The organism is Chryseobacterium sp. 2VB (genome assembly GCF_005503635.1).
In the GTDB taxonomy this organism is placed as follows: domain Bacteria; phylum Bacteroidota; class Bacteroidia; order Flavobacteriales; family Weeksellaceae; genus Chryseobacterium; species Chryseobacterium cupriresistens.
Genome location: NZ_SCNC01000007.1, coordinates 57,672 through 115,342 on the forward strand (window position 1 = coordinate 57,672; position 57,671 = coordinate 115,342).

Consider the following 57,671-nt stretch of genomic DNA (forward strand, 5'->3'; position numbering starts at 1 on the left):
TAAAAAAGTAATGGCAGGGAACAAAAAAGAAATAGAAAAATATTTACAGTATATTGAAAAGTATCCCGAACGCGCAGTAGAACTAGGCGTTTCTCTTGATGTTATGGGAACTTCCCGGGGAGATGGTTTTGCTAAATTTACATGGCTGGAAGTATTATTTGGCCGGGGCACCAATGGAAAGAATGAAAGTGCAGGAACAAAAAATTTCCGCAGAGTATTCTGGGCGCTCATTATTGCAGCGATTGTGTTAAGGGTTGCCTTGCCCTCTGATAAAAGTAATTCTGTACAGGAAGAAAACATGCCTTCTTCAGGAAAAATAGCTGGTAATGCGGTAAAAGCTCCCTCAGATATGATTGCTTTCCAGTCCGGAACCTCGGAAATTGATCTGAAGATAGATTCAATGTATCATCGGGAGAGAAAAGGATTATCCCAGGAACTTATTCACGCCGGAATCATAGAATCCAAAACAAAAAAAGACAAGGAGAATTATAAAAAAGCTGGCGGCAGAGAGGTCGGCGAAATTGGAAAGGATATTGAAAAGCTTGTCAATAAAGAAAAACAGAGCAGAGATTCTCTTAAAATCATTTACACCAAAAAAATTACAAAACACCTAGAACAGAAAACAGAAAACCTGAAACGTAAAATTTCAGATTCTTTAAAGCAATACACCAAAGGAAAGCCTGTGAATGGTGATGTTGTAAAATATCTTCTGAAAAAGAGAAAGGCGTTAATGGCTGATTCATTAGGGAAACTTTACGGGACGTTAGATATGATGGATCCGTCTTCGGCGTCCATTGACAAAGCTAAAGTAAAGGCAATAGGTACGGAAGGTACACCATTGGAAAAAAAGGCTCCTGTCTCGGACATCCTGTATATGGTGATTCTGATGATTGCGGGAGTAGGATTGTATTCTTTCCTGTTTAAAAATAAATCTTTGAATGTGGGTGGTGATAATGTCCCTGTCTGGGTGAAGGTTATTTTAATTGCTATCCTTGTAGCCATGCTTGTGTACTTATTTTATCCGCTGGTCAAAATGTTTGGATACAACTGGTTTGTGTGGGTTCTGGTAATTTGTGTGTTGTTGCTCCTTTATCGTCTTTTCAGGGAAGATAAAACCATTTTAAAATCCGATGATGATGAATAGACAGAAATTTATAGACAAATTCATGGCAGCATTCGTGCTGCTGGCGATGTTTAAGGTTGTCGGAATTGTTGCCCAGTTATTCCATGAAAGCTTCTGGAGTGTGATGGGTACATTAGCCATTTTTCTGGTGGTTGCTTTCATCATTCTTCTGGTGATCACTTCTTTAAAAGATAAAGAGCAGAACAACAGAAATTCCGCAGGAAGAAAAGGAAGCAGAAGCGGCAGTTTCTATCTGGAAAATTCACTTTTCGACAGAATTCGCAGTAAATATGAAGAGCTTGCCGAAAAATACATTGCCGAAAAAGATTACAAAAAGGCAGCAAGAGTCTATATGAACCTGCTGCAGGATAATTACAGAGGTGCAAAAACACTGGAAAATGGAGGGCTTTATAATGAAGCAGCGGTAGTATATCTTAAAAAACTGAATAATAAATCCGATGCCGCGGTTTGCTATGAAAAGGCAAAACAACATAAAAAAGCAATTGAGCTTTATAAAGAAATGGAGCAGAAAGAAAAAGTAGGAGATCTTTACAAAGAAATAAACGATCTTAAAAATGCCCATTATTATTATCAGATCGTTGCAGATGATTATACAGGAAATAATCAGATGGTGAAAGCTTCTTTGGTATACCGTAAGAAAATGGAAAAGCCGGAGGAGGCACAGAAAATATTATTGAAGGGATGGGATGAGGATAAAGATGCCTTCAACTGTCTGAATAACTATTTTGCCAATATTTTTGATGTTAAAAAGCTGGAATCAGAAATAAAGAACTTGTATGAGAAAACTCCGGATCATAAAAAGATCACTTACCTGGAAGCCATGAAGTATGAATTCAAGAAAGATCCGGAATTACAGGCCGCAATCAGAAATATAGCCTATGAAATCATCGCGGAAAAAGTAGATACACGCTCAGAAATTGTCAATGAACTGAAATATTTTAATCCCGGTGATGACGTGATTCTAAAGGACATTTCGAGATTCAAAACAGCAAGAAATAAAATGTTCAGGAATTAAATTTTAAAGATTCAAGAATTTAAAAATTAAAGAAAATTCAGCTTTATCAAATCAATTTTTAATTGATTCCTTTACATCCCTTTGCTTATCTAAAACTTTCCCGAAATTGTGAATATTATAAAATAATATCAAAAAAGATTTATCTTTGCACCAGAAAATTATGACAATACAAAGAGCACATATCAATGCAGAACTATGCGAAAGTCCTTCTAACAAAGGATTATTCGGATATGATGAGGTGATATGGAATGAGGCGAGATGTGCTGACTTTGGAAATTATTTACTGTAAACCCGTAAAAAATTAATCAAAATACAACAGAAACGCCTCGGAAAACCGAGGCGTTTTTTGTTTTTTAGGTCAGAAATTATTTAGAATGAAAAAAAATAACCATAAACATGAAAAATTTTTAATTAACAATGAAACTTTAATACGATAAAATAGAGTGATAAGCAACCCGGTGAGAGACAGTCATTTAGGTAATTAAGATATCTGCAAAATATTGCGGACAGAAATTCTCTATGCTAAAAATAACACCTAACAAATTGATTATCAGTATTTTAATTTGAAAATTTATTTGCGGATTCCAAAAATTCATATTTACTTTGCAACCGAAAATTGAAAGCAACAGGTTTTCAGGATTCAGTTAAAAATAATTTAGAAACAAACAAAAATAAAATGAAACAGTTACACAACATATTCAATCAATATTCAAGACTATTCGGACAGGAACCGACAGGTGTTGCATGTATTCTTGATAGTGAAATTGTGGATAAAAGGTGCTTATATACGTGGGTCAGCTAATGATCTTTTACGTTTAAATATATGAAGCGCCTCCCGAAAAGAGGCGCTTTTTTTATGGTTTCTTTAGCTTATTTGGTAAAGCGCCGGTCTGTGGAACCGGAGAACAGGGTTCGATCCCCGGAGATACCCAAAGGAGAAAATCTCATGGCTCAATTGGATAGAGCGTCGGTTTACGACACCGAAGGTTGAAGGTTCGAGTCCTTCTGAGATTACAAAGAATGTGAATTTTAAAATTGACAAGCGAAGCGAATTGCTTATTGACTATTCACGACTTTAAAATAATCTCATAGCTCAAATGGTTAGAGCACCGGTCTTTTAAACCGGGGGTTGAAAGTTCAAATCTTTCTGGGGTTACAAAAAGCGGTTCCGTAGCTCAACTGGATAGAGCATGGGTTTTCTAAACCCAGGGTTAGAGGTTCGAGTCCTCTCGGAATCACAAAAAGGTTCATGGAAACTTTCCCATCCGGCTGTCTCCCGGAAAAGAAACAGAAGTGAACCCCAAAGCTGGAAAGATAACGGTGGTTGTTTACCCGTCTTGGACGCGGGAGGTCGCAAGTTCGAATCTTGCTTTCCAGACAATTGGTTCCATTAGCATAGTGGCAAGTGCATCCGGCTTTCTACCGGACGACAAGGGTTCGATCCCCTTATGGAATACAAATGATTTCGTAGCTCAAGTGGTTAGAGTGTCGGTCTGATACACCGGAGGTTGAAGGTTCGAGTCCTTCCGGAATTACAATGATTTTGTAGCTCAATGGCAGAGCACCGGTCTGTTAAACCGGAAGTTGAAAGTTCGAGTCTTTCCAGAATCGCAGGTAACTAATTGTTAATTGTTTCAGGAGAAAAAGTAAAGTTTGTCGAGAGCAGAAGATCTTACGCCAAACACGAAAAATACAGACAGGCTTTTCTTCTCTCCGGATGAATTAAAAGTTAAAAAATATCATTTATAAATTTTTAGGTAAAAATAAAGTTTGTTGAGCGCAGAAGTTCTTATATCAAACAATTTTAGACAGACTTTATTTTTTAATCTGATGGTTCGCCGAAGTAGAAGAGTCGGGACGGTCTGCAAAACCGTTGTGTCAACTGAGTGGGTTTGAATCCCATAGCCATCTCAAAGTAAAAACTATAGGAAATATAAGAATCTTTTATCAATGATTTTTTATCATCTATAGTAAAGAATATCCTTTATTAATAAAAGAAAAAGGCTGTCGAGCGCAGAAGATCTTTAACCAAACATTCAATATAAAGACAGACCTTTTCTTTTTAACAGGAAAATGAGGAATTACTTATGAATCATGACTAATTGCTCAAAAAAATCCGGAAGTACGCCGAAGTTGGAGAGTCGGGGCAGACTGTAAATCTGTTGCTTCATTGCTGAGTAGGTTCGAATCCTACTACTTCCACCAACCACAGATAATGTAATGGAAGCATGCAGGAAATGTACTCTTGTTGTCCAGGTTCGATTCCTGGTTTGTGGATAACGCTCTATTCGTCTAACGGTGAGGACGCCTGCCTTTCGAGCAGAAAACAAGGGTTCGATTCCCTTATAGAGTACTGGATGTGAATAACTGGTCAATATTGAATTGATTTAATACCATGAAAGTTCAGATTATTTTTAAAAATTGGCCAGTTATCATTCACACAAAAAAAGAAAAGAGAAAAAAGGACTGTCGAGCGCAGAAGATCTTTAGTCAATAAAAACAGACGGCCTTTTACTTTTTTAAACAAAATACATTAGGAAATGAGAAAGGTTTGTCAAGAGCAGAAGATCTTTACAAATACTAGCAGGCATAATTTATAAACAGACAGAGCTTTCTCAAACCTACCATGACATAAGTAATGAGCAATGATCAATAAGTAATAACCATAGATTTTCATATTACTCATTACTGATAAAATAACGCCTCTCTATTCCAATTGGCAGAGAAAACGGCTTTAAACCCCGTAAAGTCCCAGTTCGAATCTGGGGAGAGGTACAGAATATGAGTAATAAGTAATGAACAATGAGTAATGATGAAAATAGAAAATATTACTCATTACTTAAAAAAACTGCGGGAATGGTGGAATGGCAGACACTCTTGATTTAGGATCAAGCTTTTGGGGGTTCGAATCCCTCTTCCCGTACCAAAAATATAAATAATAAATAATGAGCAATGAGTAATAATGCTAGTCACAGATTTTCATATTACCAATTACTCATTACTTATAAAATCCGGAAGAGTGGTGTAGAAGGTCTGCACGTTAGTCTGAAAAACTAAAGGTACAGGTTCAATTCCTGTCTGTTCCGCAAAAACATGAATGATAAGTAATAAGCAATGAACAATCATTGATACCTGACTGATTTCTAATATTACTCATTACCAATTACTTATTACTCATGAAATTGATTCATAGTGTAATGGCAGCACACAAGATTTTGATTCTTGGAGTTTAGGTTCGAGTCCTAATGAATCAACAATTTTACTCTGATGGTGTAATGATAGCATCTCAGTCTCCAAAACTGATGGTATCGGTTCAAGTCCGGTTCGGAGTGCAAAGTGAATAGTCAATATGAATTTTGCTTTGCAAATGAATTTAAAAATATTGACAGTGAAAACTAATTGACGATTCACAATTCAGAAATTAATTTAAAACAAAATTTAAAACATGTAGAAAAAATGGAAACGCAACAACAAACATGGCAGAATATGAGTGGAAAAATTTTCCAGCACTCTATCACACAGTTGGTAGAAGAAGCCATCATTCGCGAACAGGCCAACGGACACCGTCTGAAAGTATGTGTGGGATCAGACTCCCACGTATACGGAGATGCCATCAGTTATGCTACGGCAGTAGTGTTTATTCGTGAGGGAAAAGGAGCGTTTACCTTTATCAGAAAAGAAAGAGAAATACAGAGTATCAGTATCAAGGAGCGAATGCTGAATGAAGTCAACAAATCCGTTGAAATTGCATACGCGATCTGTTCTGTGCTGGATGCTTATGGTGTGGAAATGGAGGTACACGCAGATATTAATACCGACCCGGATTTTAAATCCAATGTAGCACTGAAAGATGCTATGGGATATATTTTGGGAATGGGATATGTGTTTAAAGCAAAGCCTTTTGCCTTCGCTAGTTCCAATTGTGCTGATATGATGGTGTAAGAAAGATGGAAGGAATAGAAGTTTTAAACAGTATGAATATAACCTCTCTTATCAGGCTTTTAGTTTTCATCCAAAAAAATAAATAAAAGAACCTTAAAACCAATAACCATGCATTTCTTAATTCAGGCTAATGTCTATTTAGATCCGGATCACTATAAAATTTTTGATGCATTGGAAGAACTGAATATTGATTATGATGTAATTAATATTCCTCCAGCGGCAGAAAAAATAGAGTTCAAAACAGATAGAAAAGATGTTTTTGTATACGGTTCGGTGACAATTGCAAGATTGGCAAAACAGAATACAGACTGGTTTCCGGGTTCTTTTTACGGAGGAAATCATCTGTATGAAGTATATTCAAAATATTATGGTAAAAATCTCCTTAATCATCATGTTTCTGTTCATAGAATCTCTGAGCAGCTGAACTGGAAGAAAGGTGAGGTTAAATTCATTAAACCTTATAGTGAAGCAAAGATCTTTACAGGAAAAGTATTTTCAGAAAACGAATGGAAGGATTTTGTGTTTGAAGCTCTGGAATCTCAAAATAATAGAATTAATGAACATTCATTGATACAGGTTTCCGAAGCAAAACGAACAATAAAAGAAGCAAGACTTTGGATCGTTGGCGGACAAATTATTGATGCCGGGTATTATAAATTTAATGATAGTGTTCCTTTCGAAGAAAAAGTTTCAGAAGATGGATTAAGCTTCGCTAATGAAATGATCAGGCTTTTTAATCTTGAAGAAGCTTTTGTAATGGATATCTGTTTAACGGAAGAAGGTTGGAGAATAGTGGAAATAAATTGTATCAATAGTTCCGGATTTTATCCGAACACGAATGTGAAAAGTGTAATTAAAGCATTAAACATTTATTTTTCAAATTAAAAAATTAAACAATGGAAAAAACAAAAAGATTATTATTTCTGGATGATATAAGATACCCGATCGAGGCTTATCATTATACCCAACAGGATATTTTCCTCAGAAGTGACTGGCACATTGTTCGGAATTACGAACAGTTTGTCAACAGGATCTTGGAAAAAGGACTCCCGGAAATGATATCTTTTGACCATGATCTTGCAGACGAACACTATTTGAAACAGAATTCTCAGGAATTTGTTGAGAAAACAGGATACGACTGCGCCAAATGGCTGGTAGAATATTGTATGGATCATTATCTGGACCTTCCGAAATTCTATTGCCACTCCATGAATCCGGTAGGAAAGGAAAATATCCTAAACCTGCTGCAAAACTTTAAAGAATTGTAATGGACATTTTTAGATTTATTGAAGATATAAAAGCACATCTGAAGTTCACATTTGATAATGTAGACGGATGGTTTCAAAAAGATAAAAAAACGTTGAATCATCAGCCTTCAAACGGAGGCTGGACGATTCAGCAGATTTTAGAGCACATTTATCTTACGAATTTTTATCTGCTCATCCTTATTGAAAAAGGGTCCAAAAAAGCAATGAAGAATTCTTTAGATCTTGATCTGGAATCTGAAATAAAAAACTACAGTTTCAATAAAGAAAATTTTGACAAAGTAGGAGAATATGGTGCTTTTGAATGGATAAGACCCAATCACATGGAACCGAGAGGAGAATTGCGCTTAGATGAAATCCGAAGCTTAATAAGCCAACAATATCTTCAATGCGTACACTATCTTGAGGTAATGAAAAATGGCGAAGGACTCTTGTATAAAACGACAATGACAGTAAATGACCTAGGGAAAATTAATGTATATGAATATATTTATTTTCTGTCACTCCATGCTCAAAGGCATATTACCCAGATGCAGAAAAACGAATCAGAAATGATTAAAAACTAAACAGAATGATTTTTAAAACATATAACGCTATAGAAAATGCTTACCAGACCCGCGTGATCGACCAGATCAGAATGCAGGGTTTTGGGGATGAGGTTTTCATCGTACAGGAAAAAGTTCACGGCGCTAATTTCTCTTTCTTTACCGACGGAAAGGAAATTAAAATCGCGAAGAGAACTGCTTTCATCGAAAAAGATGAAAAATTTTTCAATGCCCATCAGATGTTGGAACGCTACAGAAATAATGTGATAGAAGTGTTTCAGAAAGTAAAGACCATCCACCCGGATGTTGAAACTGTAGTGATCTACGGTGAATTGTTCGGTGGCGGTTACCAACATAAAGAAGTAGAATCCGTAAAAGATGCTGTGAAAGTACAGAAAGGTATTGAATATGCCCCTCACAACGAATTTTACGCTTTCGATATTAAACTGAATGGAGTTACCTATTTGGATACAGAAGTGGTCAATCAGATTTTTGAAGAGACAGGATTTTTCTATGCAAAAATTTTGTTTCAGGGAAGTCTTGAGGAAGCTTTGAAATTCCCTAATGTTTTCAATTCAAAAATTCCGGCATGGCTTGGACTACCTGAATTAGAGAACAATAGGTGTGAAGGTACCATCATAAAGACCTTGAAAACCAGATATTTTGGAAACGGAGCCAGAATCATTCTGAAAAACAAGAATGAAAAATGGGTCGAAAAAGCGAAAATGGTTAAAAAACAAGCGAAAACTGTTCAGAAACAGGTTCATTTCAGTGAAAAAGCTCAGGAGATCTGGGAGGAAATCCAAAAATATGCTACAGCCAACAGACTGAATAATGTGGTGAGCAAAATCGGTGAATTCGAGCCTAAAATGATAGGTAAAGTGATTGGCCTTTTTGCGCAGGATATTTTAGAAGACTTCGATAAAGACTTCCCGGTAGCTTTTACAGCTATTGAAAAAAAAGAGCAGAAAAGAATCAACAAAAAGTTGAATTCTTTAGTCATTGATTTTATAAAAGAAGAGTTGATGACTCTTAAAGTATAGTTTCGGTAATTTTTTGCCGAAACTTTTTTATATATAATAAGATCATAGAACAATGTGACTGGCTCGGGATAACCAATCCTTTTTCAGAAAATTATATGAATGTGATGCATGAATTTAAAAGACATTTCAAATTACATAAACAAATAGGGCTTAAAAGAGCTTTAAGTTATTTGAATATGAGTTTTGAAGGCACCCATCACAGCGGAGCAGACGATGCATATAATACAGCCAGAATTTTAAGTAAGATTCTGTAAATGATAATAGGCTGGAAGACTGATGCCGGAGGCTGGAAGTAAATAAGACACTGTTCAAATTTCCCTCTTCCCGAATCCCTCTTCCAATCTTTAACAATTAAATTTTAAACAAGTGAAAACAACAGACAATATATTAATAGTAGACCTTGAAGCAACATGTTGGGAAAACCGGCCGCCAAGAGGTCAGGAAAGTGAGATCATCGAAATAGGGGTATGCATCATGAATGCAAAAACGGGTAAGATCTCTAAAAATGAAGGAATTTTAGTAAAACCCCAGCATTCAAAAGTAAGTCCGTTCTGTACGGAATTGACTACAATTACCCAAAATATGCTGGATCATGAAGGCATTATGCTGGATGATGCTTTCGATATCCTGAGGGCAGAGTATGATTCCGAAGAACTGACATGGGCAAGTTACGGAAACTATGACCTGAACATGCTTCAAAACCAGGCAAGAAGATTCTACACAGATTATCCCATGAGTGATGACCACATCAATGTGAAGACATTATTTGGTGAAATTCATCCTACGATCAGGAAAAGTGTCGGAATGAACAGAGCTTTGGGCGAATTGGGTATGACTTTAGAAGGTACCCACCACAGAGGTGTAGACGACGCCAAAAACATTGCAAAGATTCTGCATTGGTGCCTTAAGAATTATTAAATACTGAAATAAACAGATAAAAGGGGTAGGTTGTCTCAAAAGTCGAATCATTTGGCTTGAGGCACCTTTTTTTTGTTTTAAAATGTGATTTTGTTGGAAATCAACTATAAACTTATATCGCTCATTTCTTTCTTATAATGGCAAAAACCTTGAATCTTCTGTTGTACAATGTAACGGAGTGGAATGCTGCTGTAATTATTATTTTAAATAAAATTAACGTATCGGTTCGGTAAGATAATTTTGTTGTAAGCCATCATCAATGCTAAAAATAAGACACCAAATGTTGTGTAAATATCACAATATAGAGCTTTTAGCTAATTTTTTTAAGTTTATATCTTTAAACAGGGAATTATTTTTATTCTGCTGAGAGCTTTACCAACTATTGTTTTATTAACTTAATATTTGTTAAAAAAATCACTTTTATGGGATAATTTACTGTCTGTCAGTCATTTTTTTTTATTTTAGCCAATGAGAATAAATGGATGTTTGGTAATGAAAGTTTTGAGGTAAAATATTTAAACTGTTGTTGGCTGCAAAGCAGGTCATCAGTACAAAAAAAATCCGGATAGACAAGATATCATTTGATTTTGCCATCGGATTCTTTAAAAGTTACGTCCCTGAAAACATTTTTTATAAATAATTTATTCAATTTTTGTCCGGATCTTTAAGATGATGGACTGATGACAATTTTATATAGGACTTCCTGTTTTAAAGACTTTGTTTTCACAGGAAAAAACTGCTGTTATAAAATGCTGTGTATTAATGTTGTAGTGAAGGATTTGAAATGATTTTAAATGTTGAAATGAAGATGAATTTACTTTTCATGGAGAGGCCTTATTTATTTCTGTCTCCGGGACTGTTTAATAAATATGAAACTCCATGTATTACGGCTTTTGAGGCCGTTTTTAACAAAGGGTTTTTAAACAATTTTAAAGAATACAAAGGAAAACTGCTGACCTCGATTCTTTCAGCAGCTGGGAAAACGGTTTTTAATAGTAAAAAACGCCGCGGGCTCTATCATGAACTGTTAAAATATAATGGGTTTGAATCAGAGAAATCTCTAATCAGACTGCCTGAAGAATGGAAAAAAATGAATAACCTGAAACAAATTTATACATCAAATTAAAGCCCATGAAAGAAAGACTTTATGAGATCCTTAATGAGGAAAAAGTACATGAGATTATTCCCTTTCTAAAAGAGCTTAGCATTGAAGAAAGGAAAACACTGATACCCTCTATCAAGAAAATGGACCGTGAGATCAGTAAAATTGTAATGACTAAAAACTCCTACCACACGGCAGGATCTGTGAACCAGCATTCCATTATAGATATAGCTTCTTTTGTATGTATGGACAAAAAGAATTTTGGTAAAAATTACTGGAGCCTTTTCCGCAATGCAGAACAGACCGAGCAGATATTGGAATGGGGATGCCCGGACTGGTTTTCAGACTTTATCAATGAATCCGTTGAAGCAGAATTTACAGCCTTCAATTATAAAGATATTTTAGGATGGTCAGAGAAAGGATATGTACAGCCCAAACCTGAATTATTGGGACATCACCTGAGTAATTATCCAGCTGATCTTGACCGTTATCCTGAAACACTTAATACACATTTCTGGTATTTATGTGAATTTCCTTCCAAATCTTTACCCTTCCGTAAAGAATGGTTTCCCATTGTTCAAAAGCTCATTGCTGAGAAGAAAATTGAAAGGAAAAGATTCCTGAAAGAATGCCTTCTGGCTTCCAACAGAAACTTTAATAAAAATGTCACGGGCTGGTTTATGGATGCTTTTACATCATTAAAACCAACGGAAGAAGAATTATCTGATCTGCAGGATGAACTGCTTGCAGGCCTTGTTTCTTCACAGTCAAAAGCCGTGAATACGATATTATCCCACCTGAAAAAAATTGTTGGGGCTGCTGAATTTAAAAATGAAGAATTTTCGCATTACCTTCCGAATTTGCTGAGCTCAGAGGTAAAAACAGTGGTGGTTTCCAGTCTGGGACTTACTGAAAAAATATTTCAGAGAAAGAAGGTGGATCCGGATATGCTCGGAGTGGCTTTAAGTACAGCGTTTGTCAGTAAAGATGATGGCATACAGTCAAAAGCAGCAAAGATCATTCTTAAATACATACCGGCTTCAGAAAATATGATTGAGGCACTTTCTCACTATTCAGATAATATATTGACGAATGTACGTCCGCTTTTAGTAAAATATATTGAAGAAAAACAGCCGGAACTGGAAGCTATAGCTTCGGAAAAACGATTACTGGCTGCAGATGAAAATGCAGTGCAGGTACTTCAGAATTTTGAAGATCTGATGTTCTATCTGCCTTTGGCAATGGACGATCCGTATAGCTATCATTGTGATATTGCTTTGACGGGATTTATCAGGTTTGCCGGAGATGTGGATGAAGATTCTGTGAAACTGATGGAGCCTGTATTTTTAAAGGCCTGTAAAACCATTGCAAAATGGGAAGTTCCTTATCTGAATGTTTTGCTGTGCAATGCTATTATCAATTATGGGCTGGCTTTAATGGAAAAATATCCGGTTCAGTTAAAGAATCTGGAAAAAATATACCAGAAAACAAGGGAGGAAGAAATGACAAGAGAGTCTTACTCCAATTATCAGAAGAAATTAGGTCCGATAGAAGATGTTGGAGCAGATTGTCCTGCAAGACAGGCTTTTAAAGAGATTGCTGTATATGCTGTTGAAAAAATAAAATCCGGGGATAAACTGCCTTTGTTATTTCCTATCACCCACGCACCATGCTGGATTTCCCCTGTGACTCTTGTTGAGAGATTGGAGAATTATCAGAATAGTAATACAGATCCTCATCATCTGGATATTCAGCTGGCCCTGCAGCGCTGTGCTTTGGATAATACTTCAGAAGCTATTGCAGAAACAGAGAAAAGACTAAAAGGGGAATATAGAGAATTACTGCTTTTCTTCTTTGGTAAAAATGAAAAACCGGAAGGAAAGTTTATACACCCTTCATGGTGGATGACAGCCGGAATTACACGTTCACCTGACACTGTTTTTGAAGAATTCAGAAGTTTCGGATATAAAAATATTCCTGTGGAATTCTTTTCAGGGGCTTACCAATGGAAGACCATTGACAATAAGAAAAACTCATACTATCCGGTAGAGCTGAATATTACGATTCCAAAATATCATCTTGAAAAAAGAAAAGAACCTTTGTTCCTGGAATATTTTGTAGCAGAGCAGAAAGAACTTAATGAAATTCCTGCACTGATGCTGTGCTTTCCCAATACGCCTGCCAATGCCCTGGCGAAAGTTATCAAGTACTGTCTTTTCTATTCAGGAATTGCAGAAGTTTTTGAAAGAAACCTTGTTTTGAATACTGCTAATACGCTGTATCAGATTAAGAAACCTCTGGATGAAATTGGTTATCTGTTTCTTGGGACTATTTTCCTGGATGGTGATAAAACCATCCGAGGAACTGCTGCTGAAATCTGGCTTGAACATGTTTCCTGTCAGATGATGGATAACGCAAGGCTGGGAAGAGTGATTGGTCTGCACGAAAAACTGGAGTGGGCACCGGTGAAAAGATTGACAGATCTTATGCAGCATCACATGCTGAATGTAAGCAAAAATCATAATACTGCTCTCGAGGAATTGATTACCAATATTTTACTTCAAATGGAAGAACCGGTTACCAATCTGAAAAGAATTCTGGAAATTTACCATGAAGTATTGGCATTGAATCATTCATTGGTTCCTAAAGAAGTACTTGAAAAATTAAACCACTGGAAAGAAAACTCTAGCCTTAAAAAAATCTGTAATCTACTCCTGAAAAAATAGATCATGGAAGATACGCTTATTTACAACTATTCAGGAGCATCCTCTTTAGTTAGGACAGGTGCGCTTGAAGAGTTGTTCCTCGCCAAATACAATGAGGTATATAAAAATACTGATGCTCCCTGTTTCTTTTGGGGAAATGTAGGGCAGCCCTTTATTTTGGCCCGATGTCTGATCACACTTTCCAACATTGTGAAATCCAGTTTTAATCTGTCGCCGCTTCAGATGGCACACCTTAAAGATCCTATAGTGACAGCAGGAAATGGGAGAGTACGATTTGAAGGCTTTTCTCATTGTGCAGGAGTATATGCAAGAGTAGATGTACTGCCTGATGGATTGGATGGAGAGTTTCTTGAAAACGGAACAACAAATGTGGATTTCAATCAGCCTATGATAAATGCTTTGGGAAGTATCCGTCCGAATGGAAAAATTATGCTTTCTGTAGGGCAAAAAGAAGTTGGGCTTTATCAGGAAGATAATAAAATAATAGAAAGAAAAGTTCCATTGCCTGTAAAATGGATCAAAGGATTGGGGACTGTTCAGGTCTATTTATCAGAATCAGTGAAACGCTACACCTTCAATAGAATCCAGACGCAGCAATTGTTTAGAGGAATGCCGAAAGGAGTGGTAAAGTCAGATTATTACTTAATTGTACGCGGAAATAAACCCATCTTTTCTCCGGTACAATCTACAGATTCTGTTTGCATAGGAGGAATTCACAGGCTTCGTCTTTTAGAGCCTCTTCTTCCTTATATTGATTCTATGCAGGTATTTGCACATGCCAATATGCAGTCCGTAACATGGCAGCTGAGTATGGGGAATATCCGTTTCAGTTTTTCTTTATCTAGAGAATGCTGGAGAGGTTTCTCAGGGGAAGGCGCAGTGTTAGATAGCCTGATTTCGGATGTTCCCGACGAATGGATTGATGCCTTGGATAAATATGCCTATGCCAACCAGTCCTTTAATCCTGCCACACTTGCTCTGGAAGAGAATATCAGTTTTGACAAAGTTAAAAACAGCACCGGCAGGCTTGCTGCAATGGGATTACTCGGTTACGATCTTGATGACAGGGAATTTTTCTATCGCAGGCTTCCTTTTAAATTAAGCCGTATTATCGGACTCAATCCCCGGATAAAAAATGCTGAAAGATTGATTGAAGACGGAAAAGTAGAAATTTTAAATCATCATAAAACAAGAACAGAGGCCAGAGTAAAAGGAACCGGTGTGCATCACACAGTTATCATTGAAAATGAGCGTGCGCGCTGTACCTGCGAATGGTTCAGCAAATATCAGGGTGAGAGAGGTCCCTGTAAACATGTCCTGGCAGTGAAAAAACTGGTCAATGCTTAAATGCTGCTGATGTTTATTTGATTATTTTGCTGATAATACAGAGCATAAAAATCCTACGTCTCTGTATTGTAAAATTGTATTATTGGCCAGTCTGCTGTATCCATTCTTCATAGCTGAGTACACCTAATTCCGGTCTCCCTTCTCCGTCCAGAACAGAAATAAACTCAAGCTGGTTTCCATCGGGATCATTAAAATAAACAGCCAGTGCAGGCATCCATGCAAATACCATAGGCTCTGCACTTCCGTTTTTCAGGAAGTTGTAAGGTTTTAAATTCTTTTTTTCAAGAAACTCTACAGAATAATCCAAAATATCTTCCTTACTGCAGGAAAAAGCAAAATGTCTGGTCTGAAGATTCTCCTTCTGCTCCCATAATCCGAGCATAAATTCTTTCCCTTCTCCAACCCATAAAAAAGCAATGGGCCTGGTTTCATCCCTGTGAGCAAGTTTCAATCCCAGCACTTTTGTATAAAATTGTATTGCATTTTCTAGATTACTCACCTGAACATGGGTTTCATATATTCCTTTAATCATAGCTTAATTTTTAATCATAGCAAAGCTAGAAAAGCCTTAGTGAAAAATGGAATACAGATGATTTCTTTAATGAAAACGAATAATAGAAGGATTTTATAATGATAAATGATGAATGCAGTTGTATTTCTCAAACATCTGTATAAATCTGTGGGATTTGCGGAAAAAAATCTATTTAGCATTATTCAATAGAGGTGGGCTTTAGCCCGCCTTATAAATAGCCTTATTCATCCGGCTTTAGCCAAAACTTAAATCTGCGTAATCGTGCATCATAATCTGCGAGAATCATTTTAAAATTAAAAAAAATCAAATAAAAATTTTCTGCGCAAAAAGATTGCGTAACACTGTTTTTACTTTGCATCAGAAATCAGAGAGGAAGTATCAATCCTTTCCATGTTAACAATAAAAACAGTAACCATGAAATTTAATTTTTTAAAAAAAGAAACTAAAGTAGTACCAAACTACGAAGGTGCCAGAGCCTATGCGATGACACCTGCAGAAGAATTGTATAGTGCTGTTGTTACAACAGGACTGTCAGATGCCAACTATGAGAAGGGAAATGACAGATTGGAAAGAATACAGTCTCTGATCAAAAAAAATGATCCTGAATTTGTGGCAAAGCTGGCCGTATATGCAAGAAAAGATATGTACTTAAGGTCTATTCCATTGGTTTTGACAACTGAACTGGCAAAGCAGATTTCCGGTACAGACCTTGTAAGCAAAACAGTAGATGGAGTCGTGCAGAGAGCGGATGAAATCACAGAATTGCTGGCGTACTACCAGCTTGCCAATAAAAGAACCGATACAAAGAAGCTGAACAAACTATCCAAGCAGATTCAGAAAGGACTGGTAAAATCATTCAATAAATTTGATGAATATCAGTTTGCCAAATACAACAGAAAAGCAGAAGTAACGCTGAAAGATGCATTATTTCTGGTTCACCCGAAAGCTAAGGATGAAAACCAACAAGCAGTTTTCAACAAAATTGCCAACAATACACTGGAAACTCCTTATACGTGGGAAGTGGAGCTTTCAGTTTTGGGTCAGACAAAATTTGCAAATGATGCAGAAAGAAAACTGGCTTTCAAAAATAAATGGGAAGAATTAATTTTCAGCAACAAACTGGGCTATATGGCAACCATGAGAAACCTGAGGAATATTCTGGAAGTTAACGTATCGTCTGATGCGATGAACAAAGTGTGCAGATACCTTTCCGATGAAAGAGCTGTAACCAATTCAAAACAGCTCCCATTCCGATTCCTGGCGGCTTACAGAGAATTAAAAAATATAGATTCTCCTTATCTTTCATCAGTACTGGAAGCATTGGAAAATGCAATTGTGGCGAGTGCCAGAAACATCAAAGGTTTTGGTTTTGAGACATCAGTGGTGATCGCTGCCGACGTGTCAGGTTCCATGCAGAAAGCTGTTTCCGGTAAAAGTAAGATTTTACTGTATGATATCGGTTTGCTGATGTCTATGATCCTGCAGTCGCAATGTAAAAATGTGGTGACAGGTATCTTTGGTGACCGTTGGCTAAGAGTTCCCATGCCAAAAAATGGTATTTTAAGGAATGTGGATGCATTCTATAAACGTGAAGGTGAAGTAGGATATTCCACCAACGGCTATCTGGTGATCGAAGACCTTATCAAAAGAAGAGAGCAGGTAGATAAAGTAATGCTTTTCACCGATACCCAGCTGTGGGATAGCACAGGAAACAGAAACTCTTTTGAAAACCTGTGGAACAGATACAAAGCGATCGCTCCCAATGCAAAACTGTATATTTTTGACCTTGCAGGTTATGGTACACAGCCGCTTGATATCAGAAAAAATGATGTACACCTTATTGCGGGTTGGTCAGACAAAATTTTCGATGTACTGAACGCGTTGGAAGACAAAAAGTCTGCAGTGAAAATGATTCAGAAAGTAGTGCTGTAACAGGCACTGCTTTTAAAAATAAAAACCTATGGAAATGCGACATAGGAAATGGAGGCGTTAAGAAAATAAGCTATACAAACGTTAAGAAAATTCTACTGTTTGAAGCGCGACACAGAAAGCGAAACGAAGAAGTAATAGCAAATTCGAGCAGGTTTTAGAATTTTTAGAGCGTGTAGGTTATTTTTAGCCGGAGTTTCCAGGTCTTGAACTTTTGGTTCTTTTGCTTCAAGGCAAAACGAACAAATATTTAAATAAAAAATAAAACTACGTAAAAAGATTGCGTACTCACAATATAATTTTGCAGTGTTAATAATACTGGTGCCGTTAGAAAGACCTCCTTCGATTTCAAACTGACAGAGTCTTTCACCAGATTGCCCGGTAGCTAACCAATGCCGTTAATAAGAGTTTCATCGTCAACTTTCAATTGAACATCAATTACTCTTATGATTTATTGCTTGGTTTTTAATAAAAATAACTGCGTAAATAGAATGCGCTGTAAGAATATACTTTCGTAGAAAGAAAATTAATAACCATGAATAATTATAAACCCGATCTAAAAGAAGCAGTGTATTGAGGTTAATACTCAATAATTATGAAAAAAGCTAAAACGTTAAGACAGAAATTCGGATTTAATGAATATGGATTAATCGACTTTCCAAAGAAAATTTCAGGCGTACAGATCTCTAGATTGATGTATGGAAATGATTTAGGTTGTTCATATTGTTTCCCACACGGTTTTGAAGTGGTAAATGCAAGGTATATAAAGTTCCAGCGAAACTGAAAGAAATACAATACAGAAAGAAACAATGGAAAAATTAAAACCAGGTGTCGTATAGGAATCATACTTCGAGTCCCCCGTCAGACGCAGGTTCAATTCCTGCCATTCCTGTTGTAAACGGAATGTAGTTCAAAACAAAGAATAGATGGTATAGAAAGATTCCGCCGCTTTTACCCTGATCTATAAAGAGTGCCGTAGAGAAGGCTTACTTCGGTATAATATTGGTTCGACTCCATAACAGATCATGAAAATGATCTTGTAAAAGTCTTTTCGAATCTAGCCTCTTTTATTTAAATCACATCAATGAAAAAATAACAATAAAAGTGGAAATTTCCATCAATGACAACTATGGAAATATGACATAGGAAATGGAGGCGTTAAGAAAATTCTACTGTTTGAAGCACGAGACAGAAAGTGAAACTAAAAAGTAACATTAGATTCGCGCAAGTTTTAGAATTTTTAGAGAGTGTAGGTTATTTTTAGCCGTAGTTTTCAGGTCTTGAATTTTTGGTTCTTTTGCTTCAAGGCAAAACGAACAAATATGTAAATAAAAATTATACTACGTAAATAGAATGCGCAATAAGAATATAATTTTGTGGAAAGAAAACTAATAACTATGAATAATTAAAATCAAGTGTCGTCTTAGAATCATACTTCGAGATTGAGTAAGCATTGTGTCGCAGGTTCGAATCCTGCCTTCTCCCTCGAAAAGGAGAGGTAGCTCAGCTGGTAGAGCAAATGCACGGAAGATTCTGAAAAATATTACCTTGATTTGTAAAAGAGTGCCGTAGAAAAGACCTGCTTCGGTTTGATTTGGTTCGACTCCAGAAGGTCATGAAAGTGATCTTGTACAAGTCTTTTCGAATCCTGCCTCTTTTTATTTTAAAATTTAATAACCATGCATATACCAAGTGATCTGACTGAATTTTTATACTGGGTCAAAGAACGCACAGAAAAACTGTGGTCTGTGGATGATGAAAATTGTCCTAAAGGATTTTACGGAGCCAGATGGCAAGGGCTTTCTGAAGAACAGATTGATCAGGTTGAGAGAAAATATAAGATCAGTTTTATTCCTGAGCATAAAGAATTTTTAAAGATTCTTCATGCGATTGATAAAAAAGAAATTGTTGAATATGAATATGATGGAGAATTAATTACTGAAGAACGTGATTTTTTTTATAATTGGCTTGCTGATGAAAAGGAAGTTGAGGAAATAATAAAAGGTTCTTATAATTGGATGAAGCACGATGTGAATGAGAAGAGCCAGGTGTGGCTTAATTCATGGGGAATAAAATCTGCATCTTTGGAAAAGAGAATAGAAGTTTTTGAAGAATGGTTTTCTCATGTTCCAGCTCTTTTACCATTAACTGGTCTCCGATATATTGTAAGTGATGAGAATCTTAAATGGAAACCGATTATTTCTATGGGATCTTCCGATATTATTGTTATGGGTTGGGATTTTAGAACTTATTTATTAAATGAAATAGGTAACCATCTTAATATCCATATTGAGGTCTTTGATGAAGAAGACCAAATGTTTTATCCGCAACTTATTATGAGGTAAAGTATATATTTGATGAAAATTTTAAGTATGATGAAACCAAAGATATTCCTTACCTGAAAGAAAGGATTCTCTATTGGTCTTGTGGATGGAGGAGTTTCGGTTTAAATTATTATTCAGAGAATGGCAGCATTCATCCTATTGTCAAAACATATATTGCTGAAGAAGAAAAATAAAAACAAACAAGTGCCGTAGAAAAATGTTACTTCGCTCATCACGACGGGGTCACGGGTTCGAGTCCCGTCTCTTCCACAACAAAAAACACAGTTTATATAGGAAGAGTAGCTCAGCTGGTTAGAGCACGACTGCATTTTTCGCTTATTGCCTTGATTTCATCATATGAGGAGTCGGAAGTGGGACGTTGAAAGATCTTTGTATCGTAATTTTCTATAAAGCCGGAGGAATCTCAGGCTTGCCATCTTTCTTCTTTCCACTTCCAGCTTCTTTATATGACCATCTGAAGTGTCGTCAGGAAAAAATACATCGCACTATAATGACGGGAGGAATAGCGAAGCCGGTTACTCCGGCAAGGTTATCCGGTTCGACTCCGGCAAACGACAGCCCGGTTTTTTCCTTATTATTACCTTTAAAAAATGCCGGTAGATTATGTACCGGCACTTTTCATTGTATCTTCAAGCTCTTTTTCAAACATTCCTTTCCATTTTGAAAGCGTAGTCCGGCTTATTTTATATTTCCTTGACATATAGCTTGTTGAGTGGCCATGTTTTTTCTGATACTGAAGCAGTTTTAACATCGTCTGCCTGTCATAGGTTTTCAGTTTCTGATTTTCTCTGGACTGCTTGAACAGCTTTTCATTGAACTTAAGTACATCATCACTGGTGTGAAGCTTTTCAAGAAGTTCTTTGATTTTCGGATCTTTTAGCTTTTCAGGATATTCCATCTTTAGCATATCCTGATAAATTCTTTTGTAATTTGGGCGCATGTTTTATTTCTTTATCAGTTGGCATTATCACTCTTCTGAAGCCATCTGTGAAGCGTACTTTTCGGAATTGAATATTCCTTGATAACTTCGCTTTGGGTCATTTCACCGGAAATAATCCTTTTCATAATAAAATCTTTGATTTCCTGAGTGTAAATGTTTTTCCTGAAATAAGGCGTCTTTTCAGACTTTTGGCTGTTTTTGTTAATTGCAGAAGGCGGTGCGTATAAAATTAAATGTGAACTGTAGAGTCTGAAAAAATCATATTCCAGTAATTTGCTCCATCTTAAAAGAAGATCAGTATCCATTGAGCTGCTGTCGTACATCATCTCAACAGTTTCCTCATCTTTGCCTAAAAATTTGCATATTCTCTCTACTGTTATTTCGTTTTCATCAACTCTCTCCTTAATAAATTTCCCAATATGGATTTCTTTATATAACATTTTTACTGAATATTATTCTTTTGTTTAAACTTATATATAAAAAACGAAAATAGGTGATGTGTATTATTTCGTGTGGTGTTAAATAGCTGATGATAGCTTGAAATTGGTGAAGAAAATGGATTATGATTGAAAAATATCAAAAAACACCTTTCGTAAGACTCTATCTTAGAAACGCATTGTAACTTACCAAATATTGTAAAACAGGCGGGTAGGGATCACCTTAATATAATTTGGATATATTCTTTATTTTCAATGGGGTCTTTTTTTCTTCTCTTTCAAACTCTCTTCCTGCCATTTGTGTAAAATAATATATAACCTATTAAGGTTTTTATAGAATTCTGTGAGCTGGGGCTGTTGATGTGTTGATAAACAGCTTTTTGCGCATCGAATCTTTTAATTAGTACCAAATAATCGCTTATTCGTTTTCAAATGTAAACAAAAATAAGAAGTAAAAACAGTTAGAAATGTAAAAATCATACTTTATCTGTTTATTTTAAGTAAAATTAACATATTATAAAAGTCGATATGTAAATTGTTTAAAGTGATCACTGTAATCATGAAAAAATCATAAAAAGAAAAAATTGTATACCATTTACACAGTCCATACATTTGCATATCAATGAAAAATACTATAAGCTTATTCGACTTTTCGAAGAAAATCAATTATAAGAACGAACTGCTGGCTGGCTTTACGGTAGCAATGACTATGATTCCTGAATCTCTCTCATTTGCTATTCTGGCTGGCTTATCTCCGCTTACTGGACTGTATGCTGCATTTATGATGGGACTTGTAACCGCAGTTTTAGGAGGACGTCCTGGTATGGTTTCCGGTGGAGCAGGAGCAACCATCGTGGTGCTGATTGCTTTGATACAATCTCATGGAACAGAATATCTGTTTGCCACTGTAGCCCTTGCCGGAATCTTTCAGATGATGGTAGGAATTTTTAAACTTGGAAAATTTGTGAGACTGATTCCGCAACCTGTTATGTACGGATTTCTGAACGGATTGGCTATTATTATTTTCATGGCACAGGTTGAACAGTTCAAAATCACAGACAGTAATGGCGGAGTACGTTGGCTGCAGGGAATGCCTTTATACATTATGGCTGGCTTAACTGCCCTGACCATTGCCATAGTTTATTTTTTTCCAAAAATAACAAAAGTGGTTCCTGCCTCTCTGGTAGCTATTATCATCTTATTTGCAGTAGTTCTCGGATTTAATATTCCAACAAAAACGGTTGCAGATATTGCTCATATCAGTGGAAATCTTCCGGATTTTCATATTCCGAAGGTCCCTTTTTCTCTGGAAACTTTACAGATTATTTTTCCATATGCTTTAATTATGGCCGGAGTCGGTCTTATTGAATCTCTTCTGACATTATCGATGGTAGATGAAATCACGAATACCAAGGGAAGTGCCAATAAAGAGTCTGTCGCTCAGGGATTGGCTAATATTACCAACGGCTTTTTTGGTGGAATGGGTGGTTGTGCAATGGTAGCACAGACATTGGTAAATCTTAATGCAGGCTCCAGAGCAAGACTATCAGGAATTGTAGCATCACTGCTTATTTTGATAATTATTCTGGTTGGTGCACCTGTCATAGAGAGAATTCCTATGGCTGCTCTGGTAGGAGTGATGATGATGGTTGCTATCAGCACTTTCCAGTGGGTATCAATCAGGATTGTGAATAAAATGCCGAAATCGGACATTTTTGTAGGCGTTACTGTAGCACTGATTACTGTTATTTTACACAACCTTGCTTTAGCAGTATTGGTTGGAGTGATCATTTCAGCATTGGTTTTTGCCTGGGATAATGCTAAAAGAATCAGAGCGAGAAAACATGTGGATGAAAACGGGGTGAAATACTATGAAATATATGGGCCTTTGTTTTTCGGTTCAGTAACAGCATTTACAGATAAATTTGATCCTGTGAATGACCCGGATCAGGTGGTTATAGATTTTAAAGAAAGCCGTATTGTAGATATGAGTGCCATAGATGCTTTGGACAAATTGTCCAAACGTTATAAGCAGCAAAATAAAACGATATATCTGCGTCATCTTAGTGAAGATTGCAGAAAAGTATTAAAAAATGCAGAAGCAGTAGTGGAAGTTAATATTCAGGAAGATCCTACTTATAAGGTGATGCCGGAAAAATAGGAAGAGGTCAATGAGTGAATTTTGCTTCGCAAGTGAATGGTGAATTTTTATAGTAAAAAAAAATTGACAAGCGCAGCGGATTGACAATTGACCATTCACAATTTCATAGCAATGAGTGAATTTTTCTTCGCAAGTGAATGGTGAATTTTTATAGTAAAAAAAAAATTGACAAGCGCAGCGGATTGACAATTGACCATTCACAATTTCATAGTCAATGAGTGAATTTTGCTTCGCAAGTGAATGGTGAATTTTTATAGTAAAAAAAAATTGACAAGCGCAGCGGATTGACGATTGACTATTCATAATTTCATAGTCAATGAGTGAATTTTGCCTCGTAAGTGAATGGTGAATTTTTATAGTAAAAAAAAATTGACAAGCGCAGCGGATTGACAATTGACTATTCACAATTTCATAGTCAATGAGTGAATTTTGCCTCGCAAGTGAATGGTGAATTTTTATAGTAAAAAAAAAATTGACAAGCGCAGCGGATTGACAATTGACCATTCACAAACAAGACAAGGACTGTAAGAAAAAATCTACAGTCCTTGCTTGTTTAGGTTATTAATGTATTGGCGATAAAATCAGGCACTAAAGCATAGTGTGATAATTTCATACTGATGGAAGCTCTTCCGCTTGTCAATGTTCTCAGATCTGAAATGTACCCGAACGTTGAGGCTAACGGAACTTCCGCTGCAAAAATCTTTCTTCCGGATTTTTCATCAATAGAAGTGATCATTCCTCTTCTTCTGTTGATATCTGCTGTGACAGCACCCGTGTATTCTTCAATACTTTGAATTTCTATCTGCATGACAGGCTCCATCAGCTTAGGGCTACATCCTTTTGCTGCAGTTTTGAATCCTTCTCTTGCTGCAATCTCAAAATCGAATGCTGCAGAATCCTGAGCGTGGAAGGAACCGTCAAGAAGGGTGATCTTCATGTTTTCCAGAGGATATCCGTTCAAAGGTCCATACTCCATAGCTTCTCTGAATCCTTTTTCAACAGAAGGAATAAATTCAGTCAGAATAACTCCACCTTTGATCATATTGATAAATTCCAATCCATTGTCATTTCCCGGGCCAATCTCAAACGTGATATCAGCGAACTGGCCGCTTCCTCCGTTTTGTTTGGAAAACTTTTCTCGGTGAACTTTAGTTTCCGTTAAGATCTCACGATAAGAAACTTTAGGTTTCCCCTGATTGATTTCAATACCATGATTCAGACGGATTTTCTCTAGGGTAACTTCGAGATGAAGTTCTCCCAATCCACTCAATAAAGTCTCTCCGGTCTGCGGATCTCTTTCAACCACCAAAGAAGGATCTTCTTCCTGTATTTTGGCCAATACCAAACCGAAAGACTTCTCATCACCATTGGTTTTCGGCTCGATAGCAACTCTGATCACAGGAGTCGGAATGGTAATGGCTTCCAGTAATATCGGCTTTTCTAGAGAAGATAGAGAATCACCGGTCTTGGCATCTTTTATTCCTGTCAAAGCAACAATATCTCCTGCTTTAGCTTCTTCCATTGATAATGTTTTATCCGACTGCATCTGTAAAATTCTCGAAATCCTGAAGCTTTCACCCGTTCTTACATTCAGTATCGTATCTCCGGATTTGATTTTTCCGGAATAGACACGAAGCATAGCCAGTCTTCCCATATGTTTATCAATCACCACTTTGAAAACAAGTCCTGAAAAAGCAGCTTCCTCATTTCTTTCCATTGTTACCGTTTCTTCCGTTTGAGGATCTCTTCCCTGGAGGTCAGCAAGCTGATCCGGTGCCGGAAGATAAGTTACGACAGCATCAAGAAGAGGCTGGATTCCCTTATTTTTAAAGGCTGAACCACATAAAACAGGAACGGCGGATACGGATCTGCAGACTCTTTGTATAGCTTCTGAAATCATTTCAACAGTGACAATCTGTTCAGTATCCATAAAAATTTCAAAGAACATCTCGTCATTCTCTGCAAGAGTTTCCATTAATTGAACTCTATATTCATGGGCTTCTGTCATAGAAACAGCAGGAATTTCCTTTTCCATAATGGTTTCTCCATTTTCATCCGTCCAGTATAAGGCTTTCATTTTGATAAGATCAATAACGCCTTCAAAATCGTTTTCAGCTCCAATCGGAATCTGAATGGTCAATGGAACAGCATTCAGTTTGGTTTTTATCTCATTGAGAACCGCAAAGAAATCCGCCCCGATTCTGTCCATTTTATTGATGAAACAGATTTTGGATGTGCCGTGTTTTTCAGCCTGGAACCAAACATTTTCAGTCTGTGGCTGAACTCCTGATGAAGCGCAGAAAACTGCGATTACACTGTCCAGAACTCTTAGAGAGCGTTCTACTTCTACTGCAAAATCAATGTGTCCCGGCGTATCAATAATGTTGATATTATAAACATTGTTATCTTTTTTCCATTGTGTGGAAACTGCAGCCGATGAAATGGTAATTCCTCTGTTTCTTTCCTGGATGTCTTTATCCATGGTGGTATTTCCATCATCTACATTACCGATTTTATGAATAAGTCCTGTGTAATACAAAAGCCTTTCTGATAACGTTGTTTTTCCTGCATCTACGTGTGCTATAATCCCTATATTTCGTGTGTTGTATTTCATTTTGTTTGATTTTAATTGTTGATTTTTAGATCTGTGTTTGGAAAAGATTCTGAAAAAAAATGAGCACAAAATACACTCCGGTCTTATAAAGCCGGTAAAACATTTTTCGTATTTCGTATCAAAGGAAAATTTTCAGAGATCTTAACAAACAACAGAAGTTTTTGGATTTGTTAAAGTCTGAAAATAGGGCAGCAAAAAAGACCTATCCGAATAGACAGGTCTTCAATATATTTTTGGGTATAAAAGATCTATAGAACTATTCAGATAAATATTCAGTGCTGCCAAAGAACACAGCTCTGACAGGATTGCTTAACGTTATAATATTTATCATTTTTGTTGACATTGTTGATTGTTAATCGGTTGCGAAATTATAATTTTTTTTTGATTTCCAAAGAATTTTTGAAATTATTTTTTTGTGAACGGATATTAAACACTTCGTAAACCGCTTTCTGTGCGTTTCTCAAATTCATAGAATTTCATAAAAATATCTTAAAACAGATCTTGAACGTAATGCTTTTATGATAAATATTTTATCTTTGGGAAGAATAGTATCGTGAACACTTTTTGATGATTAGAAAATTTTAAATCTTTTTCAAGAAGCTAAATAAAAACTTTTAACTTAAAACCTATTGAAAACAGATATCGACATCCATAACCACTGTCATTTTTCCTTTGACCTGTGGCTCACTTTAATCAAATCTCATCCTGAATTTAAAGCAAAAAGAGTTGAGCTGTTCTCCTCGTTTTTTAACGTAGATAAGCCTATAGATCAGGTTGCGAAAACCGTAAAGTATTATGATGATCTTTGCAATACCATCAATGAAGTAACAGGTGGTAATATCGATACTTTTGAGATCTATCTGATGATTCTTGGTTCGCTGGATGTTGATGTAAAACAATTGAATAAAGAAAAACTCAATGAATTTTACAACAAAAGTGAAGAATTGTTTCTGGAATACAAGCCAGTGGTGATTTTTGAAAATATTCACGATTTTTTTAAGGATATTAAAAATCAGGGAAAGACCATAAATATTCTAAGCAACACTGGATTTATCAAAGGAAAAACAATGAGGAAATTCCTGATTCACGAAAACCTGGATCAGTACATAGATTTCCATATTTATTCTGATGAAATCAACTGTTCCAAACCGAATCCGCTTATTTTTCAGGAAGTGAAGAATAATATTAAAGATCAGGATTTGGCGATGAATCAAATCCTGCATATCGGAGATAATCCGGTGGCAGATTTTCAGGGAGCAAAAAACTTTGGCTTCAGTGCCCATTTACTTAAACACTAAAAATAAACATGAATAAAAGATACAGCTTACACCACATTCATTCGGCAGACGAGTTTACGTTCTCACCTGCGGAATACAGTTATTTCAAGTATGGCGATAAGTCGTATGCTGAAAAATTTGCAAGAGAATTATTCGACGGATTTATTTCCGGCAACGAAGCACTTTTAGAGACGGATAAAGAGATTGTAGTGCTTCCAAGTCCTTATATGGCGATTCCTACGGCCTCTAATTTCTTATGTTTTTACTTTAAGAAGCATCTTGATTTTTATCTGTTTCAAAAAGGAAAAAAGTCAAGTATTCTGTCGAAAATCAATCGTAATCATACATATATCACAGATTACGGGAATCTTAATTTTGAAGACCGCAAAAATCTGATCGCCAATGATACTTATTATATCGATAAGGATTTTTTGAGAGGAAAACTTTGTATTTTTATAGACGATATCAAAATCACGGGAAGTCATGAATATACAGTCAACAGAATCCTTAATGAATATAATGTTGAGGCAGACTTTATGTTCCTGTATTATGCAGAACTGATGAATTTTGACCTTGACCCGAAAATTGAAAACTTTTTCAACTACTATGCTGTAAAAAATGTAAATCATGTTGCAGAAGTGATGAATAAAGAAAGTTTTCAGTTCAATACAAGGATTGTAAAATATATTTTAGGCCTGGAATCAAGTAATTTTGATTATCTTACGTCTCAAGTAAAAAAGGAACAGATGGATCTGCTTTTGGAGCTTGCGATCAGTAACAATTATCATTTAATAAAAGAATACGAAAATAACATCAATACTTTAACACAAACGGAATTATATTATGGCTATTAACTTACAAAAAGGACAAAGAGAAAACATTAACGCACCTAAATTTACTGTAGGTTTAGGATGGGATATCAATAATACTTCTACAGGAACAGCTTTCGACCTTGATGCGTCTTTGTTTTTGCTTGGGGACGACAAAAAATTAGTTTCAGATAATCACTTTATTTTCTATAACAACCTTGAGTCTCCGGACAAATCTGTAATCCACACAGGCGATAACCTTACAGGAGAAGGATCAGGAGATGATGAGCAAATCAAAATTGATCTGACAAAAATTGACGATGCAATTAAAGAAATTACTGTAGTAGTAACAATTCACGAAGCAGATTCGAGAAAGCAAAACTTTGGACAGGTAAGAAATTCTTTCATCAGAATTTTCAATACAGATACGAATGAAGAGATCTTAAAATACGAATTGGACGAAGATTTCTCAATCGAAACCGCTGTAGAATTCGGAAGAATCTACAACAGAAACGGAGAATGGAAATTTGAGGCTGTAGGTGCAGGACAGAGAGACGGCCTTGAGAAATTTGTATCAATTTATCAGAAGTAATCATGGACAATCAGGAAAATCAACCCATAGATCCGCTGGGATCAATAGAACCCCTTAAAACCTTTGAACCTACTCCAATGGTTCCCCCAACTCCGGCTCAGCCCGCTCAGAATGCGGCACCGGCAGTTCTTGTGGACAGAGAGGGAAATGTAAATCTGACGCAGCTGCAGTCAGAAGAACGTCAGAAATATGAAGTTCTTGCGAACTCTATTGACGAGACCAACCCTGGTTCTATCGTGAATTTCGGGGCAGAGCTTCAGAAAACATTAACCAACCAGAGTGACAGCTTCTTAGGAAATGTAAGAAGATCAAACTCAGGAGAAGTTGGTGGGCTTATCAACGACCTTTTGGTAGAGCTTAACTATGTAGATGTAGAAGAGCTTAATGGAAATAAAGTGAAAAGCTTCCTGAGCAAATTGCCATTCATGAAAAAGGTAATGACTCAGGTGGAAAATCTTTTTGCAAAATACGATAAGATCATCAACAATATCGAGCAGATTTCTTATAAAGTAAATGCGGGAATTATCACCTCTACAAAAGATAACGCTGTACTTCAGACTATTTTTGAAAGCAATGTGAATTCTATCAAGCAGATTGAAGAGCTTGTCATTGCAGGTAATATCAGAATGGAAAGAGCGGCAGGCGAGCTTGCTCAGATGGAAGCGAATCCGCAGATTTACCAGGATTATCAGATTGCAGATAAAAGAGATTTCATTGCAAGACTGGACAGGAGAATGGCTGATCTTAAAGTGGTGCGTGTGATTATGATGCAGTCACTTCCTCAGATCAGACTGGTACAGAACAACAACGTTTCTATTGCTGAAAAAGCACAGACGATTCTTACCACTACACTTCCGGTTTGGAAAAACCAGCTTTCCCTTGCGGTAGCGATGTACAGACAGCAGCAGAATATTGAAATCCAGCAAAAAGTATCTTCTACTACAGAAGAGATTTTAAGAAAGAATGCGGAACGTCTTGGCCAGAATTCAGTGAATGTTGCCAGAGCCAACGAGCAGACTATCGTATCGGTGGAAACATTAAGAGAAACAACATCAATGCTGATCAATACATTGAATGAAGTGAAACAAATCCAGAAACAGGGAGCTGACAACAGACGAAAACTGGATCAGGATCTTCAGACATTGGAGCACGAACTAAAAGCAAATGTCAGAGGTTAATTTATAGGATACCAAGGTGGGGGATGATGCAGCAACCATATTGTCGCAAAGCAAAAGAAGATTAACAAAGCTTAAGCTTCTAGCTAATTTTTTTGAACATATTGATATTATATCTATTTACATCAAAACGGATATTATTCACAATCTGTTCCAGGAAAATACGGCTTTAGATTATAATAAACTGGAACTTTTTCACCTGCAGTATACCGACAGCCTTATAGAACTTCTGACTAAAATTAAAAAACAGAAGGAAAATGACATGCTGGCGGTCATCAATGAAATTAACATCAACAGTAAATATATTTCAGGTTTTGAAGAAAGAAGGGTAGATAGTTTTGAGACCGACAGAAAAATGTACAGCGGTGTCTTTTCCCAGCACTTGAAAACAGTGTATAAAGACCTGACGGAAGATCGTTTTACGGCCAATTGGGACAATGTACTGTACTTTCATAAAAAATATGCCCAGGAATTTTACAGATCGGAGGCGGATGAAACACTGCTGAAACCTGATCCTTTTCCTTCCTATCAGTATAAAGAATATTCCATTGAAAGGAAACTGTTGGGAAGGCTTAATATACAGGGATTTAAAGTTCGTTTCGTATGTGGCTACCTTATCGGAACCCACGATTATGAACTTTTTAAAATCTTTCAGTCTGATGATTATTTTATTTTCAGTGTAGACGAAAAGAAATTGTATCTTTTCGACAAAGAACTGGATAAGCTGGATATTTCCGAAAATCAGTCTAATCAGAGTTCCATTATTGATCAGCTGAGAAGTAAAAACGAGCAGCTGGAACATAGTATGAACGAAAGAAAGCGTACTTTGCCAGCTGAAGTGGAAGGTGTTCTGAAAGATTATATTAAAAACCTGGAAAATATGGATATTATGAGTAAGATATTTGACTTCGACGAAGAAACGAATATTCTGCGGGCAATGCTTAATTTGAATTTGAATAATAATTAGAACGAAATTTGAAAAGCAAAGAAGATTTCCTTTTTTGCCAAAAAGTAAATAACAACTAAATATAGAAAGATGGCTATCAACTTACAAAAAGGTCAGAGAATTAACCTTAAAAAAGAAAATGGAGCTGAGCTTTCCCAGGCTTGTGTAGGAATCAACTGGGGAGCAATCGAAAAGAAAGGATTTTTCGGAACAAAGAAAGAAGCAGTAGACTTAGACGGAAGCTGTATTTTATATGATTCAAACAAAAACGTTACTGAAGTAATCTATTTCGGAAATCTTAAATCAAGAAACGGATCTGTAAGACACAGCGGAGACGACCTTACCGGTGACGTAAACGGAGATGACGGATTGGATAATGAAGTAATCACGGTAGATTTCAGCCAGCTGGAACCGAATGTGGAGCATGTGGCAATGGTACTGAACAGCTACAGAGGTCAGGATTTCGGAACCATTCCTTTTGCTTCTATCCGTATTTATGAAGGATCACCTACCAATGTGAGAGAAGTTTTTGCAAAATATGATATTGCGAATGATGCTTCTTTCAGCGGACACGTTGCCATGGTAATGGGTGTTTTCTACAAGAGAAACGGAGAATGGAAATTCAATGCGATCGGAGATCCTACAGCGGATAAAAAACTGGAGCAGACGATTCAGACAGTGCAGATGAATTACTTATAATCAATTGTCAATCAAAAGATAAATAAAATAGCAATATTTGTACTCTGTGCATCTATTGCTTTTATCATATAATAACATAACTCAAGTGGAACATCAAAGTATTTTAGAACTGCACCCAGGTCTGGTGTGGGGATTTGCAGTAACGGTGGTTATCATGCTGCTCCTGGACTTAGGGGTATTTAATAAAAAAAGTCACGAAGTCTCTTCCAAAGAAGCTACCATCTGGTCTATCGTATGGATTTCGCTTTCCATGGTTTTTTCAGGGGTGGTATATTGGGTATTCAATACCGATGGAAGTCCTGAAAGCCATGCTTTGGCTGTAGAAAAATTTACGCAGTATCAGGCTGCTTATTGGATTGAAAAAGCCCTGTCTGTGGATAATTTATTTGTATTTATCCTCGTTTTCGGGTTCTTTAAAGTTCCTAAATATCTTCATCACAAAGTCCTTTTCTGGGGGATTATCGGAGCGCTGATCTTCAGAGCCATATTCATCTTTGCAGGAGTAGGACTGATCAATCTTACCTATCTTCCTGAAATGAATATCTTCGGTGAAGCAGTGAAAATCAACGTAGTCATGACCTTATTCGGATTATTCCTTGTCTATGCAGGAATCAAATCCTGGGGTGACGGTGACGATGATGACGATGAAGATTACAGCAATACGGCAGGAGCAAAGCTGATCAAAAGTTTCTGGAAAGTTTCTGATAATTACGACGGAGATAAATTCTTTACCATTCAGAACGGAATTAAAATGGCAACTCCTCTTTTAGTGGTAGTAGGAGTTATTGAATTTACGGACGTTCTTTTCGCTGTAGATTCCATCCCGGCGATCTTTGCAATCTCAAATGACCCGTTCATCCTTTATACATCGAATATCTTTGCTATTTTAGGATTAAGATCATTATATTTCCTGTTAGCGAACTTTATTCATATGTTCAGCAAACTTCCATACGGATTGGCGATTATCCTCTTCTTCATTGGAGTTAAGATGCTTATTGCGCCATGGATTCATATTCCGTCTCCGGTTTCATTAGGAATCGTAGGAGGTGTATTGGTGATCTCTGTTCTTTTATCCGTTATCTTCCCTGAAAAAGAAGATGAGAAGAAAGAAGAACTGGAAGAGTAATCCTATTTAAAATATACTATCAAGCCTCTGGAATCTATTTCTGGAGGCTTTTTCTATTCATATTCTTAGTTGGACAACGCAAAGGCGCAAAGAAGATAAAAATTATGCTGCTTTTTAAGACGCAAGAAAATCAAAGATTTTCAGCAAGATTACTTCGCAATTACCGGTTTCATTCAAAGCCTTTCTTAGCATTATTAAGTTTTATCGGAGATAAAATCTTTGTGCCTTAAATATGTGAAACCTATAAAAATTTAGCGCCTTTGCGCTTTCCAAAATTCTCAAAAAAAATTTTTAAAAATAAAATAGACAGACTGGTCTGTATATTGTTTTTTTTCATACATTTGTTCCAGAAAAGAAAAGCATATGAAATCTCCAAAAGAAAGAATCATAGAAACTACATTTCAATTGTTTGCCAGACAGGGTTATAACTCAACCGGAATCAATCAGATTATTTCCGAAGCTGAAGTTGCCAAAGCAAGCTTTTATCAGCATTTTAAATCCAAAGAAGATCTGTGTGTAGAATTTCTGAAGGTGAGACATGAGTATTGGTTTGGTGAGCTCAATCACTTTACAGCAAAAGAAAAAAGCTTAAAATCCAAGATCATCAATGCTTTCGATTTCCTTGTGTATATGAACGAAAAGGAAAATTTCAGAGGATGCAGCTTCCTGAATATTCTTTCGGAAATACCAATGGATAATACTAAAATTCTGAGTGTTATTCAGTCTCATAAAGCCGATCTCAGAAACTTCTTTTCAGAATTGCTGAATAATGATGAGCTTTCCGATCATGTCTACATGCTTTTTGAGAGCAGTATCATAGAAAGCCAGCTTTTTAAATCCAATGAACTCATTGAAAAATCAAAAAAAATAGTTACCAATTTAATACAATAAGTTATGGAACAGAAACATCCGCTTCCGCCTTTCACTCTTGAAACGGCACTGGAAAAAATTCAACTGGCAGAAGATGCCTGGAACAGTCAGGATCCCGAAAAGGTTTCCAAAGCATATACCATTGACAGCGAATGGAGAAACAGAGATACATTCGTGAATGGAAGAGAAGAAATTGTAGCTTTTCTTCAGAAAAAATGGGAAAAAGAACTTCATTATCATCTTAAAAAAGAATATTGGGCACACACCGACAATCGTATTGCCGTTCGCTTTGAATATGAATATCAGACCAAAGAGGGAAACTGGTTCAGGGCATACGGAAACGAAAACTGGGAGTTTGATGAGAACGGACTGATGGCGAAAAGATACGCAAGCATCAATGATCTGGCTATCCGGGAAGAAGACCGAAAGTTTAAATAAAATGTAAAGACTGTTATGCCAACAGTCTTTTATTTTCAGTTGGATCAATCTTTTTCACATCACATGCAAAAATTCATCATTCATAACTCGTCAGTCATCATTATTTTAACTGTTTTTCCCATGCAGTAACTTATTAATTTTCCTTCTGGTCTGCACAGAAACTTTATACGCTTCATCTCGCAGTTTCTGTATTTTTCCCACAGGCTGAAAGAATATCTTACTTTCAAAAGGATTGAATGATAACAGCTCATTTGTACAGTTCCGCTCATCCAGCAGAGAGCCTTTATTTATTGTAACCTCACCGATTTTGATAAAAGGAGAATTTTTCCACTCCACATTCAGTTTGTTGACAGGCTGGTCTTTCAGGTCATAACATATCTGTATCAGGACATCTGCAGTAAAGTCATGGGTTTGAAGATAATTTTTTAAAGAATCCTTGACCTTTTGTTTTTTTCCAATGTTCTTATCCACAGATTGAGGAGACAGTTTTATTTTGATGATATGATCTCCAAGCCGGTAAGCTCCTATAGAATGATAGTCGAATGAAAGAATAAAATCATTTCTTTTACGAAGGAGTTTAATCATATTACGAACCATATCAGCTGTTAGCAGGGAAGGAGTTATTTTAATCATCTGAAGCAGCAGTGTAAACAAACTGCTCCATTTTTTGGTGTAAAATCTGTTGACTGCAGTAAACAGTTTCAAAAAATTTGAAACAGAATTCATAGGAAACAGGGGAAAATTCACCAATGGATAATTGGCAAGAAGCCCACCGCTTTCATCCTTGATCTGCACGGCAAAGCCATAAGCCGGAATATCTTTTTTTGCATTCTTAATTTTCAGCTGAGCATTGGAAAACCGTATAGTCAGATCAAATTTTTCCTTATCAAAAAAAGGCTGCAGTGATTCCGGAATATCAGGTTCTATGTGGAATGTACCTTTTGCTGCCGCATACGTTTTGGCATGGGCATTTCTGGTAGCATAGTTGACATCGCTGATGGAAGAGGATTGTTCAACAAAATCTGCTATTGTTTTTTTATTGATTTCCAGAAGCTTTTTTTCCTCTTCATTCAGTTCATCAAACTTCTTATTATATTTTAGTGGATTTGGCATTTAGTTTTTAAAATCCAATTATAACGCCAAGTTTCGAAATCTGTGTTAAATAAGTATTACAATTGTTTGAATTTTGTGGAAAAGCTCTTTGAAAATCAAAAATGTAAGACTATATGATTAATGAATATTGAAAAATAATATTTTTAACTTGTTGATTATTAGTGTTTATTTATTTTTAATGAGAATGAATTAAAGTCATTTTCTTTGAGAGGAAAATACTTCCGGCTTTTAAACTTCGCTTATCTTGCTCCCATCTTCCAAACCCAAAAAGCCTTATCTTTGTAAAAAATTATAATATGGGAGTAGCAGATATGTTATTTAAACGCAAAAAGGAATTAGCAGAAAAGAACCTGAAAGACGGTAAAGAATATATGGAAGAGTATGGTAAAAGAGAAAGCGTTGTGCAGTTACCAAGCGGCTTGCAGTATGAAATCATTACAGAAGGCGACGGCCCGAAACCAGGACCCAAATCAACTGTAAAATGCCATTACCATGGAACTACTATTTCAGGGAAAGTATTCGACAGTTCTGTAAAAAGAGGTACACCTGCATCTTTCCCTTTAAACAGAGTTATTTCCGGATGGACGGAAGCGCTTCAGCTAATGCCTGTTGGCAGCAAATGGAGACTGATTATTCCTCCGCACTTAGCGTATGGAGATCAGGAAATCAGCAAAGAAATCGGGCCTAACAGTACGCTCGTTTTTGAAGTTGAACTGCTGGATATTAAATAATCCTTCTTAAAAATAGATTAAAAATTTACCTGATTTCAGGTAAATTTTTTTATTTGTATTATATTCGTATAGGAGAATTGTGAAAATGGAGAAATTTATTTTGCAATATACCTGATAACACAAAAAATCACTGAATGAAAAAACTTTTTTACCTATTGATTGTTTTCGGGCTTCTTACTTCCTGTGTTTCCAGGAAGAATCAGGCTATTCAACAGAATATTCTCACATTGAAAGACAGCTACTGTAAAGCGCCGTTCAAATATAACTACAGCAACAAACTTCCGTCTTATAATTCAGATTCTATTTTAGCAGCCAACAAAGAATTAAAAGAGGTTTTTTCTGACCAGAGTATTCTTATCTTAAACGCACTGGATAATCTGGATGAAGTTCATCAGATTATTGATCTTAAAAAAGATTCATCCCTTGCTTCCCAGGTTAAGGTTTTACAATTGAAGACAAAAATAAACAGCAAAATAACGATTGCTCTTACGGAACTGGATGCAGTAGCCGCAGAGTTTGACTGTGAAGGAGAAAGAGTAGCCCAGATTGGAAATTATGTGGATAACTTAAATTCATCAAGAAATAATAAGCTTATTTTATATTCAATTGTTGCAGGAGCAGCAGCTTCAATAGCAGGAGGAATTGTACATGATCAAGGCTGGAGTAATGCCATCGATATAGGCGGAGGGGTTCTGGGAGCAGGTTTTGGTTTAGCTACCCTTAATCCTAAAGGTAAAAAAGTAGAATTTATCCACCAGAGAAATCTTTTGAGAGATATCTGGAGAGAAAAACTGGAGTCGCCCAATTTTCCCCCCTTTATCTGGTATATGTACACAGAGAAAAAGTTTTCCAATAAAGAAGAGCATTCCATTATCGGGAATATGAAACAGAGGTGGCTGCATTACCAGTTTGATGATAGTAAGGAAGCGGCGGATAAATCTGTGATTTTCAGTGATGGAGGTTTTTATAGAGCAGATGATCTTCACAACCGTGCAGCCATGCTGAATCAGATGCAGTCGGCAACCCGTACCATTAATCAGAATATCAATTATCTGTTACTGGATCTGGATAAATTAATCCTTTAAGAAAAATTTAACTGTAATAAATTTTGTTACATTTAAAAAATGTGTATCTTTGCCCTGTAATTACAATGAACAATACAAGATTTGCTACGGCAGTACATATTATGACATTATTGGCGAAAAGTCCTCAGGAGTGGCTTACTTCTGACTGGATGGCCGGTAGTATCAATGTGAATCCGGTGATTATCCGAAAGGAGATCAGCGTATTGAGAGAAGCAGGCCTGATTATCAGCAGACAGGGAAAAGAAGGAGGAAGCCAGCTTGCAAAGAATGCTGAAACGATCACTATTTCTGAGATCTATAAAGCAGTAAAAAATACAGAAGTATTAGGTAAAAAAAATCAGAATCCCAATCCGGCATGCAGTGTTGGAAAAGAGATCAACAATCATTTAAAGACACTATTTGAAGAAACACATCAATTGGTTGTAAACTTTTTAGGAGACAAGTCACTACAGGAATTCACTGACCAGTTTGAATAAAAATTTTTTAGCCTTAAATGTAACAAAATTTATTACAATTTAAATAAAAATAAAACATTATGAAAAAAGTAGCAGTAATCGGTGCAACAGGATTTGTAGGAGCACACGTAGTATCAGAATTAGCAGACAGAGGATATGTGGTAGAAGCATTGGTAAGAGATGCATCAAAAGTGAAAACACAGGAAAATGTAACTGCAAAAAGTGTTGATGTAAACAATGTAAACGAACTGGCTGAGGCATTGAAAGGAAGTGATGCGGTAATCAGTACATTCAATGCAGGATGGACCAACCCTAACCTTTACAACGATTTTTTAAACGGTTCCGAGAACATTGAAAAAGCTGTAGAACAGTCGGGAGTAAAAAGACTGATTGTAGTAGGTGGAGCAGGAAGCCTTTACACACCGGATAACGTACAGATTGTAGATACTCCTGATTTCCCGGAAGCTTATAAACCAGGGGCAACAGCGGCAAGAGATTATTTAAACAAGATCAAAGAGAATAATACGTTGGATTGGACATTCTTCAGCCCTGCTATCGAAATGAATCAGGCTAATGTAGGAGAAAGAACAGGAAAATACAGAACATCACTGGAAACTCCGGTATTTGATGAAAACGGAAGAAGCCGTCTTTCTGTAGAAGATGTAGCGGTAGTGCTGGTAGATGAATTGGAACAGAACAATCATATCCGTGAACGTTTCACAGCAGCTTACTAATCTATAAAAGAACAGAGATGATACAAAAAAAATTATGGTCGGTATTAGCACTGTTAGGATTTATCAGCATATTTGCTGGGAATCTTAAAGTGAAAGTTTATAATTCGGGAACCAAAGCTATTTTTCCTATTACATCTACCATTATTTATGGAGATAAAGAAGCCATATTGATAGATGCTCAGTTTCAGAAACAGTATGCAGAACAGCTGGTAAAAGAAATAAAAGCAACTGGAAAGAACCTGAAAACAGTCTTTATTTCTCACAGTGATCCTGATTTTTATTTTGGATTGGATGTGATTAAAAAAGCTTTTCCCAATGCTAAAATTATCTCAACGGCACAGACTGCTTATCTTATATCAGCTTCAAAAGATGATAAAATGGGAATCTGGAAACCACAACTGAAGGCAGATGCACCATCGGAAATTATAATTCCAGAAGCAGTTACTTCAATTCCTGATCTTGAAGGAAATAAAATTGAAATCAGACAAAATCCTGAAGATCCTGCACATAGCTTTCTTTGGATTCCGTCCATCAAAACCATTGCAGGCGGGATTTCAGTTTCTGTTGGCTCACATCTCTGGATGGCAGACACTCAGAATGTAAAAGCCATTGATCAATGGATAGGACAGATTGATGCTATGAAAGGTTTGAAACCGGAAAAAGTTATTCCTTCTCATTTTGCAGAATTGTCTACATCACCACAGTCTCTTGATTTTGTGAAAGGTTATCTGGAAAATTACAAGCAGGCAGTAACAGAGAACAAAACTACAGCTGCAATTGTAGATTTCATGGTAAAAAAATATCCTGATCTGCCTGGAAAAGAAGAATTGGAAATGGGAGTAAAGGTTTATCTTAAAGAAATGGACTGGGATCTGAAATCACCCTATCCGGCAATCGGACATAAAGTGGAAGTGGACTTTGGAGAAGTTAAATTCGTTCTTGATTTTAAAGATAATAAAACCATGACATTCACAGGAACAGCCGGAAGTTCAAAAAACAGTACAGATACTGTAGAATATACTGCCGTAGAAGTAGCAAAAAATGTTTTTATGGTCTACTGGCATGAGCCACACCTTGGTTTCAATGTAACCCATATTCAGGATTATAATAAAAATATCATCTACTCGAATATTGCAGGTCCGGACGGTACATTCACCCATCCGAAAGCAACGCTTAAAATCTTAAAGTAAAAAAACAGCTGCATTAGCAGCTGTTTTTTATATCATAAGAATTAACAATGAATATCCTCAACGCTTAGTTAAATCAGCGTGCTGATTCCAACTTTGCCTCCTTAGACTCAAAAGAAAGCAAATTAAAAACTTTGCGTTAAAATAACCTCTCACAGATTTTTCAGATTATGCAGATCGATGATCATGAGAATTATATTCGTGATTCGTTATATTCGTGGAACTATTCGTGTTCTTCGTGTTTAAAAAAGACCTCTAAATGAATACTTTAATTTTTAAAACCAAAAAACTGCCTCACATGAGACAGTTTTCTTTTTATAGATTCATAAACAATTTCGGGTTAATCGGAGTATTGTTTTTGTGTACTTCATAATGAAGATGAGGTCCTGTAGAACGTCCGGAGTTTCCGGATTTTGCAATGACCTGGCCTACTTTTACTTTATCGTTCACCTTAGCAACAAGTTCAGATAAATGTCCGTATAGTGTGGCCAGTCCGTTTCCGTGAGAAACAATCACACAGTTTCCATAGCCTCCTTTTTGTCCGGAGAAAATGACTGTTCCGGCAGCGGCAGCTCTTACATCAGAACCATAGGCAACAGCAATATCCAGTCCTTTATGAAACTGCATCTGATCAGCCTCAGCTGGTGGGTTGTTTTTTTCAGCAATGGTAGTTCTTGTAGCAGTACTCGCAACAGTTTTCGTGGTTGAAGGAGCTGGAGCAGCAGCCACAGGAGTTGCTTTCGGAGTAACCATCACTTTTACTTCTCTTTTATTTCCATAGCTGTCAGTAAGCTCTACAATTTTCTCAACGGGTTCGGCTTTTACTTCTGGTTTTGCAGCTGCAACGGCAGCTGGCTTTGTCTCAGTCGCTGCACCAGATTTTACCGAAGCAAAAACAGTTTTGAACGGGATAGGATTTTTTCTTATCCCGAAATTGGACGAAATATAGCCGTCAGTAGGCATTCCTAGAGGAACCTGCATCAGTTTTTTCTGAAGATCCATCAGATACTGGCTGTATCGGTTAGCCTGCTTGGAAAGATAAATAGAATTGGAAATACTGTCCTGGCTGAGCATCATCAGCTTTTCGTTGGTAATGTCTTTGGACTTCAGGAAGGAGTTGAGCTGGGCAACTGTCTGATCTACAAGAGTAAGATCAGTTTTCATTTTTAGATAATCTACACTGTCTTTTTCAGTGTTTATTTTTACAAGGTTCACTTCGTAGGTTTTGTCATCTCTTTCAGAAAAGAGCTTGGCAATGAAGACACCCTGTGCAAAAACTACTAGTAAAAGTCCTCCCAGGAGAATGTTTACGTTCTTCTTGCTGCTTAGAAATTTTTTCATATTTCTTCTCTTAGTCAATTTAAAACGGTTTTGAAGCTGCAAATTTAAATAAAAATAAGTTTTGTAAGTTATTTTTATTTAAAATTCAGTTTTTTCTGTATTTAACGGCTAATTAACTATTTAATTGTGTTGAAGTGTTAATTTTTTCAGAAAATGGCTTTTATCATAGTTTCAAAGCCCGCGTTACGTCTTTGTTTTAATATCTTTGCAGTTCACATTCCAATTATGGCTAAAAAGAAAATTATTTCAGAATCTTCGAATCCAAAAAAGAATAAAAAGGATATTTCTGTAGGAGTTGTAGGAAGCGGAAGTTTTGCAACCGCTATCGTAAAAATGCTTGTTGAAAACTGTAAAGTTGTACACTGGTGCGTAAGAAATGAATTTGTAAAAGGAGCTATCGAGCTGCGCGGGCATAACCCAACCTATCTTACGGCGGCACATTTTAATCTTAAAAGTTTAAAACTGACAACAGATATTAACGAGCTGGTATCTGCCTGTGATGTTATTGTGCTGGCAACACCATCTATTTACCTGTCCGATACTCTGGATAAGATGACATGTGATTATTCAGATAAAATCTTTATCTCTGCGATTAAAGGAATTATCCCAAAAGTAAATGATGTGGTGGCGCATTATCTGCGTGATGAATTTAAAATTGGCTTCAGAAACCAGGCTGTTATTGCAGGACCTTGTCATGCCGAAGAGGTAGCCATGGAAAGACTTTCTTATCTTACGATTGCGGCAGTAGAAGATGAAACTGCTGAAAAACTTGAAGGAATATTCAGCTCAGATTTTATCAAAGTGCATACAAGCAAAGATATTTTAGGAAATGAATACAGTGCGATCCTTAAGAACATTTTTGCCATCGGAGCAGGAATTGCCAGTGGATTAGGATATGGAGATAACTTTACAGCCGTATTTGTTTCCAACGCAATCCGTGAAATGGAAACTTTCCTGGAAGCGATTTATGAAGCACCAAGAGATGTGAACGAAAGTGCCTATCTGGGTGACCTTTTGGTAACGGCGTATTCACTTTTCTCAAGAAACAGAAACCTTGGAAACCTGATCGGAAAAGGATATACCGTGAAGTCTGCCATTCAGTCCATGAACATGGTAGCAGAAGGATATTACGCAGCAGATTCCATTTATAAGACAGCGAAACAGAAAAACCTTAAACTCCCGATTATTGATACGGTATATGCTATTTTGTATGAAGGTAAAAATGCTGAAAAGCAGTTTAAAAAACTGACCGCAAAATTGAATTAAAATGGAGCTGGAATAAAAGCCCGTTAAACATACATAGAAAAACTTAGGCAGTAAATGCTTAAGTTTTTTTATTGACTAATCCTGGCAGCGACCCGTACTGCTATTTTATATTATCAATCATTTCAATGGTACTTTATTGAAATTTTCCATGGTTTTTTGTTGTGTACTCAAGAAGTCTTTTGAACAAAAAAATAACGGATTAAATCGTGCTGATTTTTAAAACTTTTCCCGAAATTTGAAGTAAAATTTTAAAATTATGTCACAATCGCTTACAAGCAGAACACCGAAACCTAAATACGACGTTGTACTGATAGGCGGCGGAATCATGAGCGCCACTTTAGCAACGCTGCTTCATGAATTTGATCCAAATCTTGAAATTGCTATCTTCGAAAGACTCGGAAGGTTTGCCAAAGAAAGTACAGCTGCATGGAACAACGCCGGAACAGGCCACTCCGCTTTTTGTGAGCTCAACTATACCCCTGAAAAACCGGACGGATCTATTGATATTACCAAAGCCGAAAGCATTGCAGAGCAGTTTGAAATTTCAAAACAATTCTGGTCCTATCTGATTACCAAAGGATATATCCGTGAACCTAAAGAATTTATCAATTCCTGTGCTCATATGAGTCTGGTATTCGGAGAAAAAGATGCTGAATACCTTAAAAAACGCCACGATAAAATGGCAGAGTCTGTTCTTTTTTCAGGAATGGAATTTTCTACAGATCACGAAAAACTGAAAGAATGGATTCCTCTGGTAATGAGTAAACGAAATCAGTCTGAAGTAATGGCAGCAACGAAGATGGATATGGGAACAGATGTAAACTTCGGAACATTGACGAGAAAAATGGGAAGACATCTTCTGGAAGATTCTAATGTTGAGGTTTTCTTATACCACGAAGTAAAAGATATCAGCCCTAGAGAAAACGGTACATGGGAAATGAAAGTGAAAGACAGAATCCATAGCCACAAACAGGAAGTGGTAGCAGATTTTGTATTTATCGGTGCGGGAGGATACGCGCTTCCCCTACTGGACAGCTCAGATATTAAAGAAAGTGAAGGATACGGAGGCTTCCCGGTTTCAGGGCAGTGGCTGGTAAGTCATAATCAGGAACTGGTAGAAAAGCACCATGCTAAAGTATATACTCAGGCTACGGTAGATGCTCCGCCAATGTCTGTTCCACACCTTGATCTTAGGATTATTGATGGAAAAAAAGCGCTTCTTTTCGGACCTTTTGCAGGATTCTCAACCAAATTTTTAAGAGAAGGAAGTTATCTTGACCTTCCTGAAAGTGTAAATACGAAGAATTTAAGGTCACTTTTTGGAGCATGGTGGCATAATATTCCGCTTACAAAATATCTGATTCAGCAGGTTGCGATGACAAAGTCTCAGAGAATGCAGCATTTGAGAGAATTTATCAAAGATGCTAAAGAAGAAGACTGGGAACTGAAAGTAGCAGGACAGAGAGTTCAGATCATCAAAAAAGATGAAAAAGAAGGTGGTAAACTGGAATTCGGAACTGAGGTGGTCGTAAACAAGAGTGGAACGATTGCTTCCCTGCTGGGAGCTTCACCGGGTGCATCCACAGCCGTATATGCCATGCTGAATGTGCTGGAAAAATGCTTCCCTGAAAAACTGCATGGAGAATGGAAAGCAAAGCTGCTTGAAATGGTTCCTTCCTATGGTCAAAAACTGGCTGATAACCCTGAACTGACTCAGGAAGTAAGAAATTACACCAAAGAAAAATTAGAATTAGAATATTAACATCCATAATGAGCAATAAGTAATCCTATTATTTATTGCTCATTACTTATTACTTATAAAAAGGTGGAAGAAGTAATTGTAAAACCAGTCATTGCCAAGGAACTCCTTGAATCTCTTCAGGCGAAAACAGAAGAGGAGAGCCAGGTTATTGTACACTGTTGCTTTCCGGCATCTCCATTCTTAGGAAACCTGATCAGAATCTGGCATTCAACCTATCTTTTTGACAATCAGTCTGAGCATAGAAGCAAAATGATTCATGCGGAAAACATTTCAATTTCCCCATACTGGACACCGGTTCCCTTTATGAAAGACTTTTGGTTTACCCTGATCTTTTCCGGGCTGCCAAAAGACTGCAAAAGTTTTGATCTGAAAGAAGTTATTCCTGAGGAAGGTGGCTTTTTTGTAGAATCAATTAAAAGAAACTCTTCTGATGTGTATCGTGTCAAAATATCAGAGTCTTATTAATTATTAATATGAAAGTAAGGGAAGAAAAGCTGGAACGGATTATTCATTGGGCTGAAAACAATCCTGATATCCGGGCTGTTCTCCTGACCAGCTCATTGGTAAACCCTTATGCTCCGGTAGATGATTTCAGTGATCTTGATATAGAGCTTGTTTTTGAAAACAGAACATCTTATGAATCGGGAAATGAATGGATCAGCCTTTTTGGTGAGCCTATTTCCATGATTGAAGAAGATGATCGTGTTTTTGACGGGAAGCATGCTATGAAAATGGTCTTATATAAAGATCATGTAAAAGTGGATTTTAAGCTGTATCAGGTATCGGAATTTATTGAAGAAATCAATCAGGAAAACCTTCCCGAAGATTGGGATGTTGGCTATAAAGTTTTAATAGATAAAGATGATCTGACTGAAAATCTTAAACTGCCAACGTATCAGTCAATAATGATTCAGCAGCCGACGGAAAAAGAATTTCAGCAGCTGATGAATGATTTTTGGTGGGATACAACCTATGTGGCAAAGTGCCTGAAGCGTGGAGATATTTTTTACGCCAAATTTATGTCCGAAAATATTCTTCGTACAGATTATCTTGTTCCCTTAATTGAATGGTATATTGCTGGAAATTATAACTGGAACATGATCACAACCAATAAACATGGAAGACTCTTCAAAAAATATCTCTCATCTGATTTATGGAATAAAGTGGAAAAAACTTTCTCCGGCAGCGATATTGAAGAAAACTGGAATGCATTGTTTGCCTATGCAGATCTGGTTCATGAGTTGGGAACTTCACTGGCTGAAAAGCTTCATTTTATCTATCCGTCAAAGCTGGAGGATGATATTCGGAACTATCTTAAGAATGTGAAGACAATGTCTTAATTTCAGGCAAATTCATTCTGTTTAATAAGGTTTTCAATACAATATTCTGCAATAGCCGTAATAGTTACAAACGGATTCACACCAATGGTTCCCGGAATTAAAGATCCGTCCAGTACATATAGATTCTCATGATCTTTTAGCTTTCCATATTCGTTGGTAGCTTCACCAAGGACACACCCTCCAAGCGGATGATAACAGATATCTGCTCCAAAACCATTATTAAAAAGTAAATGGCTTCTTGTACCGCCATTAGCCTTATTCATTTTACGGATAAAATATTGGGCATTTTCTCTCATTTTAGCGGTATTGCTTTCATCCCAGTTTAATGTCAGGGATTGGCTGGCTTTATGATAAGCAACTTCTCCCTTTTTATCAACCCTGTTGATGAGCAGATACAAAGCAGTAGCCACATCCATTCCCATGGGCAGAGGAGCTATTTCTGTGAAAAACGGATGTTCTGGATCATCCCAGTTGTCAATTCCTCCCACCGGAATGGTGGATTGCTTAGCTCCGGTGCCACCAGACAAAGGCTTCACCCAGTTTCTCCCCGTCATAAAATTTCCGTTATTTCCCCAGTTTTTACCAATCTTTTCATGGATGGGAAATCCGTTCTCTGCATGAGATTGTAACAGAAGTTGTAAAGTGCCCATTGTTCCTGCAGAAAGAATCAGTTTTTTACAGGTAAAGACTTTGTTAGTAAGCAAAGTACCTGAAGTATCAATCTGCTGGACATTCAATGTATAGCTTTTGTCATCGTTCAATTGAATGGTCTGGACCCGATGAAGGTCAAGAATTTCTAAATTTCCTGTTTCCAGTGCTTTTCTGAGGTAGGTTTTATCTAAACTGTTTTTTCCGTGGTTATTTCCATAGATCACTTCAGTATTGAGAGCAGAGCGGGGAACTTCATTTCTGAACTCTTTTTCCATATATTTAAAATCATACACATTGGGAACCCGAATGGTTTTAAAGCCAGCTTTGTGAGCTTCTGCTTCACCTACCCGGGTGAATTTATAGTAAGGACAGTCTTTCAGAAACTGTTCATCAATAACATTTACCCTGAGTTCTTCCCGTACCAGAGGAAAATAATGATTATAAAACTTTTCAGCATCAAGATCAGGGAAAACCTCTCTGAAATAGCTTTCTTTGGGAGTGACAGCCATTCCGCCATTCACCAGAGAACCTCCGCCAACCCCTCTTCCTACCCAGATTTTAATATGATCAAAATCCAGACGGTCCAGAGTTCCGGTAAAAGGAGTCAGAGAAAAAATATTCATAAAGGGAGCAATGCTTTTGTTTTTCAGCCATGCAGAGCTTTTTCCGGGTTTCAGCAGATTGGAAAACGGAATTCCTGCTTTTTCCCAGTTAAGACCCATCTCCAGCAGCACTACTTTTTTTCCGGCTTCACAAAGACGCAGAGCTGAAACCGCTCCGCCATATCCACTGCCAATAATAACAATCGGAACATCGTTGTTTTCAAAGGTCTGATTGTTTCTTCTTTCCGCTGCATGAAATAATTCGGATTGAAGAAAATAAAATCCTGATATTGCCAGAACACTGGTCTTTATGAAGCTTTTTCTGTCCATGAGCTTTGTTTTTCAAAAAGTATGCTAGATTATCAGAGGTTAATTTTATTTAAAACAGGATTATATTTTTTATTACAATTTTAACTTTTGTTGGAATGAAAATTCATAGCTTTACTTATAATTTTAAATTCATGAAAAAATATATCATACTCTTTTTACTGCTTCCTCTATGGGTTTTTTCTCAGAAAAAGATTAGATTGCCTAACTTTAAAGTTAGGATTTTTGTCTTTTTAAAAGAAATTTAGTCTTAAATATGACCATGATTCCTTAAATTGCTTAAAGTTAAGAATACAGAATCTTAAACATAAATAGTCTTAAAAATCGATAAAATGAGTAGTAGTTTAAAAGTTTATAGCACTTAGAGATACTTTTCCTTATGCTGTTAAAAATATTGATGATAAGTGGTATTTAATAGATAGAGCATATCAAATAATATCTAAAGAATATGTGCTTTCAGAAAATAAAATTTTTGAAATTTCAAAAATTGCTAACAAGTTAGACGGCAGTCATATCGAAAAGAAAAATGATGTTATTACAGAAATTTGGTTTTATAATGATGGATTGAGAAGAGCATTTGAAAAAAAAGGATATTTAGAATTTTTTTCTGAAAGTATAAATTCAATAAAAAAAATATTAATATCTAATTAATCTCAAATAACGATAGATTCTATGAAAATACCACACAAATTGAAATTTATTTTATTTTTTTTACTACTATCAACATCTATTTTTTCACAAAAGTTTAGCTTTATTTATGAGGCTAAATATAGAACAAGTAAGGAAAAACCTGAAAATATTAATACTGAAAATATGATTTTGGATTTGGAGAATAATACTTCTATTTTTAGAGATTCCATGTCCAGAAATGCTGATTCCCTAAAGCTTATTAATAAAAGTGGAGGCTATATAATGGGGGTTGAAAATCAATTTTATATTAAAAAAGATATCCTTAATAAAAAAATAGAGAAAATTATTTCTACCGATTGATGAACAGCTCAATTGGAAAATCATACCGGAACAAAAAACTATTGGAAAATATAAATCGCAAAAAGCAGAAGTTAGTTATGGTGGTAGAAACTGGATTGCTTGGTTTACGACGGAATTGCCTTTTAATGATGGTCCCTATATTTTCAATGGATTACCTGGTTTAATCATTTCCATTGAAGATACAGAACATGATTACTCATTCAATTTAATACAGGTAAAAAAAGGCAGCAATTGGTTTGATGTAAGGACAAAAACAATTAAAATCGACTGGACACAATATGAGCAGCTAGGAAAATCATATTATAATGACCCCTGGAATACCAAAACCGCCAAAAAAGTTATATTTACAGATCCTCAGGGAAATGAAAAAGATATGAATGAAATGATCAGAGAAGCGCAAAAATCCATTCTTGAAGAAAATAATCCTTTAGAGTTGAATCACAAAATCAATTATAAATAATATGTGAGTACATTAATGAAAAGCATACTATGATAAAGGAGTTGAAAAAATATTAATTTACGATTAAATGACAAGCATTCTCTACACTTCAAAAAATGAAATAAATTATTCTTTTTTATATAGTTTTCAACAAGTATATTCAGAAGACCATGATGTTAATATATTAATTTTTGAAATTTGGGAGAAAGGGAAAGAAGAGCATGACAAGTTTAGTTTTATCCTCCGAGAAATGGAAAATGGCAATGATTTGAAAGTCGTTGATTTGTTTCCAGATTCAAAAAAATATTATTTAGGAAAAGGAATTTCAAGAGCGATGATTTTACATTGTAAAAATTTATTTATGAAACGTATTATTTCTGAAGGAGGAAATAATAACTGGGAAGAAGCTCGGATCAAAGTTTGGGAACGTATGAAATCTAACGGAGAAGTTGCTTATTGCGAATCAAAAGATTTTTACTTTACATTATAATAAAATGAACTATTAAAATAATCTCATAAACAATAGCTTTACTTATAATTTTAAATTCATGAAAAAATATATCATACTCTTTTTACTGCTTCCTCTATGGGTTTTTTCTCAGAAAAAGATGTCAAAGGAAGAGAAAGAGGTTCAGAAGTTTCAGAAAGAACTCAATGCAGAATATCTTAACCCAAAGGAAACTCCATTAAGAGGTGATAATTTTAAAAATTTTAAAGGACATCCTTTCTTCCCTTTTGATGCTAAATACAGAGTTACTGCGCAATTTGTAAAATCAGAAGATACAAAACCCTTTGATCTTCCTACGTCTTCAGGGAAAACAAAAACGTATCAGGAATATGGAAAAGCAACCTTTATATTAGATGGCAAGCCGTATACTGTAACGTTATACCAAAGCCTGGATCTGATCAAACAGGAAAAATACAAAGACTATCTTTTCCTTCCGTTCCGTGATGCAACCAATGAAAAAGAAACCTACGGAGGAGGGAAATATATGGATCTTAAAATCCCGAAAGGAAATACCATTGTGCTTGATTTTAATCAATCTTACCATCCGTTCTGTGCTTATAATGCTTATGATTACAACTGCCCGATTGTTCCGGAGGAAAATAAGCTTCCCGTGGAAATCCGTGCAGGGGTAATGTATGAAGATATTTACCATCACTAATATTATGATACATTTAGAATTCTTTAAACCAGAAGATCTTTCCGGGGTCAGCTATGCTTTGGATGAAAATCAGATGAGATTTACAGCGACTGCTCAACAGGCTTTGCAAAGCATCAGTGAGAGGGATGATAACGATGCATTTCCCGTGACTATATTTTACAACGATCAGCCTGCAGGCTTTTTTGTCCTTGATTTCGGGAAAGATAAACTGGAACTTACTGATAATGAAAACTCAACGTTGTTACGATCCTTATCTGTGAATCCCGGGATGCAGGGCAAAGGAATTGGAAAAGCGGCGATGCTTGAAGTAAGTGATTTTGTCAGAAACTACTTTAAAACCTGCGATGAAATTGTATTGGCCGTCAATCAGAAAAACGATTCTGCTTACCATATTTACCTTAAGGCAGGATACATTTATGACGGTAAGACCAGAATCGGAAGAAGCGGACCTCAATATCTGATGTACAAAAAACTTTAATAAAATTTTAAAATCATAATTTTTTATCTGCTGATATCTTTCCATAACTTTGAGTAACATCAAATTACAAAACATGGAAATATCACTTCAGAATCAGGTGGCAGTAGTCACAGGAGCTTCCAGTGGAATCGGTTCAGGAATTGCAAAATCATTGGCGGCAGCAGGAGCAACAGTCATTGTCAACCATTCCTCAGAAAGATCTACGGATGAAGCTAAAGCTGTTTTAAAAGAAATAACGGATGCCGGAGGGAAAGGAATGACCTACCAATGTGATGTTTCCAAAGAAGATCAGGTCATCAGAATGTTTCAGGATGTCATTGCTGAGTACCAGACTGTAGATATTCTGATCAATAATGCAGGGATTCAGAAAGACGCAAAATTCACTGAAATGACTCTTGACCAATGGAATGCTGTCATAGGAGTTAATCTGACAGGACAATTTCTATGCGCCAGAGAAGCCATTAAAGAATTTCTGCGAAGAGGAATCGACACTTCCCGCTCTGTTGCCTGTGGGAAAATTATTCATATCAGTTCAGTCCATGAAATTATTCCGTGGGCGGGTCATGCTAATTACGCTTCCAGTAAAGGGGCAATCAAAATGTTGATGCAAACGCTTGCTCAGGAATATGGTGCGGACAAAATCCGTGTCAATTCCATTTGTCCGGGAGCGATTCAGACGCCGATTAACCGGAATGCATGGGATACTCCGGAAGCTCTTAATTCTCTTCTCAACCTTATTCCTTATAACAGGATCGGACAACCGCAGGATATCGGAAATTTAGCTGCATTTCTTGCCAGTGACCTTGCAGATTATATTACCGGAACAAGCATTTTCGTGGATGGTGGAATGACTACGTTTGAGAGTTTTTCTACCGGAGGATAAAGGAATTCGAAGTTCAAAGTTTAATGTTCAAGGTTTAAAGTTTTTGAGGTTGTTTTTTAGAACTTGAAACGGAATTAAATATTACTCACTACTCATAATTATCGTTTATGTTGGAAAAACAGAGAATTTCAGATATTTCATGGAAAAAATGGGGCCCTTATGTAAGCAACCGTGAATGGGGGCTCGTTCGGGAAGACTACAGTGAAGACGGAGATGCCTGGAATTACACAGGCCACGATACCGCAGAAGCCAAAACATACCGTTGGGGTGAAGAAGGGATATGCGGAATCTGTGACGATCTTCAGAAACTTGTATTCTCTGTAGGTTTCTGGAATAAAAAGGACAAAATGGTGAAAGAGCGGTTCTTTGGACTCACCAACGGACAAGGGAATCATGGTGAAGATGTAAAGGAATATTTCTATTATCTTGATTCTACTCCTACCCATTCTTATATGAAGATGCTGTACAAGTACCCTCAGAATGCATTTCCTTATGAGCAGCTTGTAAAAATAAATGCTGAAAGAGGAAAAGAGGATCCGGAATATGAGCTGATTGACACAGGAATTTTTGATCAGAATGACTATTTTGATATTTTTATAGAATATGCAAAAGAAAGTCAGAATGATATTCTTGTAAGATTAACAATTATCAATAAATCTGAAAAAGAAGCATGTCTGGTCATCTTACCGACAGTTTGGTTCAGAAATACCTGGAACTGGGGATATGATGATTATAAACCCCAATTGTCTGCGGAAGATGCTGATCATATTAAAGTCAATCATCAGGATATTGAGATTAAAAATGTATATGCAAAACAGTCCTTAAAGACCTTGTTTTGTAATAATGAAACCAATAATGAAAAGCTTTATCAATGTTCTAATGATTCAAAATACTGTAAAGACGGGATCAATAATTTTGTGATGACGGGAAATTCCCAGTCTGTAAATCCGCAAAATGCAGGAACCAAAGCTTCTTTCTTTATTGATGAGGACTTTCAGGATGGAGAAGCGAAGATATTTGAATTCAGACTTTCAGATAAGGATATTCGAGAGCCTTTTAAAGATTTTGATATCCTTTTTGAACAAAGACAGAAAGAGGCAGATGAGTTTTATGCAGAAATCCAGAAAGGAATTGCTTCGGAAGATGAAAAACTGGTTCAAAGGCAGGCTTTTGCCGGAATGCTTTGGAACAAAATGTTTTATCACTACAATGTAGAAAAATGGCTGAAAGGTGACCCTTCCGAAGTGCCGCCGCCAAAATCCCGGGAAACAATAAGAAATTACGACTGGAAGCATCTGAACAATGAGCATATCATTTCAATGCCTGATAAATGGGAATATCCATGGTATGCAACATGGGATCTGGCATTTCATACCATCAGTTTCTCTTTGATAGATCCGGACTTTGCAAAACATCAGCTGAAACTTTTCCTGTTTGAATGGTATATGCATCCCAACGGACAGCTTCCTGCCTACGAATGGAACCTGAGTGATGTGAATCCTCCTGTACATGCCTGGGCGGTTTTCAGAGTATTTAAAATTGATGAATATTTAAAAGACAAACCGGACCTGGAATTTCTCGAAAGTGCTTTCCAAAAACTGCTCATGAATTTTACCTGGTGGGTTAACAAAAAAGACCTTAACGGTAATAATATCTTTGAAGGAGGATTCCTGGGACTTGATAATATCGGTGTTTTTGACAGGAATTCTGTTTTACCCAACGGAGAACAGCTGGAACAGTCGGACGGAACGAGCTGGATGGCTATGTTTGCCCTCAATATGATGAGAATTGCCCTGGAACTGGCCCTTTACAATAAGGTGTATGAGGAGATGGCGATGAAATTCTTTGAACATTTCCTGTCGATTGCCCATTCATTGGATAATATGGGAGATGAGAACTTCAGTCTTTGGGATGAGCAGGATGAATTTTTCTATGATGCAATTACTTCCAGTGACGGAACTCATATGTATCTGAAATTAAGAACCATCGTTGGGCTGATCCCGATGTTTGCTGTTGAGGTTATTGATGATGAAATGATTGAAAACCTTCCCAATTTCAAAAAAAGAATGAAATGGGTACTGGATAATAAACCTGAACTCGCTTCTCTGGTTTCAAGATGGGAAGTGAAGGGACAGGATTCAAAACATCTTTTATCCCTGCTTCGGGGACATCGTCTGAAAAGACTGTTAAACCGGATGTTGAATCCGGATGAATTTCTAAGTGATTATGGAGTAAGAGCCTTATCCAAAGAGTATGAAAGAAATCCTTATACTTTAACTCTGAATGAAACGGATTTTACTGTTAAATATACCCCTGCAGAAAGTGACAGCGGTTTGTTTGGCGGAAACAGCAACTGGCGCGGCCCCGTGTGGTTTCCGATCAATTTTCTTATTATTGACAGTCTTCAGCGTTTTTTCTTCTATTACAGTCCGGATTTTTTGGTAGAATATCCTACGGGCAGCGGTAATTATTCAGACCTTGATCAGATTGCAGATGCTTTAAATAAAAGACTAGCGAAGATATTTTTAAAGGATGAAAATGGTAAACGCCCGGTTCATGGGCAGTATGAAAGGTTTCAGACCGATCCGGATTTTAGAGATTATATCCTTTTCTATGAATATTTCCATGGAGACAACGGCCGTGGAGTTGGAGCTTCCCATCAGACAGGCTGGACGGGACTTATTGCTAAGATTCTTCAGCCCAGATTTTCCAAAAAAGAAATGGCAGAATCCGAAACTGAAATGCCGGATAATGCAGAAAAACAATAAGCTGGTTTATTCAAATATCTGCTGTATAATTTCAAGTGAGGCCGGAGTTTTGAAGTCCGTGATATGATAATGATAGTACACCAAAAGACTGTCAAGGAAATCTTTTCTTAATGAAGAACGGATTTTTGTGGCATAAAAATCTTCTGCACAAAGAGCTTCTTTCCATACCATTGAAATTTCTTCATTGAAAAGCTGATGGCTTATTCCTGAAGAAAAAGTGCCGGTTTCCGGATCTAAGAAATTTCCTTCGCTCAATAATGGAGCTACACCCTGAATTTTTAAAAAAGCCAGTAAAAACAGAAGATGTGCCTGATAATTTCTATTGGTCAGCTCACTGATAAGATGATCAATACCGGAATAGACGGGAATATTTTTATTCTCATGCTTAAGAATATGACTCAGAAAATCCGAGATAAAGAAAATGACAGTATTGACCTTTATATCTGTATAGATGTCATTATTTTTTACCAGTTCAAACTTTGAAACAGTCGGAATTCCGTTGCCCCGTGCTGGATTAACTGAAAAATTGAGCTGGCTCAGCGGCTGAAGCAGGGCTTTCTTTTTGTTCTTTTTGGAATAAATTCCTTTCAGAAAATAGCTCTGAAAACCCTCTTCTTCTGTAAAACAATGCAATACAGCATCATTTTCCCCGTATTTGATAAATGAAAGTAAAAAACCGTTTTGTGAATTCATTAATTAACCACTCCTATTTTGGCGGTAGCTTTATCAGATCCGTCTTCATTCGTCATCAGGACAAAATAAATCCCTGAAGCTACTCTTGTTCCTTTCTGATTATTGAGATCCCATTCATAATAACCTCCTCGTGCAACGGCAGAGTGTACTACATTTCCTGCAGCATCCACGATTCTTATATTGGTTTTTTCTGCAAGACCTTTTATCGTTACTTTTCCTTTGAAGTTTGAATACACAACAGGATTAGGATATACTACAACATCACCGAAATTGGATGTCACATCAGCAACATCGCCCTGATAAGTTACAATACCATTATATGTTACAAAATATACTTTACCTGTTTTTTTATCAACTTTTATATCGGTAACACTATTGGTAGGTAGTGGTGAATTTTCCTTTGTAAAATGTTTTATGGTTCTCTGACCGTCTGAAGAGAGGTAGTAAACACCTCCACCGTCAACAGATACCCATTTATAATCACCTGCATCTACTGCAATCTGAAGAATTGCTGATTCTCTGAAAAGCTCTTCACCCAAACCATTCTGCTCTATCACTATAGGTTCCACTTTAGGCTGGGCACTTTTAATTTCTGATGCTGCGTTTGACATGATCCTCAGACCTCCGTCCGTACCAATCCATGCATCACCAGCCTTATCAAAGGCTACAGATAAAATTCCTCCTGAACTGTTAAATCCATTAGATGTTCCCAGGATATAATCTGAATCATCGGAAAGGTTAAGAGCATTTTTATAATCATATACCCAGAAGTTATTGGATCTCGGCAGCGGAGTCCACAACATATTTTCGTGGAAAACCGGTTTTTGAGTACCATCACTGGCCAGAACTAATTTTTTGATAACAAAATCATCAGCTGCTTTATCATAAATTCCCATAGATGGGTTTCCATCATTAAAACCAAATGATACAAAAAGATTGCTCTGAGCGTCTGTAGCAAAACCTACTGGGCGTCTGTAGTAAGGCTGTGCTCCCAGATTATAATATTTTACCAGTTCAAAATCTTTACTGGTAGCATTGTACTTCATTTTGTAAACTCCATTATCCAACATGGTATAATTGGTAAAGAGTACTTCATTATTGTTATAAGGACTTATAATAGCATCCAGTACGTTGATAAAGGTTGGACGATTGGGATTACTTTTATTGAAAAATGAAGGATAAATCCATTCCGTACCATTGAAATAATAAAATCCTGGTTCTTGTGGCTGAATAAACGGATGGTTGTAGTTATTGGCTCTGGCACCAGAGGAAACCAGGAGCTGACCGTTGTCAAAAAGATTGATATTATAGGCAAAATTGAAATAAGGACCGGAAGGTTTAAAAGTATTGTTACCTTCATCCTTAATTCCCGATAATACCGTTCCTCCTAAAATCTTTCCGCCAGCTGTTAATGCAGTATTGCATTCTTCACCAAGACTTACCGCATTTTGTGATACTCCATTGATTCCATAGGTGTATACTCTGTTATCTGTAACCACAATACTATTTGAAGTAATAACAACATCCCTGATTTTTTCAAAAGTAGTAGGAAGTTGTGTCGGGGTACCGTTATTATAAATATAAGCTGCTGTAGCCGTTGAGAAAACCAGTTCTGATTCTGAATCTATATGTTTGAAAGCTCCGGGAGCTTCCGTTGTCCATGTAGAAAATACAGGAAATGTAGTATTCATTTGATGGCTTTTCAAACCTGTATCCGTTACAGAATATACTTTATTACCGAATATGGTGGCTTCATTACTTGCCTGATAAACCCCGCCGGTCAGGAAAAATGCAGAATCACCAAATTCTTTATTCTGAAGATTAAAGATGGAAACTCCATATCCAACAGAAATGACAGCCTGATCTCCGGTTATGGAAATGTGGTTGATCTTTTTGTCTCCATTATATCCTGTAGCAATGGGAATATCAACAATATATTTGATTTCCTGAGGTGTAATAACATCCATAGATCCGTTTTCATAACCGATAAGTCCGGTTTTAGTCTGTGGATTATAGTCGAAAGCTGTAATTCCGATATTATGCAGCCCGTTGGCTTTAGATAACTTCGTAATTTCTCCGGTCGATATTGTATAATAGAATATTCCGTTTTGGGTGGCTGCAATGATTTTTCCATTGTCTTCTTTCATGGCTAAGACATTATTGTAGGAAAACAGATCTGCCCACTTTTTGGATGAAATAACCTGAGCTTTTGTCAGCTGCAGGGATGCTAAAATACCAAGGGAAATTAGAGAAAGTTTTTTCATATTATGCGGTTATGCTGCTATCTATCACCTGATTGTTCCAGGAAATATGCTGTACGTTTTTGTTTGTATCAAAATAAAAATCTATCCTACCTAAAAGAAGACCAGCCCATCCCACCTGATTGACAAGAACATTTTTGCCTTGTCTGTTGGTAAAGGATTGTGGTTCCGGTAAGAATGTATGAGTATGGCCTCCTAAGATAATATCAATATTTTCTGTATTGGCCGCTAAAATTTTATCACTTATTTTATCCGGTTCGTCTCTGTAGTCGTATCCGATGTGCGAAAGACAAATCACCAGATCACATTTCTGATCTTTTTTCAGGAAATTTGAATAATGCTGTGCTACATCAATCGGGTTAGAATAAACAGTTTCCCCGTACTGTTTTTTACCTACAAGACCATCCAGCTGGATTCCTACCCCGAAAATCCCTACTTTGATTCCATTTTTGTTGAATATCTGGTAGGGAGAAGTTTTCCCGTCAAGAACAGTATTTTTAAAATCATAATTGGAACAGATAAATGGAAACTTCGCATTAGGAAGCACCTTTAAAAATCCATCAAGCCCATTGTCGAAATCATGATTTCCCATGGTAGAGGCGTCATATTTCATCATAGACATTAATTTGAATTCCAGCTCACCTCCAAAGAAGTTAAAATAAGGAGTTCCCTGAAAAATATCCCCTGAATCAAGAAGAAGAACATTGCTTTCCTGGCTTCTGATCTGTTGAATTAAGCTTGCCCTTCTTGCAAAACCTCCCTGATTAGGATTTTTGGTATAGCTCGCGTCAAAAGGCTCTATTCTGCTATGTTGGTCATTGGTATGAAGAATAGTCAGTTTATTTGCAGATTTTAAATTAAGAATTTTTAATTCCTCCGCCATCATCATATTGGGAGCTAAAGCCATTGCTAAAGATCCGCCTCCTATTGCTTTTAAAAAACTTTTTCTATCCATTATTACTTCCCGATAAAATTTAAACGAACATCCGAATTAACCACCACTTCAGGTGATTTTTTAAAATAATCGATAAACATATCTCTCATTTTAATCCCTGTTGCAATGGTTTCTCCTTTAGCAAAGAATTTCATATTGTCTCCGCCCAGGGCAAGATAGTCTGAAGTGGCAATATAATAATCTTTAGCCGGATCTACTGTGTTGCCGTTGATTAAGGATTTGGTTACCTGTCCGTTTTTTGTTTCAATATATAAATGTGAAACAGGATTGTTGACCTGCGTTTTTGCATAATACTCAAAAAGACCCTGTAAATCTGCTCCCTTCATTTTCACAATCACCACTTCATTTTCGAAAGGCATTACTTCAAATACATTTTTAAGTAAAATATCTCCCTTTCCGATAGTGGTACGGATCCCTCCGATATTGATCAGTGCAGCGTCTACATTTTGCTTTAGATGAGTTTTGATCCATTCATTACCTCCTTCAAACGTATAGTCAGCTAAAAGA

The 57,671-nt window shown here is 36.6% G+C and carries 53 protein-coding genes and 16 tRNA genes (2 of these 69 cut by a window edge); 58 read left to right on the forward strand and 11 right to left on the reverse strand.

The genetic code is table 11. The annotated features are described in order from the left end of the window. The 28 genes from FFS26_RS08815 to FFS26_RS08940 all read left to right on the forward strand — a co-directional run. A protein-coding gene (locus FFS26_RS08815; protein WP_137904859.1) for an APC family permease crosses the window boundary here: on the forward strand, nucleotides 1-1,144 show its 3' portion. It extends 554 nt beyond the left edge of the window; the window shows 1,144 of its 1,698 coding nt (coding positions 555-1,698); its start codon lies off the left edge, out of view; it ends in the stop codon at nucleotides 1,142-1,144. Then, nucleotides 1,137-2,159 (forward strand): hypothetical protein, encoded by a 1,023-nt coding sequence (locus FFS26_RS08820; RefSeq protein WP_110009656.1) that lies wholly within the window; start codon nucleotides 1,137-1,139, stop codon nucleotides 2,157-2,159. The genes FFS26_RS08815 and FFS26_RS08820 overlap by 8 nt, the downstream gene beginning before the upstream one ends. A 160-nt stretch (nucleotides 2,160-2,319) precedes the next feature. Further along, the gene (locus FFS26_RS08825) at nucleotides 2,320-2,448 is read left to right on the forward strand and encodes a penicillin-binding protein (RefSeq protein ID WP_171006277.1); all 129 of its coding nucleotides are present in this window, start codon (nucleotides 2,320-2,322) and stop codon (nucleotides 2,446-2,448) included. Between the two features lie 575 nt (nucleotides 2,449-3,023). Beyond that, nucleotides 3,024-3,091, forward strand: a tRNA-His gene (locus tag FFS26_RS08830). 8 nt (nucleotides 3,092-3,099) lie between these two features. Next, a tRNA-Arg gene (locus FFS26_RS08835) sits at nucleotides 3,100-3,173 on the forward strand. Between the two features lie 68 nt (nucleotides 3,174-3,241). After that, nucleotides 3,242-3,315, forward strand: a tRNA-Lys gene (locus FFS26_RS08840). Nucleotides 3,316-3,323: 8 nt separating this feature from the next. Next, nucleotides 3,324-3,397: transfer RNA gene (locus tag FFS26_RS08845), tRNA-Arg, on the forward strand. A gap of 68 nt (nucleotides 3,398-3,465) precedes the next feature. Then, nucleotides 3,466-3,537: transfer RNA gene (locus FFS26_RS22475), tRNA-Pro, on the forward strand. Between the two features lie 6 nt (nucleotides 3,538-3,543). Continuing rightward, nucleotides 3,544-3,615: transfer RNA gene (locus tag FFS26_RS08850), tRNA-Glu, on the forward strand. 5 nt (nucleotides 3,616-3,620) lie between these two features. Beyond that, nucleotides 3,621-3,694 (forward strand) — tRNA-Ile (locus FFS26_RS08855). Nucleotides 3,695-3,698: 4 nt separating this feature from the next. Then, nucleotides 3,699-3,770, forward strand: a tRNA-Asn gene (locus FFS26_RS08860). A gap of 218 nt (nucleotides 3,771-3,988) precedes the next feature. Next, nucleotides 3,989-4,070, forward strand: a tRNA-Cys gene (locus FFS26_RS22480). Between the two features lie 207 nt (nucleotides 4,071-4,277). After that, nucleotides 4,278-4,364 (forward strand) — tRNA-Tyr (locus FFS26_RS08865). Between the two features lie 76 nt (nucleotides 4,365-4,440). Then, nucleotides 4,441-4,512 (forward strand) — tRNA-Glu (locus FFS26_RS08870). A gap of 348 nt (nucleotides 4,513-4,860) precedes the next feature. Continuing rightward, nucleotides 4,861-4,934 (forward strand) — tRNA-Leu (locus tag FFS26_RS08875). 75 nt (nucleotides 4,935-5,009) lie between these two features. Then, nucleotides 5,010-5,085: transfer RNA gene (locus tag FFS26_RS08880), tRNA-Leu, on the forward strand. An 87-nt stretch (nucleotides 5,086-5,172) separates the two neighbouring features. Further along, nucleotides 5,173-5,245, forward strand: a tRNA-Phe gene (locus tag FFS26_RS08885). Nucleotides 5,246-5,342: 97 nt separating this feature from the next. Then, a tRNA-Gln gene (locus tag FFS26_RS08890) sits at nucleotides 5,343-5,413 on the forward strand. Nucleotides 5,414-5,420: 7 nt separating this feature from the next. Further along, nucleotides 5,421-5,491: transfer RNA gene (locus FFS26_RS08895), tRNA-Trp, on the forward strand. A 124-nt stretch (nucleotides 5,492-5,615) separates the two neighbouring features. Then, nucleotides 5,616-6,101, forward strand: coding sequence for a ribonuclease H-like YkuK family protein (locus tag FFS26_RS08900; RefSeq protein WP_110009655.1), 486 nt, complete (start codon nucleotides 5,616-5,618; stop codon nucleotides 6,099-6,101). Between the two features lie 108 nt (nucleotides 6,102-6,209). After that, nucleotides 6,210-6,986, forward strand: coding sequence for an ATP-grasp domain-containing protein (locus FFS26_RS08905; RefSeq protein WP_137904860.1), 777 nt, complete (start codon nucleotides 6,210-6,212; stop codon nucleotides 6,984-6,986). 11 nt (nucleotides 6,987-6,997) lie between these two features. Further along, nucleotides 6,998-7,369 carry a cyclic-phosphate processing receiver domain-containing protein gene (locus FFS26_RS08910; RefSeq protein ID WP_120233401.1) on the forward strand — a complete coding sequence of 124 codons (372 nt, stop codon included), beginning with the start codon at nucleotides 6,998-7,000 and terminating at the stop codon, nucleotides 7,367-7,369. Continuing rightward, complete coding sequence (locus tag FFS26_RS08915) at nucleotides 7,369-7,932, forward strand: DinB family protein (RefSeq protein ID WP_137904861.1); 564 nt, start codon at nucleotides 7,369-7,371, stop codon at nucleotides 7,930-7,932. Before FFS26_RS08910 ends, FFS26_RS08915 begins: the two co-directional genes overlap by 1 nt. Nucleotides 7,933-7,937: 5 nt before the next feature. Continuing rightward, the gene (locus tag FFS26_RS08920; protein WP_137904862.1) at nucleotides 7,938-8,954 is read left to right on the forward strand and encodes an RNA ligase, Rnl2 family; all 1,017 of its coding nucleotides are present in this window, start codon (nucleotides 7,938-7,940) and stop codon (nucleotides 8,952-8,954) included. Between the two features lie 366 nt (nucleotides 8,955-9,320). Further along, nucleotides 9,321-9,872, forward strand: coding sequence for a 3'-5' exonuclease (locus FFS26_RS08925; protein ID WP_110009587.1), 552 nt, complete (start codon nucleotides 9,321-9,323; stop codon nucleotides 9,870-9,872). Between the two features lie 802 nt (nucleotides 9,873-10,674). Continuing rightward, a complete protein-coding gene (locus tag FFS26_RS08930; RefSeq protein ID WP_137904863.1) occupies nucleotides 10,675-10,998 on the forward strand; it encodes a hypothetical protein in 324 nt (107 codons plus the stop codon). A 5-nt stretch (nucleotides 10,999-11,003) separates the two neighbouring features. Beyond that, a complete protein-coding gene (locus FFS26_RS08935) occupies nucleotides 11,004-13,700 on the forward strand; it encodes a DUF6493 family protein (protein ID WP_137904864.1) in 2,697 nt (898 codons plus the stop codon). A 3-nt stretch (nucleotides 13,701-13,703) separates the two neighbouring features. Then, nucleotides 13,704-15,047, forward strand: a complete 1,344-nt coding sequence (locus FFS26_RS08940) for an SWIM zinc finger family protein (RefSeq protein WP_137904865.1) — start codon at nucleotides 13,704-13,706, stop codon at nucleotides 15,045-15,047. Between the two features lie 79 nt (nucleotides 15,048-15,126). Here the strand turns inward: FFS26_RS08940 and FFS26_RS08945 are convergent, their stop codons facing one another. After that, entirely contained in the window at nucleotides 15,127-15,579 is a 453-nt protein-coding gene (locus FFS26_RS08945) for a VOC family protein (protein ID WP_110009583.1), read from the reverse strand. A gap of 414 nt (nucleotides 15,580-15,993) precedes the next feature. Between FFS26_RS08945 and FFS26_RS08950 the strand changes: the two genes are divergently transcribed. The 3 genes from FFS26_RS08950 to FFS26_RS08960 all read left to right on the forward strand — a co-directional run bounded on the left by FFS26_RS08950 (nucleotide 15,994) and on the right by FFS26_RS08960 (nucleotide 19,853). Then, entirely contained in the window at nucleotides 15,994-17,511 is a 1,518-nt protein-coding gene (locus tag FFS26_RS08950; RefSeq protein WP_137904866.1) for a TROVE domain-containing protein, read from the forward strand. A 592-nt stretch (nucleotides 17,512-18,103) separates the two neighbouring features. Further along, the gene (locus FFS26_RS08955; RefSeq protein ID WP_110009582.1) at nucleotides 18,104-18,292 is read left to right on the forward strand and encodes a phosphate ABC transporter substrate-binding protein; all 189 of its coding nucleotides are present in this window, start codon (nucleotides 18,104-18,106) and stop codon (nucleotides 18,290-18,292) included. Nucleotides 18,293-19,256: 964 nt separating this feature from the next. Beyond that, complete coding sequence (locus FFS26_RS08960; RefSeq protein ID WP_137904867.1) at nucleotides 19,257-19,853, forward strand: hypothetical protein; 597 nt, start codon at nucleotides 19,257-19,259, stop codon at nucleotides 19,851-19,853. Nucleotides 19,854-20,454: 601 nt separating this feature from the next. Here the strand turns inward: FFS26_RS08960 and FFS26_RS08965 are convergent. Next, nucleotides 20,455-20,793, reverse strand: a complete 339-nt coding sequence (locus tag FFS26_RS08965) for a hypothetical protein (RefSeq protein WP_110009580.1) — start codon at nucleotides 20,791-20,793, stop codon at nucleotides 20,455-20,457. 14 nt (nucleotides 20,794-20,807) lie between these two features. Beyond that, a complete protein-coding gene (locus FFS26_RS08970; protein WP_110009579.1) occupies nucleotides 20,808-21,233 on the reverse strand; it encodes a transposase in 426 nt (141 codons plus the stop codon). Between the two features lie 619 nt (nucleotides 21,234-21,852). Here FFS26_RS08970 and FFS26_RS08975 point away from each other — a divergent pair. Next, complete coding sequence (locus FFS26_RS08975) at nucleotides 21,853-23,391, forward strand: SulP family inorganic anion transporter (RefSeq protein WP_137904868.1); 1,539 nt, start codon at nucleotides 21,853-21,855, stop codon at nucleotides 23,389-23,391. A gap of 553 nt (nucleotides 23,392-23,944) precedes the next feature. Here the strand turns inward: FFS26_RS08975 and fusA are convergent. Then, nucleotides 23,945-26,005, reverse strand: a complete 2,061-nt coding sequence (gene fusA, locus FFS26_RS08980) for an elongation factor G (protein ID WP_137904869.1) — start codon at nucleotides 26,003-26,005, stop codon at nucleotides 23,945-23,947. A gap of 629 nt (nucleotides 26,006-26,634) precedes the next feature. On the opposite strand from fusA, the gene FFS26_RS08985 reads away from it, so the two are divergent. From FFS26_RS08985 to FFS26_RS09025, 9 genes are all read left to right on the forward strand, one after another. Continuing rightward, entirely contained in the window at nucleotides 26,635-27,303 is a 669-nt protein-coding gene (locus tag FFS26_RS08985; RefSeq protein ID WP_137904870.1) for an HAD family hydrolase, read from the forward strand. Between the two features lie 8 nt (nucleotides 27,304-27,311). After that, on the forward strand, nucleotides 27,312-28,136 hold the full coding sequence (locus tag FFS26_RS08990) for a phosphoribosyltransferase family protein (protein WP_110009576.1): 825 nt from the start codon (nucleotides 27,312-27,314) through the stop codon (nucleotides 28,134-28,136). Further along, nucleotides 28,126-28,683, forward strand: a complete 558-nt coding sequence (locus FFS26_RS08995) for a TerD family protein (RefSeq protein WP_047428250.1) — start codon at nucleotides 28,126-28,128, stop codon at nucleotides 28,681-28,683. Before FFS26_RS08990 ends, FFS26_RS08995 begins: the two co-directional genes overlap by 11 nt. Nucleotides 28,684-28,685: 2 nt before the next feature. Further along, nucleotides 28,686-29,861 carry a toxic anion resistance protein gene (locus tag FFS26_RS09000; RefSeq protein ID WP_171006279.1) on the forward strand — a complete coding sequence of 392 codons (1,176 nt, stop codon included), beginning with the start codon at nucleotides 28,686-28,688 and terminating at the stop codon, nucleotides 29,859-29,861. A 16-nt stretch (nucleotides 29,862-29,877) separates the two neighbouring features. After that, on the forward strand, nucleotides 29,878-30,825 hold the full coding sequence (locus FFS26_RS09005; protein WP_110009575.1) for a hypothetical protein: 948 nt from the start codon (nucleotides 29,878-29,880) through the stop codon (nucleotides 30,823-30,825). 69 nt (nucleotides 30,826-30,894) lie between these two features. Continuing rightward, the gene (locus FFS26_RS09010; protein ID WP_047428248.1) at nucleotides 30,895-31,503 is read left to right on the forward strand and encodes a TerD family protein; all 609 of its coding nucleotides are present in this window, start codon (nucleotides 30,895-30,897) and stop codon (nucleotides 31,501-31,503) included. 85 nt (nucleotides 31,504-31,588) lie between these two features. Beyond that, nucleotides 31,589-32,629: a TerC/Alx family metal homeostasis membrane protein gene (locus FFS26_RS09015; RefSeq protein WP_137904871.1), complete on the forward strand. Its 1,041-nt coding sequence runs from the start codon at nucleotides 31,589-31,591 to the stop codon at nucleotides 32,627-32,629. A 363-nt stretch (nucleotides 32,630-32,992) separates the two neighbouring features. Continuing rightward, nucleotides 32,993-33,520: a TetR/AcrR family transcriptional regulator gene (locus tag FFS26_RS09020; protein ID WP_110009572.1), complete on the forward strand. Its 528-nt coding sequence runs from the start codon at nucleotides 32,993-32,995 to the stop codon at nucleotides 33,518-33,520. A 3-nt stretch (nucleotides 33,521-33,523) separates the two neighbouring features. Then, on the forward strand, nucleotides 33,524-33,937 hold the full coding sequence (locus FFS26_RS09025) for a DUF1348 family protein (protein ID WP_137904872.1): 414 nt from the start codon (nucleotides 33,524-33,526) through the stop codon (nucleotides 33,935-33,937). A 105-nt stretch (nucleotides 33,938-34,042) separates the two neighbouring features. On the opposite strand, the gene FFS26_RS09030 is transcribed toward FFS26_RS09025, so the two are convergent. Further along, a complete protein-coding gene (locus FFS26_RS09030; protein ID WP_110009570.1) occupies nucleotides 34,043-35,050 on the reverse strand; it encodes a catalase in 1,008 nt (335 codons plus the stop codon). 296 nt (nucleotides 35,051-35,346) lie between these two features. On the opposite strand from FFS26_RS09030, the gene FFS26_RS09035 reads away from it, so the two are divergent. The 5 genes from FFS26_RS09035 to FFS26_RS09055 all read left to right on the forward strand — a co-directional run bounded on the left by FFS26_RS09035 (nucleotide 35,347) and on the right by FFS26_RS09055 (nucleotide 39,245). Then, entirely contained in the window at nucleotides 35,347-35,781 is a 435-nt protein-coding gene (locus tag FFS26_RS09035) for an FKBP-type peptidyl-prolyl cis-trans isomerase (protein ID WP_052198510.1), read from the forward strand. Between the two features lie 134 nt (nucleotides 35,782-35,915). After that, entirely contained in the window at nucleotides 35,916-36,866 is a 951-nt protein-coding gene (locus FFS26_RS09040) for a hypothetical protein (RefSeq protein ID WP_110009569.1), read from the forward strand. A gap of 65 nt (nucleotides 36,867-36,931) precedes the next feature. Then, the gene (locus FFS26_RS09045) at nucleotides 36,932-37,342 is read left to right on the forward strand and encodes an Rrf2 family transcriptional regulator (protein WP_110009568.1); all 411 of its coding nucleotides are present in this window, start codon (nucleotides 36,932-36,934) and stop codon (nucleotides 37,340-37,342) included. A 59-nt stretch (nucleotides 37,343-37,401) separates the two neighbouring features. Continuing rightward, nucleotides 37,402-38,055, forward strand: coding sequence for an NAD(P)-dependent oxidoreductase (locus FFS26_RS09050; RefSeq protein WP_110009567.1), 654 nt, complete (start codon nucleotides 37,402-37,404; stop codon nucleotides 38,053-38,055). A gap of 17 nt (nucleotides 38,056-38,072) precedes the next feature. Next, complete coding sequence (locus FFS26_RS09055; protein WP_137904873.1) at nucleotides 38,073-39,245, forward strand: MBL fold metallo-hydrolase; 1,173 nt, start codon at nucleotides 38,073-38,075, stop codon at nucleotides 39,243-39,245. A 312-nt stretch (nucleotides 39,246-39,557) separates the two neighbouring features. On the opposite strand, the gene FFS26_RS09060 is transcribed toward FFS26_RS09055, so the two are convergent. Continuing rightward, nucleotides 39,558-40,583 (reverse strand): M23 family metallopeptidase, encoded by a 1,026-nt coding sequence (locus FFS26_RS09060; RefSeq protein WP_137904874.1) that lies wholly within the window; start codon nucleotides 40,581-40,583, stop codon nucleotides 39,558-39,560. Nucleotides 40,584-40,808: 225 nt separating this feature from the next. On the opposite strand from FFS26_RS09060, the gene FFS26_RS09065 reads away from it, so the two are divergent. The 4 genes from FFS26_RS09065 to FFS26_RS09080 all read left to right on the forward strand — a co-directional run bounded on the left by FFS26_RS09065 (nucleotide 40,809) and on the right by FFS26_RS09080 (nucleotide 44,951). Further along, nucleotides 40,809-41,849, forward strand: a complete 1,041-nt coding sequence (locus tag FFS26_RS09065) for an NAD(P)H-dependent glycerol-3-phosphate dehydrogenase (RefSeq protein ID WP_110009564.1) — start codon at nucleotides 40,809-40,811, stop codon at nucleotides 41,847-41,849. Between the two features lie 256 nt (nucleotides 41,850-42,105). Further along, complete coding sequence (gene mqo / locus FFS26_RS09070) at nucleotides 42,106-43,611, forward strand: malate dehydrogenase (quinone) (RefSeq protein ID WP_137904875.1); 1,506 nt, start codon at nucleotides 42,106-42,108, stop codon at nucleotides 43,609-43,611. Between the two features lie 63 nt (nucleotides 43,612-43,674). Continuing rightward, nucleotides 43,675-44,076 carry a hypothetical protein gene (locus FFS26_RS09075; protein ID WP_110009562.1) on the forward strand — a complete coding sequence of 134 codons (402 nt, stop codon included), beginning with the start codon at nucleotides 43,675-43,677 and terminating at the stop codon, nucleotides 44,074-44,076. An 8-nt stretch (nucleotides 44,077-44,084) separates the two neighbouring features. Then, on the forward strand, nucleotides 44,085-44,951 hold the full coding sequence (locus FFS26_RS09080; protein WP_110009561.1) for an AadS family aminoglycoside 6-adenylyltransferase: 867 nt from the start codon (nucleotides 44,085-44,087) through the stop codon (nucleotides 44,949-44,951). A gap of 2 nt (nucleotides 44,952-44,953) precedes the next feature. On the opposite strand, the gene FFS26_RS09085 is transcribed toward FFS26_RS09080, so the two are convergent. Continuing rightward, the gene (locus FFS26_RS09085; RefSeq protein ID WP_137904876.1) at nucleotides 44,954-46,534 is read right to left on the reverse strand and encodes a GMC family oxidoreductase N-terminal domain-containing protein; all 1,581 of its coding nucleotides are present in this window, start codon (nucleotides 46,532-46,534) and stop codon (nucleotides 44,954-44,956) included. A gap of 447 nt (nucleotides 46,535-46,981) precedes the next feature. Here FFS26_RS09085 and FFS26_RS09090 point away from each other — a divergent pair, with 447 nt between their 5' ends. From FFS26_RS09090 to FFS26_RS09125, 8 genes are all read left to right on the forward strand, one after another. After that, entirely contained in the window at nucleotides 46,982-47,182 is a 201-nt protein-coding gene (locus FFS26_RS09090; RefSeq protein ID WP_110009559.1) for a hypothetical protein, read from the forward strand. Nucleotides 47,183-47,203: 21 nt separating this feature from the next. Then, on the forward strand, nucleotides 47,204-47,521 hold the full coding sequence (locus tag FFS26_RS09095) for a hypothetical protein (RefSeq protein WP_137904877.1): 318 nt from the start codon (nucleotides 47,204-47,206) through the stop codon (nucleotides 47,519-47,521). After that, the gene (locus FFS26_RS09100) at nucleotides 47,517-47,981 is read left to right on the forward strand and encodes a GLPGLI family protein (protein WP_137904878.1); all 465 of its coding nucleotides are present in this window, start codon (nucleotides 47,517-47,519) and stop codon (nucleotides 47,979-47,981) included. The genes FFS26_RS09095 and FFS26_RS09100 overlap by 5 nt, the downstream gene beginning before the upstream one ends. 67 nt (nucleotides 47,982-48,048) lie before the next feature. After that, nucleotides 48,049-48,450, forward strand: a complete 402-nt coding sequence (locus FFS26_RS09105) for a hypothetical protein (protein WP_110009557.1) — start codon at nucleotides 48,049-48,051, stop codon at nucleotides 48,448-48,450. A gap of 58 nt (nucleotides 48,451-48,508) precedes the next feature. Beyond that, nucleotides 48,509-49,126: a DUF1684 domain-containing protein gene (locus FFS26_RS09110; RefSeq protein WP_110009556.1), complete on the forward strand. Its 618-nt coding sequence runs from the start codon at nucleotides 48,509-48,511 to the stop codon at nucleotides 49,124-49,126. A gap of 4 nt (nucleotides 49,127-49,130) precedes the next feature. Continuing rightward, nucleotides 49,131-49,604 (forward strand): GNAT family N-acetyltransferase, encoded by a 474-nt coding sequence (locus FFS26_RS09115; RefSeq protein WP_228449418.1) that lies wholly within the window; start codon nucleotides 49,131-49,133, stop codon nucleotides 49,602-49,604. A 73-nt stretch (nucleotides 49,605-49,677) separates the two neighbouring features. Then, on the forward strand, nucleotides 49,678-50,487 hold the full coding sequence (locus FFS26_RS09120) for a glucose 1-dehydrogenase (RefSeq protein WP_137904880.1): 810 nt from the start codon (nucleotides 49,678-49,680) through the stop codon (nucleotides 50,485-50,487). 107 nt (nucleotides 50,488-50,594) lie between these two features. Then, nucleotides 50,595-53,255 (forward strand): MGH1-like glycoside hydrolase domain-containing protein, encoded by a 2,661-nt coding sequence (locus FFS26_RS09125; protein WP_110009553.1) that lies wholly within the window; start codon nucleotides 50,595-50,597, stop codon nucleotides 53,253-53,255. 6 nt (nucleotides 53,256-53,261) lie between these two features. Here FFS26_RS09125 and recO read toward each other — a convergent pair whose 3' ends face one another. The 4 genes in view from recO to FFS26_RS09145 are tightly spaced (at most 2 nt apart) and all read right to left on the reverse strand, a layout consistent with a single transcriptional unit that may run on beyond the window. After that, nucleotides 53,262-53,948: a DNA repair protein RecO gene (gene recO / locus FFS26_RS09130; protein ID WP_110009552.1), complete on the reverse strand. Its 687-nt coding sequence runs from the start codon at nucleotides 53,946-53,948 to the stop codon at nucleotides 53,262-53,264. Next, on the reverse strand, nucleotides 53,948-56,212 hold the full coding sequence (locus tag FFS26_RS09135) for a T9SS type A sorting domain-containing protein (RefSeq protein WP_137904881.1): 2,265 nt from the start codon (nucleotides 56,210-56,212) through the stop codon (nucleotides 53,948-53,950). Before FFS26_RS09135 ends, recO begins: the two co-directional genes overlap by 1 nt. A gap of 1 nt (nucleotide 56,213) precedes the next feature. Further along, nucleotides 56,214-57,164, reverse strand: a complete 951-nt coding sequence (locus tag FFS26_RS09140) for a bifunctional metallophosphatase/5'-nucleotidase (RefSeq protein ID WP_110009550.1) — start codon at nucleotides 57,162-57,164, stop codon at nucleotides 56,214-56,216. Nucleotides 57,165-57,166: 2 nt separating this feature from the next. After that, nucleotides 57,167-57,671 carry the 3' portion of a 5'-nucleotidase C-terminal domain-containing protein gene (locus FFS26_RS09145; RefSeq protein ID WP_137904882.1) on the reverse strand. The gene runs 251 nt beyond the window's last position, so only the last 505 of its 756 coding nucleotides appear in the window; its start codon lies beyond the right edge, outside the window — the gene reads right to left on this strand; it ends in the stop codon at nucleotides 57,167-57,169.

What these genes read in the sequence shown, in the direction of transcription:
- FFS26_RS09060 (WP_137904874.1), bottom strand. Translation starts at nt 40,583, where the DNA reads ATGAAAAAATTTCTAAGCAGCAAGAAGAACGTAAACATTCTCCTGGGA.
- FFS26_RS09030 (WP_110009570.1), bottom strand. Translation starts at nt 35,050, where the DNA reads ATGCCAAATCCACTAAAATATAATAAGAAGTTTGATGAACTGAATGAA.
- FFS26_RS09035 (WP_052198510.1), top strand. Translation starts at nt 35,347, where the DNA reads ATGGGAGTAGCAGATATGTTATTTAAACGCAAAAAGGAATTAGCAGAA.
- FFS26_RS08910 (WP_120233401.1), top strand. Translation starts at nt 6,998, where the DNA reads ATGGAAAAAACAAAAAGATTATTATTTCTGGATGATATAAGATACCCG.
- FFS26_RS08935 (WP_137904864.1), top strand. Translation starts at nt 11,004, where the DNA reads ATGAAAGAAAGACTTTATGAGATCCTTAATGAGGAAAAAGTACATGAG.
- FFS26_RS09095 (WP_137904877.1), top strand. Translation starts at nt 47,204, where the DNA reads ATGAAAATACCACACAAATTGAAATTTATTTTATTTTTTTTACTACTA.
- FFS26_RS09000 (WP_171006279.1), top strand. Translation starts at nt 28,686, where the DNA reads ATGGACAATCAGGAAAATCAACCCATAGATCCGCTGGGATCAATAGAA.
- FFS26_RS09025 (WP_137904872.1), top strand. Translation starts at nt 33,524, where the DNA reads ATGGAACAGAAACATCCGCTTCCGCCTTTCACTCTTGAAACGGCACTG.
- FFS26_RS08955 (WP_110009582.1), top strand. Translation starts at nt 18,104, where the DNA reads ATGAAAAAAGCTAAAACGTTAAGACAGAAATTCGGATTTAATGAATAT.
- FFS26_RS08950 (WP_137904866.1), top strand. Translation starts at nt 15,994, where the DNA reads ATGAAATTTAATTTTTTAAAAAAAGAAACTAAAGTAGTACCAAACTAC.
- FFS26_RS09040 (WP_110009569.1), top strand. Translation starts at nt 35,916, where the DNA reads ATGAAAAAACTTTTTTACCTATTGATTGTTTTCGGGCTTCTTACTTCC.
- FFS26_RS08900 (WP_110009655.1), top strand. Translation starts at nt 5,616, where the DNA reads ATGGAAACGCAACAACAAACATGGCAGAATATGAGTGGAAAAATTTTC.
- recO (WP_110009552.1), bottom strand. Translation starts at nt 53,948, where the DNA reads ATGAATTCACAAAACGGTTTTTTACTTTCATTTATCAAATACGGGGAA.
- FFS26_RS09120 (WP_137904880.1), top strand. Translation starts at nt 49,678, where the DNA reads ATGGAAATATCACTTCAGAATCAGGTGGCAGTAGTCACAGGAGCTTCC.
- FFS26_RS08975 (WP_137904868.1), top strand. Translation starts at nt 21,853, where the DNA reads ATGAAAAATACTATAAGCTTATTCGACTTTTCGAAGAAAATCAATTAT.
- FFS26_RS09065 (WP_110009564.1), top strand. Translation starts at nt 40,809, where the DNA reads ATGGCTAAAAAGAAAATTATTTCAGAATCTTCGAATCCAAAAAAGAAT.
- FFS26_RS08920 (WP_137904862.1), top strand. Translation starts at nt 7,938, where the DNA reads ATGATTTTTAAAACATATAACGCTATAGAAAATGCTTACCAGACCCGC.
- FFS26_RS09105 (WP_110009557.1), top strand. Translation starts at nt 48,049, where the DNA reads ATGACAAGCATTCTCTACACTTCAAAAAATGAAATAAATTATTCTTTT.
- FFS26_RS08825 (WP_171006277.1), top strand. Translation starts at nt 2,320, where the DNA reads ATGACAATACAAAGAGCACATATCAATGCAGAACTATGCGAAAGTCCT.
- FFS26_RS09110 (WP_110009556.1), top strand. Translation starts at nt 48,509, where the DNA reads ATGAAAAAATATATCATACTCTTTTTACTGCTTCCTCTATGGGTTTTT.
- FFS26_RS08990 (WP_110009576.1), top strand. Translation starts at nt 27,312, where the DNA reads ATGAATAAAAGATACAGCTTACACCACATTCATTCGGCAGACGAGTTT.
- FFS26_RS09055 (WP_137904873.1), top strand. Translation starts at nt 38,073, where the DNA reads ATGATACAAAAAAAATTATGGTCGGTATTAGCACTGTTAGGATTTATC.
- FFS26_RS08820 (WP_110009656.1), top strand. Translation starts at nt 1,137, where the DNA reads ATGAATAGACAGAAATTTATAGACAAATTCATGGCAGCATTCGTGCTG.
- fusA (WP_137904869.1), bottom strand. Translation starts at nt 26,005, where the DNA reads ATGAAATACAACACACGAAATATAGGGATTATAGCACACGTAGATGCA.
- FFS26_RS08945 (WP_110009583.1), bottom strand. Translation starts at nt 15,579, where the DNA reads ATGATTAAAGGAATATATGAAACCCATGTTCAGGTGAGTAATCTAGAA.
- FFS26_RS08905 (WP_137904860.1), top strand. Translation starts at nt 6,210, where the DNA reads ATGCATTTCTTAATTCAGGCTAATGTCTATTTAGATCCGGATCACTAT.
- FFS26_RS08940 (WP_137904865.1), top strand. Translation starts at nt 13,704, where the DNA reads ATGGAAGATACGCTTATTTACAACTATTCAGGAGCATCCTCTTTAGTT.
- FFS26_RS09135 (WP_137904881.1), bottom strand. Translation starts at nt 56,212, where the DNA reads ATGAAAAAACTTTCTCTAATTTCCCTTGGTATTTTAGCATCCCTGCAG.
- FFS26_RS08970 (WP_110009579.1), bottom strand. Translation starts at nt 21,233, where the DNA reads ATGTTATATAAAGAAATCCATATTGGGAAATTTATTAAGGAGAGAGTT.
- FFS26_RS09010 (WP_047428248.1), top strand. Translation starts at nt 30,895, where the DNA reads ATGGCTATCAACTTACAAAAAGGTCAGAGAATTAACCTTAAAAAAGAA.
- FFS26_RS09140 (WP_110009550.1), bottom strand. Translation starts at nt 57,164, where the DNA reads ATGGATAGAAAAAGTTTTTTAAAAGCAATAGGAGGCGGATCTTTAGCA.
- FFS26_RS08915 (WP_137904861.1), top strand. Translation starts at nt 7,369, where the DNA reads ATGGACATTTTTAGATTTATTGAAGATATAAAAGCACATCTGAAGTTC.
- FFS26_RS09125 (WP_110009553.1), top strand. Translation starts at nt 50,595, where the DNA reads ATGTTGGAAAAACAGAGAATTTCAGATATTTCATGGAAAAAATGGGGC.
- FFS26_RS09045 (WP_110009568.1), top strand. Translation starts at nt 36,932, where the DNA reads ATGAACAATACAAGATTTGCTACGGCAGTACATATTATGACATTATTG.
- mqo (WP_137904875.1), top strand. Translation starts at nt 42,106, where the DNA reads ATGTCACAATCGCTTACAAGCAGAACACCGAAACCTAAATACGACGTT.
- FFS26_RS09020 (WP_110009572.1), top strand. Translation starts at nt 32,993, where the DNA reads ATGAAATCTCCAAAAGAAAGAATCATAGAAACTACATTTCAATTGTTT.
- FFS26_RS09115 (WP_228449418.1), top strand. Translation starts at nt 49,131, where the DNA reads ATGATACATTTAGAATTCTTTAAACCAGAAGATCTTTCCGGGGTCAGC.
- FFS26_RS08930 (WP_137904863.1), top strand. Translation starts at nt 10,675, where the DNA reads ATGAAGATGAATTTACTTTTCATGGAGAGGCCTTATTTATTTCTGTCT.
- FFS26_RS09085 (WP_137904876.1), bottom strand. Translation starts at nt 46,534, where the DNA reads ATGGACAGAAAAAGCTTCATAAAGACCAGTGTTCTGGCAATATCAGGA.
- FFS26_RS08995 (WP_047428250.1), top strand. Translation starts at nt 28,126, where the DNA reads ATGGCTATTAACTTACAAAAAGGACAAAGAGAAAACATTAACGCACCT.
- FFS26_RS09050 (WP_110009567.1), top strand. Translation starts at nt 37,402, where the DNA reads ATGAAAAAAGTAGCAGTAATCGGTGCAACAGGATTTGTAGGAGCACAC.
- FFS26_RS08965 (WP_110009580.1), bottom strand. Translation starts at nt 20,793, where the DNA reads ATGCGCCCAAATTACAAAAGAATTTATCAGGATATGCTAAAGATGGAA.
- FFS26_RS09080 (WP_110009561.1), top strand. Translation starts at nt 44,085, where the DNA reads ATGAAAGTAAGGGAAGAAAAGCTGGAACGGATTATTCATTGGGCTGAA.